The organism is Ovoidimarina sediminis (assembly GCF_032586175.1).
In the GTDB taxonomy this organism is placed as follows: domain Bacteria; phylum Pseudomonadota; class Alphaproteobacteria; order Rhodobacterales; family Rhodobacteraceae; genus Ovoidimarina; species Ovoidimarina sediminis.
In genome coordinates this window covers 277,160-320,905 of sequence record NZ_JAWHTE010000003.1, presented here as the reverse complement: position 1 = coordinate 320,905, position 43,746 = coordinate 277,160, and the positions used below count along the sequence as shown (strand labels likewise).

The following is a 43,746-nucleotide window of genomic DNA, read 5'->3' as shown; positions in this document are numbered from 1 at the left end:
CCTCCCAGACAGGATGAATCACAAATCAGCTCCAACAGGAATCCCCGCGATTCAGGTTTTCAGTCGGATGCTTTAGGTGCGTGGATCAGCGCCGAAGACGGCTCCAAGCACCAGGTAGAGGATAAGCGCGCCGCTCAGCGCGAGGCCCATGGGAAACTTAGGGTGGGTCCAGCTCTTCCATTCCGAAAAGCCGTTCCGCACGGCGGGCACTGCCCGGAACAGGCGGTGTGTCGCAAAGCTTGCCAAAAGGACCGCAGCGAAAAGCATGAACAGCACCGTCGCGTCGCCCGCTGCGATCATGGCGGCCATGGCGGCCGCGAACTTCGCGTCCCCTGCACCCAGCGCACGGATCATATTCATCACGAACCCGACCGCCAGAACCCCGATCGCCTGCACCCAGCGCCAGCCATAAGTTTCAAGCGGCAGAACGAAGAGACCGAGAACGGCGAAGGTCACGAACAGCGCAACAACCGCCTGGTTCGGGATCTTCATGTGTCGCATATCGCTCCACGCAACCCAGATCGCGATCGGCAGGGCCGGGATCAGGAAGACGATGGCCGACAATTGACTGACGGCCATGCGAACCTCGGGGGTCGTGGCCGTCAGTACATCACTTTCCATGCGTCAGGTCGGATCAGTTCGCTACGTTGGCTTCCAGCGCCTCGAGGCTCCGTGCTGCAGCCTCGAAATACTGGGGATGGGTTTCCAGCGCGTCGCGCAAGAGCCCTTTGCCGATCGCCACATCGCCCTGCTTGATCGCCGACAGGCCCAGCGTGTGCAAAAGCTGCGCACGCTCTGTCTGCGTCATTGGCACGACGGGAAGCTCGTACTTCCGCTGTGCGCCGCGGGCCAGAACAAGGTTGTTCTTGGCGGTGAAGAGGTCAGGCGAATAGACAAGAGCCTCGCCGAAAAGCCGTTCGGCCTCCAGGAAATCTCCGCGGCTCAGCTTCGAATAGCCCCAGTTGTTCAGAACCGACGACGGTTTCGTCGTCATGCCGAGGGCGGTTTCATAGAAACTGTCGGAGTCCGACCACTGCTTGTTCGAATCCGCGACCATCGCTTCAAGCCGATAGCGCTGGAAGGTTTCGTAGGTCGGCGGGATCGTGTCGAGGATCTGTTCCGCTTCGTCCCACTTGCCTGCGCGAATAAGGGCATCGGCGAGGAACACGCGATCCTCGTTCGTCGCGTCGGGCGAGGCGACGAGGTTCGACAGAACGGCAACTGCCTCGGTCGGGGCGCCGGAACGCAGAAGGCTGATCCCGAGGCCGCGCTTGAAATCCGGGCGGTCCGGATCCTGAGCCAGTGAGCGGCGGAAATAACGCACCGCCTCTTTCGGGTCGGCCGAGTTCAGCATCAGGTCCGACATGTTGTTCTCATCGAGGGCGTTCACGGTCGCAAGCGCCCGTTCCACGTCGGCCTGGGGGTTCGGGGGTGCGCAGGCCGTCAGCGCAAACGCACTGGCAACGCAAAACGCGGTCAATGATATTCTGTGCATGAAATGCCTGTTCCTTTTCACCGCTCTGCCGAGCGGCCCGCCTTCTAGGGATCAGGAGCGGTGAGAAGCAGATATTCGCCCGCACCGCGCCGAACCAGGGCAGGTCCGCTGCGATCTGGCTCAACATACGCCGGATTTTGCAGTTTTGCGAGGGCTAAGGTCAGATTTGCCTGAATATCGTCGCTTGTGCCACCATCGAGCGCGAAGGCCCGCTTGAACATAAGCGAGGCTTCCCCGTACTGCCCCCGTTCCATGAGCACGACGCCCAGATTGTTCCATGCCGGAACGAAATTTTCATCGGCTTCGACGGCTTTTCGCAACGTGTCTTCCGCCTGTCCGAGCCGCCCAAGCTTCAGCTGCGCCGATCCAACGGCCGACAGGATATCGGCATCCACATTCCCACGCTGTGCGGCGGCCCTGTAATAGGCCCTGAGCGCGAGTTCGTATTCTCCCGCCGCCATCAGGTTGTGGCCGACGATCAGGCCGTCGACCGACTCGGACGCGGCACGGGAAGATACGCCGGGCGCGAACGGGCTGTCGCCGGGCGCGCGAAGGCCGCCTGCATCGCAGGCGGCCATGGCCATCAAGGCAACCAGGCTGGGGACAAGCCCGATCCGGTTCTGTGGCATGTTTTCCCTTACAAACCGAAGTTCGCCGTATTCAACGTCTTCGCAATCTCGTAGATCGAAGGCCCGATCAGGATGATCAGAAGCGGCGGCACCGTCAACATCATCGTAGCCAGTGTCATCTTCGTCGGCAATTTGTTGGCCGCTTCCTCGGCCCGCATCACGCGCTTGTCCCGCATTTCCGAGGCATAGACGCGTAGCGCGTCGGAAATCGACGTACCGAACGTGGCCGACTGGATCAGCACGGTCACGAACGACGCCACATCGGTCACACCCGCCCGCTCGGACATATCGCGCAGAACGCTCGATTTGTCCTTACCGGCTTTCATCTCGTGGCCCACGATTTCGTATTCGTCGGCAAGCGAGGGGTAACCGGCGCGGATCTCTTTCGAAACCCTCTGGATTGCCTGGTCAAGCGACTGGCCGGCCTCGACGCAGACGAGCATGAGATCGAGCGAATCCGGGAACCCGTTGGTGATCTCTTCCTGACGCTCCTGCTGGCGCTTGGTGACCCAGTATTTCGGCAGCATGTAACCCACGATGCCCGGCCCCAAGACGTAGAGCAGCAGATGCGTCATCGACGGCTCGCCCGTAGCGCTTTTCAGGATCGCGTATAGCGCCCCGAGAATCAGGAAACCGATCCCGAGGATGAACTGAAGGAAGTGATAGGTCCGGACCGCGTTCTTCGAACGGTATCCTGCCTGCATCAGCTTGAGGCGGATCGCGGAGTATTCCTCTTCGTCCTTCGGCTCGAGGAACGTCGAATACTTCTCCAGCTTGTCGTTCTTCCCGCCGGCGCGCAGCTTCTGCTTCTTGCCGTCGACGATGGTCGTCGTCTGGCGGCCCTTCGACGCTTCGCGCAGCTTGTCGAGGGGATCCTCCTGCTTCCTCAGAAGCACCGGCAGCGTCAGAAGGATCAGGAACATCCCGAGGATGCCGACCACCAGAAGCATGCCGAATGGACCGAAGTTTTCGGTCAGGTAGGTATTGAGTGCCTGAAACTGTTCCATCGGTTCACACCTTGATGTTCACGAGTGCCCGCATCACGAAGATGTTGGCAATCAGGAAGCCGGCGACCACGAAGCAGGCCGGAATGAAATAGGCGGTCTGCTTCACGTCGTCGTAATAGTTCGGCTCGATCACGTTGATCATGATCAGTGCACCGATCGGGAAGATCGACAGGAACATGCCCGACCATTTCGCTTCGGCGGTGATCGCCTTCACGCGGCGGAAAAGCTTGAAGCGGGCGCGGATAACCTGGGCGAGACCGTGCAGAATCTCGGCGAGGTTACCACCCGACTGCTGCTGGATGGTCACGGCCACCGCAAGGAAGCGCAAATCCTGCATGTCGATGCGTTCGGCCATGGCCTTCAGCGCCTCGGCCACATCCCGGCCATAGGCGGCCTCGTCCGAAATCACGCCCATTTCCGACCCCAGCGGATCGGGTACTTCCCGCGCCACGATCTGCAGGGCCGAAGAAAATGGGTGTCCGACCCGCAGGCTGCGGACCATGAGTTCGACACCGTCGGGAAGCTGTTCCTCGATCAGGGCCAGGCGCTTCTTGGCCTTGTTGTTCACCCATACGAACACGCCACCCACGCCCATCACTAGCGCCACCACGATACGGATTGGCAGCGAGGCCGAGGTTCCGAATGTGAGCGCGACGAAGGACACGGCGGCCAGAAGCATCATCACGAGAATGAGCTGCTGGGGCGTGAAGGCGATGTTCGCCTTCTGCGCCTTGTCGGCCAGAATCGCATAGATCGGGATCGACCGCGATTTCATGTGCTGGCTCATCTCCTTGCGAAGCTGTTCCAGCACCTGCTCGCGTCCCGCCCCCTTCTCGAGCATCTCGAGGCGGCGATTCACGCGGTTGTTCAGGCTGATCGATTTCCCGAACACCATCAGATAGATGCCCTCGACCATAACGAGGACAGCGACGAAGATCAGGCCATAGATGACCGGGGCCGCACTGATTTCCATGTTCGCTTACTCCGCAGCGAAGGGTTCGAAGATCGACGGCGGCAGATCGTAACCCCACATCCGGAAACGCTCCGAATAGTGGCTGCGAATACCGGTCGCCGTGAAATGACCGATTATCTTGTTGTCCGGCGTCAGGCCGACGCGCTGGTAGCGGAAGATCTCCTGCATCGAGATCACCTCGCCTTCCATACCGGTCACCTCCGTGATCGATACCATCCGGCGCGAACCGTCCTGCAGACGCGAGGCCTGCACGATGAGGTTCACAGCGGAAGCGATCTGGGAGCGGACGGCCTTGATCGGCATCTCGATCCCGGCCATCGCGATCATGTTTTCCAGACGGCTCACACCGTCCCGGGCGCTGTTGGCGTGGATCGTCGTCATCGAGCCGTCGTGGCCGGTGTTCATGGCCTGCAGCATGTCGATCACTTCCTCGCCCCGCGTTTCGCCGACGATGATCCGGTCAGGACGCATCCGCAGCGCGTTTCTCAGACAGTCGCGCTGGCTGACCGCACCCTTGCCTTCCACGTTCGCGGGGCGGCTTTCCATCCGGCCCACATGGGTCTGCTGAAGCTGAAGTTCCGCGGTATCCTCGATTGTCAGGATCCGTTCGGAGTTGTCGATAAAGGACGACAGCGCGTTAAGCGTGGTCGTCTTACCCGAACCCGTACCACCCGAAACGATGATATTGAGGCGCGTGGCCACCGCGGCCTGCAGATATGCCGCCATCTCTTCGGTGAAGGCACCGAACTTCACGAGGTCGTCGACCGCGAGCTTTTCCTTCTTGAACTTACGAATGGAGACGAGGGAACCGTCCACCGCGATCGGCGGCACCATTGCGTTGAAACGCGAGCCATCGGCAAGACGGGCGTCAACGTAAGGGTTCGATTCGTCGACACGCCGGCCAACGGCCGACACGATCTTGTCGATGATTCTCAGAAGGTGGCGCTCGTCCTTGAAGGTCGTATCCGTCAGTTCGAGCTTACCCGCCCGTTCAACGAAGACCTGCTGGGGGCCGTTCACCAGAATATCGTTGACCGTGTCGTCCTTCAGAAGCGGCTCAAGGGGCCCGAGCCCCGTCACTTCGTCATAGAGATCCTGGTTCAGTGCCGCGCGTTCCTCGCGGTTGAGGACGACGCCCATCTCTTCGAGTGCCTCGCCCGAGATCGCGATGATCTCGGCCCGCAGATCCTGTTCCGTTGCGGATTCGAGGGCACTGAGGTTCAGGTTTTCCAGAAGCGCCTTGTGAAGCTCGAGCTTTAGTTCGGAAAGACGCTCCTTCCGTTTGCGCTCCTTGTCCGCTGCGGCGGCCTGGGCCGGAACAACGGTCTGCGCGGCGGAAGGCTTGCGCATCACCGCCGGTTTTGCCTGGGTTGCCGGAACGTTGGCAGCGCCCGCGGGGGCCTCGGCCTCTGCCGCCCCCCCGTCGATCGGTTTCAGTTTCGGATTGCCGGCGTTCGGCGATCCGCCACCCTTCTTGTACTTGGAAAACATCGTCGCTCCCCTTTCGATCAGCCGGCCGCAGCGGCCTCAGACCGGTTCAGTTCGTGAACCGACTTGGCAAGTTTCTGAATTTCTTTACGAACCGGGTTCTTCCCGGCGGTCTCCGACAGGGGCAGGCCGTGATCGCCCGCTTCGGTTACCGCGCGCCCGCCATCGGGGATCTGAACCTCGATGGTGATGTCGAGGCTTTCGCCCATCCGCTTGACGCGGCTCTTGCCGGTCAGGTCGGTGAACTTCGGCGCCCGGTTCAGAATGTAGCGCAGTTTCTCGACCGGCAGTTCTTCGCCCTTCAGCGCGCGGATCAGGCGCAGGGTATTCTGGGCGGAACGCATGTCGAGTTCGAGAAGCGTGAAGTAGACATGTGCGGCGTGCAGCACCGTTTCCGTCCAGGCGACGACGGTCGACGGCATGTCGATGATCACGTAGTCGAAGTTCGTGCGAGCGAATTCGATCAACCGGGCCACATCCTCCTGGCTGAGGATATCGAGCGGCAGCATTTCCGTCGGAGCGGTCAGCACCGAAAGCTTCTCGTTGAACGGAAGCATGGCCTGAAGGAAGACCTCGGCGTCGATGACGCTCGTGTCCTGAAGCAGTTCATAGACGGCTTCCCGGCGCGGCAGGTCGAGGTAGGTCGAGGCCGAGCCGAACTGCAGATCGAAATCAAGCAGGCAGACCTTCGGGGGATCGGCGACATCAATCGTCGCAAGTTCCCAGGCGAGGTTCACCGCGAACGTGGTCGATCCGCATCCGCCGGCAAGGCCGTGGACGGGAAGCACGACGCCGTCTTTGTCGCCGCCTGCCTTTACGCTACCCGCTTCCGGCATCGCCATCCGCGTACGCATCCGTTCGATTGCGTCGTGCAGCGCGCCGTCGGGAAGAGGGTAGGGGACGAACTCTTCCGCTCCGAGCTTGAGAAGCTGGTGCAGCGCGATGGGGCTCACATCCTCGGCGATTACGAGAACCTTGATGCCCTTGGATTTGGCGAGGCCGATGATTTCGGCCACGCGGTCGACATCGTCCTCGTCTTCCTCGTCGATCGCCACGGCGACGAACTCAAGGCCGCTCGAATCATCCTGGGTTAGGAAGACTGCTGCGTCCTCAAAGGACAGATCGCCCCAGCTTTCCCCAAGCTCGGCCTCCATGTCCTCGATGAGAAGATCGAAATTCTGAACGTCCCGACTGATCGTGCATGCCACGATCGGGGAGGGTTCTGCCTGCACTGCTGCGGTGCTCGTCATCTTGCCTACCGTCCTTCACCTAGCGGACGCTGGCCTTAGATGCGATTGTTGCGCCTCATCGCGTCACCCAACCGCGGTCTGCTTCCAGCGTCCGGGGGCGCGATCGGTAAATCGCGCCCCCGCTACCTGGTTCAAAGCTGACCGCCAATATTGGCGACATTGAGGCTAAAAAACCGTAATTATTCGGTTTCTAGCGACGAACTCGATAAGCTTTTACTCGCTTGCCGCGTCTGCTGCGGTCTGCGTCGCAACGGTGGCGTTCTGCGGCGCCGGGACGGCGCTGCCGATGTATTCGCGGAAGATCACCTGAGCGTATTTGCCGTTCAGCTGACCATCGCAATGCACGCGATAGATCGGACGCGACGGGGTGCTTGCCGGATCCAGCATCACGACCGGATCGGTCACGACACCGCTCTTGGCACCTTTGACGCCGCTGCCCTGGCCCTTACACATCTGGGCCAGCATATTGTGCATCGTCGCATTGCCGAAGGTTCCGTTATCGATCTGCGACCCTGCTTCATAGGCGCAGCCGGCGGCTCCGAGTGTGGCTGTGGCCACGAGAACGAGTTTCAAAGGAGTGGTCATCTTTCTTACTCCATCACGTAGCCGAAGGACCCGGAGAAGTCCTGTTTTGCGACTTCGGCGGCTGCACCCGAATGGGGCGAGATACCACCAACTGTGCTGCCCATGAGGAACAGCTCGCTTTCTGTGGGCAACCGGACACGATCGGTCGGCAGCGCCAGGGCCTCACCCCGCGTGGGGCTAACCAGGTGCGGCGTGATGATCACGACCAGTTCGGACTGCTCCCGCTGGTATTCAGCCGAGCGGAACAGAGCGCCGAGAACTGGGATATCCCCCAGCCAGGGCGTCTGCGACACGGCATCCTGGAAGTCGTCTTCCAGAAGACCCGCGATGGCAAAGCTCTGCCCGTCGCGCATCTCGACCGTGGTCTGCGTTTCCCGCTTGCGGAAGGCGTTGACGGTCGTGACGCCCGAACCAACCGTGATGGTCGGATCGATCGAACTTACTGCCGCAGTCAGCTGAAGGTTGATGTTGTCGCCGTCCGTCACCCGCGGGATGAAGGTCAGCTGAACACCGAAGGGCCGGAATTCGATCTGTGTGCCGCCGTCGCCGTCGGACACCGGGATCGGATATTCACCACCGGCCAGGAACGTCGCCTGCTGGCCGGAGAGGGCCACGAGGTTCGGTTCGCTGAGCGTGCGCACAAGCCGCTTCGCTTCAAGGGCTTCCAGCAGGATGCCAAGCTGCATGCCACCGATCTGGAAGGCGATGTTGAGCTGACCGCCGCTGTTTGCCGGGGTGGCAAGCTGGAACTCCGTGCCGCCCGGGCTGCCGATGGCGGTACCGGGAACGATGTTGGAGTTACCGAGAGCAAAGTCACCGGCCGATTCCGTCCCGACATCGCCGCCGGTCAGGGCACCGTTCAGGCCTTTCGACACAGAACGCTGCATCTCGACAAACCGGACCTTCAGCTGCACCTGCTGGGTGCCGCCGACGACCATGAGGTTCGAAACCCGGCCCGGAGCATAGCGCTCGGCAAGGTCGAGGGCGCGGTCGAGCTTCACGATCGAGCTGACGACGCCCGAAAGAACGATGCCGTCATTCGCCGTGCGAACTTCGATGCCTTCACCAGGAAGGATCTGGCGCAGCCGCTCTTTGAATTCGGCCACGTCCGGTGCAACCGCGACTTCGACGTTCGCGATCAGGTTACCTTCGGGACCCAGAAGAGTAAGGGTCGTACGGCCCGGCGCGCGGCCGAGAACGTAAATGGTGCGGTCGGACAGCGTGGAAATATCCGCGATGCCCGGGTTGGCGATCGAAAGTTCGGCGAAGGGCTCCTCCGCCTCAACCACGACCGCGCGGTTGATCGCTACATTCAGAGTACTTGACGCTTCGCCCCGAAGAACGCGAAGGGTCTGGGCCTCTGCCACTGGTACACTTGTGGTTACAATGGCGAACCCCAATAGGGCCGCCTTCAGGAATCTGTCGATGTTCATGTGACCTGCCTTTCCGATCACGCCTCGATTTCGGGTCTAAGCGCCCGTGACTGCCCGCAGAATGCGTGAGGGGTCGATTTTTTGCAATAATCAAACAATTCCGCGCTGCGCCTCATGTGGATAAGTCGCAACACAAACGAACAAGTAGGGGTACGATGGCTACACCACCCCTACATAAAGCATAAGGGGCCCTCGGTCGGGCCCCCGTGCTTGTCGTTTTCGAACAATCAGTTGGTCGGGCAGTCGACGCGAACTTCCACCACTTCCCCGCCCTTGCGGTTCTTCACGGTGCAGACGCGTTCCTTCTCCTTCACGACCACAACTTCCTCCTCGATACCAAGAAGTGTGCCCTGGTCGACCCGGATTTCTCCGGCGACATTCTCATCCTGCGCACCGACAAGCGACAGCTGAAGACGCCCGGTTGCCTGGGCCTGGGCCAGCGAAGCCACCTGAACCGGCGTGGCCTCGATGGTCACGGTCCGTGCGACGGTGGGGTTGTTCTTGTCCTCATCGGCCGACTGGTCGACGGCGATCAGCTTGATGTTCGCCTGGATCAGCTTGGTGAATTCGCGGGTTCCGCCGCTTTCCTCGATGTTCGATCCTGTCCAGTAGACATCGACGCGGTCACCGGGGCGCAGGAAGCCCGACACACCCGAGGCCACGTCGACCCGAAGCGCGAAGGCACGCATGCCCGGTGCAAGCTTCGATCCGACGCCGGCATCCTGGCCAGGTTCTGTCACCTTCACTGCAAGGATCGCCTCGCCGGGTTCCATCGCGCGCAACACGGTTCGCGGCGGCTGGCCTTCGGGGAAGAGCGCGGCCAAATCGGTGTAGGCGCCTTCCGGCACACCGTCGATTGGCCAGCGCACCTTACGCACATCTTCCTTCGAAAGCCGGTCGCCGTAGCGGATCGATTCCTTTGTCACGATCACTTCGGTCGTGGGCACGATCTGCGCCCGGGCCGCCCGTTCCTTGGCAAGTGCCGCCTCGTTCTGGGCAATGTAATCCTGGGCCATGTAGACCGCAAAACCAGCAAGTCCCAACCCGAGGAGAAGGACGAACATAAACACCAAACGCATGACGTTTCCTTTCAAGTCCTAACCGCGGTCCGGTGGCAGAGCCCCCCAACCGACACACGCATTCAAGGTCGACATTGACAGGTCAATTGTGGCGAGAGCGTGGACAGAAAGCGGATATCTGGTGGGAGTTTGCAGAAAATCGCAGGTCTTCCCCGGGCCATTCAAACGCAAAAAACCGCTGCACTTGCGGGTGCTGCGGTCACTTGCGTGCGGGTATGCTGAATTGCGACTGATCCCGATTGGTCCGGGGGTCAGCCACCGCCCGTGCCATACTCCAGGGCTGCGGTTCCGGTCTGGATGACGTCGGCGCCGATGCCTTCGGATTTGTCGGTCACCGCGCTCTGGATCGATCCGACGATGACGACCCCGAAGAAGCAGGCCCCTGCCGTCAGCACGACCCAATCGACCGTGATGGCGCCGTCTTCGTTGCGAAAGAACTCTTTCAAGCGATCGTACATTGGGTCTTCTCCCGAATTGCCAGGCCTTTGGCCCGAAAATCTCTGGCACACCCGACTGTGCCGCTCCGTGATAAAAAGGGGCCGTCACCAATCTTGGCGCGGCCCCTATTTGTTTTTGTCCCGGTCGCCCGACCGGTCGCCCATCAGGCGCCGTCGACAGTCTGCGATTCAACCGCAGTCGAAATCTTGTCGCCGAGGGTCGTGGTCGCCGTGCGAACCGACGCGATAACCGCAACGCCCAGGCCGACGATCGCTGCCGTCAGCACAACCCAGTCAACCGTGACCGCGCCGTCTTCGTCATTCTTGAAACGCTTGGTGATCTTGAAGAATTCCATACTTCGTCTCCTTGTGCGGATGTTTCCGCTGGTATTGAACGGCGCCCCCGAAGGAAGCGCCGCGCTCTACACGACGCTTACGCGCCGCCGACTTCCTGGGCGTCGATCGCCGTCGAAATCTTGTCGCCGAGGGTCGTGGTCGCGGTGCGAACCGAACCAATAACCGCAACGCCAAGGCCCACGATAGCCGCCGTCAGCACAACCCAGTCAACCGTGACTGCGCCGTCTTCGTCGTCCTTGAACCGCTTGGTGATTTTGAAGAATTCCATGTCTCGTCTCCGTTTCCGTCTACGCTCAGTTTCACTCCACCCTGGCGTCAGCTATTCTCGGGCAATCCTCATAAACCCACTGCCGCCTTGGCATGGAGGGCATATGGCCCCCGAATTTAGGCGAGAGTTTGACCGGGATCGTACGTTTTACGGAATGACGGATTCCGAAGAAGAAAAATCTTAAGTCATTGATTTTTATAGACTTACATATGATCGAGCTGTCCTGAAGCTGGGATAATATCACCTCCCTTGAAGGATTGTTCTCCAAACTCTGTGCAATCGCCAAAGACTGCCCGAATTGGGCGGAAGAATTTCGCTCGCGATTGCCGGAAAAAACTGGCATTTTCTTCGCAGAGCAGATCAGAGGCCAAAGATGCCCATGAATCCACAGGCACACCGCACCGCGGTCGTCTTGATTGCAACCCTATTCACCGCCGCCGCACAGGCGGAGCCGTTGGATGCCGGAGCACCCGAGGCTGCGGAGGCCACAGCGGCCACCGAAACGGTGGTCGCGCCCGACGCGCCCTACGAGCCACCCCGCGAACCCGGGGTTGAGCCTAAGCGCATCGGCGTGGGCAGCATCACGCCTGGCAAGCGCATCACCGTACAGATCGACCCCGCCGTTGATATCTGGGCGCTGTCGCCACCGCCCGTCACCGAGGAAGAACGCCGCTCCCGCGAGGTCGAGCGGATCGATGGGCTTGACGATATCTATGCGGCTTTCTGGACGGCTGTTTCACCCTCGATCCAGGATGCGGGGCCCGCGCGCCTTGACACCGCCGTCTCTGCGATCGCCACGCTGGGCGCGCCTACAGGGCCGCGTCTGCAGGACATGCGCCGCATCACCGATCTCTACGGGCGCGATATCCTGCGCCACACGGTCGGCACGCGGGTGTCTCCGGCCCTCGTCGCCGCAATCATCTCGGTCGAATCCGCCGGCCAGGTGGAGGCGATCAGCCATGCGGGCGCACAGGGGCTGATGCAGCTTATGCCGGCCACCGCGCAGCGTTTCGGCGTCAAGAACTGGCAAGTGCCCTCGGAAAATATACGCGGGGGCGTCGCCTATCTCGATTGGCTGATGAGCGAGTTCGGGCAGGATCCTCTTCTGATCCTCGCTGGCTACAACGCGGGCGAGGGCGCGGTGCACAAGCATGGTGGCGTGCCGCCTTATGCCGAAACCCGCGCCTATGTGCCCAAGGTTCTGGCGGCCTGGCGAGTGGCTTCCGGGCTCTGCGCAACCCCGCCGCAATTCATTTCCGACGGCTGCGTCTTCATCGGCGGCTAGACCCGCCCCTTCATTTTGGCGGAAATACTCCGGGGGAATCGCCCGGAACGGGCGATGGGGGCAGCGCCCCCACCTACATTGAAATTCGGCTCAGACCGACAGCTTCTTGAAGATCCGCTCCGGCACAGAGCGGATGATCAGCATGATGTAGCGCCAGAAGAACGGCGTATAGATCACGTCGCGCCGCTTCCGGACGGCCGAAAGGATGTCATCGGCCACCTTCTCGGGCGGCGCGACCAGGAACAGTCCCGGCAGGCCCCAGGTCATCGCCGTATCGACGAAGCCGGGCTTTACCGTCACCGCGTGGGCGCCCGCGCGGGTCAGCCGGTTTCTCAGCCCCGACATATAGGTGTGAAACCCCGCCTTCGCGGCACCGTAGACATAGTTGCCGATCCGGCCCCGGTCGCCCGCCACCGATCCGACGCCCACGACGGTTCCGCCCGAGGCTTCCACAAGCGGCGCAAGCAGCGTCAGAAGCGTCGCGGGGCCGGCGAAACTGTCGGCGATCACCCCTTCGATCAGCAAGGGGTCGGCGTCGATCTCCTCCTGCGGCGGCATCGAGCCCACGAAGACGGCGATATTGAGCGGGCCCTCCCGCCCCTCGAGCGTCCGGCGGATCGCCTCGTAACCGCTCGGGTCGCGGGCATCAAAGGCAAGCGCCGCTGCCTCCGCAGCACCGCGAAGCCTGCAGTCGCCGGCAATCGCCTCCAGGTCGGCCGCGTCGCGTCCGGCCACGAAGACCGCCGCGCCAGCCTCGGCCACCTTGCGCGTCAGTGCGCGCGCCATTGCCGAGGATGCGCCCAGGATCAGCCAGGTTCCGCCTGTTCCGCTCATGTCAGATCCCTCAAACCAAGCCGTCGCACCAGATCCGTCGCCATGCGCCCTTCCGGGTCATGGCGCGCCACCTCTTCCGCCCAGTCCTGCCATTCGGGATACATCGCGCGCACCGATTCTCCTTGTCCGAGCGAATCCTTGGCGAGGTAGATTCGCCCGCCCGCGTCCCGCGCCATCGCTTCCAGTCGCTGAACAAGCGCGCCGGGCCGATGCGCGGCGTGCAGATCGACCGCAAGCGTATAGCCTTCCATCGGGAAGGACATCATGCCCGCGCGCCCCGGCCCCATGCGCTTCAGGACAGCAAGGGGGGAGGCCATGGCCGATTTCGCAACCGCCACCAGCATCTCGCGCAACTGACCGGCTGCCTCGAGCGGAACGACGCATTGAAACTGGTGAAACCCCGCCTTGCCGTAAAGCCGGTTCCAGTCGTGAAGCTTGTCGAGCGGAAAGAAGAAATCCTCGATGGGCTTCACCACGGTACGGCCCCGAACCGGCACGCGGCGCCAATAGGCGGCGTTGAAGGTCTTCACGACACCGGGCGACAGCGCGAAAGCCGGGGCATCCAGAGGCACCCGTTTCCCGCGCTTGGCCGGTGGTACGAGGCCCGCGCCTGTCTCGGCCTCTTCAAGGATGCCCCGTCCCAGGGCGGCGCCCGTCGCCGTCGCGTCGATCCAGCCCACGGTATAGGTGGCCTCCGACGCATCCAGAAGCGCAAGATGTTCGTCCCAATCCGCCACCCGGCGCTCGGTGACCATCATCACCTCGCCCTTGGCGCGCTTGAGCCGGATCGCGGCCTCCGCGATGATCCCGGTCTGGCCGAGCCCGCCCAGCGTGGCGCGGAACACTGCGCCCGTCTCCGGCGTCACCTCGATCGCGCCATTCGCCGGCGTCAGAAGCGTCATCCGCGTCACATGCTGCCCGAAGGCCCCGGCGCCGTGATGGTTCTTGCCATGCACATCCATCGCGATCGCGCCGCCCACAGTGGCGAACCCCGTGCCCGGCATCACCGGCACAAGCCACCCGCGCGGGGCCAGATGCGCATTGATCTCTCCGATCCGTGCACCAGCCTCGACCGTCAGGATGCCGGTGTCTTCGTCGAGCCCCAGCATCCGGTCGAGCCGCGTCATATCCACCGCCAGGCCGCCATCGTTCAGGGCCGCGTCTCCGTAGGATCTGAGGCGTCCCATCGCCGGGGCAGGGGCCTCGGCCATCAGTGCCTCAAGCGCGCTCCTGCGCTCGGGCCTCGCCACCTCTGCGGTCGCCCTGATCGTCCGGCCCCAGCCGGTGAGTTCCAGTTCTCTAAGCCGCGCCATGGGCCCCTCTCATCGATTGCCGCTCCGCCAAAGGGAAAACCAGAAGCCCGAGCAGGATCGCGAACCACAGCGTCGTGACCCGGATGATCAACGTCGCCGGCACCGAAACCGACAACGGCACGCCTTCGAGCGTCAGAAGTGCGATCATCGCCGCTTCCGCGCCGCCCACACCGCCCGGCGCCCCGGTCAGCCCGCCCGCAAGAGCGGAGAATATGAAGATCGCCACGGCCGTCCAGAGCCCGATATCCGATCCCATCCACACCAGAAGCAGATGAAAGGCATAGCCTTCCGCCATCCAGCCAATCGTGCCAAGAACCGCGGCGAATCCGATCGTCCAGGGCCCCCGGAAAGCGGCAAGCGAGCGGGATGCCGCCCGCACCCGTGCCCAGATCCGTGGCAGTCGCCCGGTCATCCGGTAACTCCGCAAGGCAAAGGCTGCCAGGAGGCTCGGGTGGGTCGCGATCCAGGCGGTGCCGAGGGCCAGGATCACAATCGGCATCGCCCCGGCGATTTCCCCTGCCGAAAGCGCAAGGGCAAGGGCGAGGATCAGGGCCATCGCCACAAGATCCGACGCCCGGTCGACCAGAACGAGGGGGGCGGTGCGCTCGAAGCTCCATCCCGTCTCGCGCCGGATCCACCGCATTCGCACCAGTTCGCCCACACGGCCTGGCGTGGCCGACATCGCGAACCCGCCGATGAAATGGCGCAAATCCTGTATAAAGCCCGTGGGCAGGCCGAGCCGCATTGCAAAAAGATGCCAGCGCATCCCGCGGAAGAGATAGTTCACAAGGCTCAAGGCAAGCAGCCCAACGACCTGCCACGCGGTTAGCTTGCCGATCTCCTCGAGCGTCTCCGCCCAGCCCGTTGCCGCGGCCAGCCCGGCCAGCCCCGCGATCATCAGAACGAAAAGGCCGCCGAGGACCCAAAGGTCACGCCGGTCCGTCCTCTCGCGCGGGGGCAGGGGCATAGGGGGTGAACTGCTCGTTATCATGCGTGCCCCGCGCTACCGGGGAATTCGGGCAGTATTATGAAACAGTCGCGCCGATCTTGGAAGATTGGTGTCAGAAGGGCGAGGCTTTGGGGGATGGTGGGTGGCGATGCGGTGCGCGCGCTTTGGTGGCCTGGATTCCACAGGCGGTTTCAGGCCGACACACGACATTCAGTTCGGGCGCATCATCCCTCTCGCGGGGCGGCAAGCGGATCTCAGCGGCAAAATCGCATACTCGATTCCATCAACGATGACCAAAGCCATTCGGCCTAACCCATTCGTCCGGTGGACAATCAGGTCTCAATAGACCCAGATTGCACGGCGGAGAGCGGTTCAGGGTCGAGTCAGCGCCGCGACATTCAAGGCCCTTGTTCCACAGGCAGGCACCTGTGCCGGAATACAAAGGACAAGACGAGACATGACCAATACCCAGAATTCTCCGATCGACGCCTGCGGATTGCCCGCGCTCGATGCCCGACTGAAGGAGGATCTGCGTTTTCTCTCCTATCCCGGCAAGGATTGGGTGCCGCGCCGCGCGGGCGTTACCGACGTGACGATCATCGGCGCCGGCATGTGTGGAATGCTGGCGTGGTTTGCCCTCAGAATGGGCGGGGTGCTGAACACCCGTGTGCTGGACCGCAGCCCCGAAGGCCTGGAGGGGCCCTGGCTGACATATGCGCGGATGGAAACCTTGCGGTCGCCCAAGGAACTCACCGGGCCCTGTTATCGCCAGGGTCCGCTGACCTTTCAGGCCTGGTTCCGGGCACAGTTCGGGAGCGTGGCATGGGAGGCTCTGGATAAGATTCCGCGGCCAATGTGGATGGATTACCTGCGCTGGTATCGGAAAGCTCTGAGCATCCCGGTCGAAAACGGTGTTTCCGTTGATCTGGTTGAGCCCGAGGGCGATCTGTTGCGATTGCGGCTTTCGGGGGCGACAAGCGGCACGGCGCTGACCCGGAAACTGGTTTTAGCCACGGGCCGCGACGGCACCGGCGAGCAGAACATTCCGGGCTTCGTCGACCGCCTGCCCCGCAGGTATTGGGCGCATAGCGCGGACGAGATCGATTTCGGCGCACTCAGAGGTAAGCGCGTGGCCGTGGTCGGGATCGGCGCTTCGGCAGTCGACAACGCCGCGGAGGCGCTGGAGCATGGCGCAGCCGAGGTGCGCCACCTGATCCGCCGCAAAGACATGCCGACGATTAACAAGATGATGGGGATCGGAAGCTTCGGCTTCACCGCGGGCTTTGCGGATCTGTCCGACGAGTGGCGGTGGCGCTTCATGCAATATTCGTTCGCCACCCAGACGCCGGCACCCCATGGTTCGACGCTGCGTGTAAGCCGGCATGACAATGCCTATTTCCACTTCGGCAAGGCGGTGACGTCCACGACCGAGGAAGACGGCGCCGTGCGGGTGAGATTTGCCGATGGCACGTCCTACCTGACGGACTTCATCATCCTAGGAACCGGTTTCACGATCAATCCGCTGTCGCGCGTGGAGTTCGGCGAAGCGGCGGGCGATATCCAGAACTGGCAGGATGTCTATACCCCGCCAAAGGACGAACAATCGGCCGATCTCGGGCGGTTTCCCTATCTCAACCCCGATTTCAGTTTCCGCGAAAAGGTGCCGGGCACCGCGCCGTGGCTCAAGAACGTATATTGCTTCAACTACGGGGCCTCGGCGAGCCTCGGCAAGGTCAGCGGCGATATCCCAGGTGTTTCCGAGGGGGCGGAATGGCTGACCCGCGCGCTTGCATCGACGCTTTATGCCGAAGACGTCGAGGCGCATTGGAAAGGCATGATCGATTACGCCAAGCCGGAACTCGACGGCAGCGAGTGGACGGCGACGGAGCTTGAGACATCGGACGAAGCGGGGCGGGTGGCATGAGCGCTACAGATACCATGCTGGCCGCCGCCGGTATCGACGGAAATGGCCCCGTGGCTGCCGCGGTCGCACACCGGTCGAATATCTTCGAGATGACGGCGGCGGCGGAAGCTGCGGTTCTTCTGCCCCAAGACGCCGGGTCTTGGCCGCATTCCCTGCGCGCCGCCTTGGCCGCGCGGATCGCCACGCTGAACGGAAACGCCGAAGTCGCTCGGCACCACGAATCGGCGGCGGGCGAATTCGCCGGGTTGGCCAATCCCGCAGAGGACGGCATGGCGCTGGGCTTGGGCCCGGTCATTGCCTTCATGGACAAGGTCGCCGCCAATACGCGAGACGTTACGGCAGAGGATATAGCCGCGCTTCAGGATGCAGGTATCGCGGATGCGGATATCGTGCGGCTTTGCGAACTGAATGCCTTCCTTGCCTATCAGCTTCGGGTGGTCGCCGGGCTGCGGCTGATGGCGGGGGATGCGTCATGAGCCAGGTGGTTCGGAAGTTCAGCCGCCGGGTGCCCCAGTGGCGTCCGCGCGTCATGCCCGTGAAGCTGGAGGAGGCCAGCGAGGCGCAGCTCGATGCACTCAGCGTGACGCCGTCGAACACCAAGGTGTCCGATTATGTGCTGACGCTGGCCCATGACGTAGAATCGCTCAAGGTCCGTTCGCCCCTTTTCAACGCGATCATGTACGACGAAGGCGGCATGAGCCGGGCCGAGCGCGAGATCGGGGCGATCGGCGCCTCGATGGTGAACCACTGCATCTATTGTGCCGCAGTTCATGCCGACCGCCACGCGAAGCTGGAAAAAAGCACCGAGGTGACAGATCGGATGTTCCGCAATGGCCGTGACGCCAAGCTGACAGACCGCGACAGGGCGATCTTCGATTTCGCCTTGGCGCTGTCCGAGGCCCCACCGGCGGCCGGAGCGGAGGAGATGCAGGCACTGCGCAAGGCCGGTCTCGACGAAGCGGAGATCTTGGACTTGATCCTGTCGACCGCGCTTTTCGGATGGGCAAACCGCCTAATGCATGTCCTTGGTGACCCCGTTCGCCCCGATGAAGCAGAGGCATGATTTGACGGCGCCGCCAACTTTGCGTCTCATACCATCCGAGAGGGGAAGAACCTGATGGAAGACCGGCTACAGATCGGCATTGCGGGCGCCGGCTCGATCGCCTTCGGAACCGCGGCGCTTTTAAGCGGCAACGGGCATGACCCGATGCTCTGGTCGCCGTCGGGCACGGGCACTGCTGCTCTGGCGGAGGGCGCTGCACTGACGGCTGAAGGCGCGATCGAAGCCGAGCTGACGCCACGCATTGCCGGGTCAGCCCGGCAACTCGCCGAAGAAAACGAACACATTCTCATTGCGCTGCCCGCCTATGGCCACAAGGCAGTGATGGATGCGCTGGCCCCACATATCCGCGACGGCCAGCATGTGATCATTTCTTCCCACGCCTCGCTTGGCGCGATCTATCTTGGCGAACAGCTTGCGGCGCGCGGGATTACGGCCCCGGTCACCGCCTGGGGCACGACGGCCGTGACCGGGCGGAAGCAGTCGGCAACACACGTGCGGGTGAACACGGTGCGCAAGTTGATCGACCTCTGCACTGTGCCGGACGTGTATTCGGACGAGGGGCTGAAGCTTTGTCAACGCCTGTTCGGCGACCGTTTCCAGCCGCGCGATGGTTTGCTTGCGATCTCGCTGTCGAACCTCAACCCCCAGAACCACATGGGGATCGCGCTTGGCAACATGACCCGGATGGAGCGCGGCGAAGACTGGAGCCAGGGACAGAACGTCACGCCGAATGTGGGACGTCTGCTGGAGGCGCTGGATGCTGAACGTCTGGCAATCGCCGATGCTCTGGGCCTGAAGGTGCGGACGATTTTTGAACATTTTCATCTGTCCTTTCATGTGCCGGTCGCCTCTATTTCCGAAATGAACCAGCAGATGCACGCAGAAGGGAACGGCGGCACAGGCCCCGCGACTGCCGACAGCCGCTATGTGACAGAGGATGTCCCGTACGGTCTGGCGCTGACTGCCGCGCTCGGCCGTATGGTCGGACGCCCGGCAGTCTTGCACGCGGCGGGGATTCGCATCTTCTCTGCGATGTACGGGCGCGATTTCATGGCAGAGAACGCGCTTTTGGATGCCATCGACCTGTCGGGCCACTCGCTCGAAGGCCTGAAGGAGGCTGCGAAAACCGGCCTTCTGACCAACCGGGGGGGCGAAACCGCCCTTGCGGATCAATAACCAATCAACTGAAGAGGGAGTTCGAAATGACGAAACTGATAATGGACCGCCGCCGGTTCCTCGGCAGCACCGCGCTTGGTGCGGCCGCATTGGCCAGCCCGGCCTATCTGCGCCGCAGCCACGCGCAAGGCAGCGGGGAAGTGAATGTCTGGACCTACAACCAGTTCGTGCCCGATGCCTTCAAGGAACAGTTCGAGGCAGAGACCGGCATCAAGGTGAACGTCCGCCTCGTCGACGATCAGGGCAAGCAGTTCAACCTTCTGGCCGCCGAGGCGCCGAACCCGACAGTGGATATCGTGACCGTCGCCGGGCATCGGTTCCTGCAGTTCATCGACAGCGAATTGCTGGCGCCCATGGATACCGATCGCCTGTCCAACTGGGGCAACATCAACCCCACCTTCTCGGAAAGCGACTGGGCCACGATCAACGGCAACAAGTGGGGCGCTCCGATCCTCTCGGGCATGGAGGTGTTGTCGTACAACACGGAATACGTATCCGAGGAAGAGGCGCAGACCTGGGATACGCTGTTCAGCGAGAAATACAGCGGACAGACCGCCTATATCATCCAGGATATGATGTCGATCGTGATGCTGATGATGGGCTATGATGGCAACATGGTGGCCTATATGGACGACCCCGATAAGGCCGCGGCGATCGTCGAGGAAGCGAAGAATTTCCTGATCGAGAAGAAGCCGCTCGTCCGCAAGTACTACGACAGTGGTGCGGAAGTGCAGCAGATGTTCATCAACCAGGACATTGTGCTGGGCCATTCCTGGAACGGTCCGGCCGCCGCGCTGATCAATGACGGGTTCCCGCTCGGCATGTCGATCCCGCAGGAAGGTTCCTACGGCTTTGTCTACACGCTGAATATCGCGAACAATGCGCCGAATGCCGACAGCGCCTACAAACTTCTGGATGCGCTGCTGGCATCGCCCGAGATCGGCGCGTCGATGACGAAGGCGTCGGGCTTCATCTCGACGTACAAGGACGCGTCGAACTATCTGACCGATCTGGAGAAGAGATCGACGTCCTTCCCGGAGGAACAACTGGCCAATCTTCAGTTCTTCCGCGCCGAGGCGAACGAGATGAAATACAGGCTCGTCGATCCCGCGGTCGAAGCCGTGAAGGCCGCCTGAGCCTGCACGTATACCCCGCCCCCTTCACGGGGGGCGGGCCTTCCTGACCGACCGGCAAGGGGAACGCCATGAACTCAGAGGTCGCATCCGTGCCTGAACAGCACGGAGCGTTTGACGAAGGTCGCGCCACCTTCTGGGGCCGCCTGGTGCGGTGGGGGCCATACAAGGCCTTTTTCACGCTGGTCTATGCCTCTCCGCGCCGGCAGTTCCTGCTTCTTGCGGCGCTGCCCGTCCTCTGGATCCTGACGCAGCACCTTGGGCCGATGCTTCAGATGCTTCGCGTCAGCCTGACCGATGCCTACCCGGTCGCCCGGGATGCCCAGAGCCACTTCACGCTGGAGCATTACGCGCGCTTCTTCGGCGACAAGATCTTCTGGATGCCATTCTTCCGAACCTTGATCTTCGCCGGCACGTTCACGCTTGCGACGCTTATCATCACCTATCCGGTGGCCTACTTCCTGGCCCGGCATGTCCGCCGTCAAAACCAGCTTCTGTTGCTGCTGCTGCTGCTTGTTCCGTTCTGGGTCGGCGAAATCGTGCGGACCTATGCGATCATGATCCTTCTGGGCAACACCGGGGCAGTCAATCTTGCCCTCAGGTGGCTGGGCCTGATCGATCGGCCGATCCCGTTCATGTACACGAGCTTCTCCATGGGTGTGGGCATCGTCTATCTGACAGCGCTTTACATGCTGCTGCCGCTCTACTCGGCGCTTGAGAAGCTGCCGCGAAGCTACTGGGAGGCAGCGGCAGATCTTGGGGCAGGTGCCTGGACGCGGTTCCGCCGCGTGACGTTGCCGCTTACGCTTGAAGGGATCTCTTCTGGATGCACTCTGGTGTTCCTGATCTCGACGGGGTTCTATGCTACCCCGGTCCTGCTTGGCGGTCCCTCGACAACGGTCTTCGCCGAGACGATCGCGGGCTTCTTCCATGTCGCGGGTGACGAATGGCCGACCGGCGCTGCCTTCGCCACGATCATGTTCCTGGCGGCTCTCGCGATCTCGGCCATCTTCCAGCGGCTGATGCATATGCTCAGGAAAGGGGACACCCGTTGACCCGCAGCACGCGCATCTTTCTGTCCTGCATATACTGGGCCTTCGTCCTTTATGTTTTCGTACCCCTGTTCCTGATGGTTCTGATGGGCTTCAAGGACTCGAAGTTCATCGGTTTCCCGATAAAGTCATGGACGCTCGAGTGGTATCTGGGCGTCTTCGAGGATGCAGAGGTCCTTTCGGTCTTCGGCTATTCTATCGCCATTGCCGTCCTCTCGACGCTGATCTCGATTGCCGTCGGCCTCTGGATCGCCGTCCTGTTGGAAGGGCGGACGTTCTGGGGCAAGGCGGTGATCTTTGGCCTAGCCATCCTGCCCGCGCTCGTGCCCGGGATCATCTCGGCCATCGCGTTCCGCATCTATGCCCGGCTGCTCGGCATCGAACCGGGCATGTTTGCGATCATCTGGTCACACGCCGTTCACAACGTGCCTTTCGTGGTACTCGTGGTGATGGCGCGGCTGTCGACCCTGCCAAAGAGCCAGATCGAGGCGGCGCGCGATCTGGGCGCCGACCCGCTGATCGCCTTCCTCAGGATCACGCTGCCCTATCTGACGCCGGCCATCATGGGCGCAAGCATCTTCTGTCTTCTCCTCAGCTTCGACGATTTCGTACGATCGTTTTTCCTCGGCAGCTATGAACCGACATTGCCGGTGCTCATCTTCGCCAAGCTGCGCTCGGGCATGTCACCGGAAATCAACGCAATAGCCACCGTGGCCCTGGTCCTGACGGCCGTGCTCGGGATCTGGGCTGAACGCTATATGCGCCGCTTGAACAGGGGAGCTGATCGATGAGCAGGGACACTCCGATCGTCCGTGTCGACGGGATCAAGAAAACCTTCGGCAGCGCGGTCGCGCTCCGGGAACTGAACCTCGACATCGCCGAGGGCGAATTCGTGACCTTCCTTGGTCCGTCGGGTTGCGGCAAATCAACGACGCTCCGCATCATGGGCGGGTTCGAACGGCCCGACACCGGTCGCATTCTGCTGGAAGGCGCGGATGTCACACGTCTTCCACCCGACCGGCGAAACGTGAACATGGTGTTCCAGGATTACGCGCTTTTCCCGCACATGACCGTGCGCCAGAATATGGCCTTCGGGCTGGAGCTGAAGGGGATGGGGCGCCCGGCGATCGATGCACGGCTGGACGAATTGATGGCGTTTCTGGAGCTGTCAGACTACGGCGATCGCTATCCCGGCCAGTTGTCCGGCGGTCAGCGTCAGCGCGTCGCCCTGGCGCGGGCACTGGCCCCCGATCCCGCGTTGCTCTTGCTGGACGAGCCGCTTGGTGCGCTCGATGCAAAGCTTCGCGGCCAGGTCCAGCAGGAGTTGAAATCGATCCAGAGGCGCACCGACAAGACATTCGTCTTCGTGACCCACGACCAGGACGAGGCGCTGACCATGTCTGACCGCATCGTGGTCATGAATGCCGGATCCGTCGAACAGGACGGCACGCCGGAAGAGCTTTACTACCATCCCGCCAATCGATTCGTCGCGCAATTCGTGGGAGAGACGAACCTGATCTCGGGTGAGGTGAAAGGCCAGGATGGAGAAGAGGTCTTGATCGACTGGTACGGCGCGGCCCTTCGCGGGCACCGGCGACCGGACGACCCGCATCCGGATGGAATGGCGACCGCCTCGATCCGATTGGAAAGAGTGGGATTGCATCGCGAGAAACCCGAAACAGCGAACGCCATTCAGGCCCGGGTTGTCGGGAAAACCTTTCTCGGAAGCCGCATGATGATGGATCTTCTCGTCGAACAGGCGGCGGGTGCGACGCTGAAAGCGTATGTCGACACAGCGACCGGCAACGCTGTTGGCGATGCGCCGGTCTGGATTGGATGGGACGCCGAAAGCATGGCCGTCTTACGCGACTGAAAAAATGATCATGTGCACCGGAAGGCTGCTGGCCGCCCAGGTATCTTAAGGCCTGAACAGCGCCAGCCCGGGAGTGACGATCACTGGCCTGGCGGCACGAACCGCAGATCCCATCGGTGTCGCCTCACACATCAAACGCATCCGCCCAGTCGGGATTCCGCCTCCGCTCCGCATTCACGTAAGGACAAAGCGGCACGATCTCGAACCCCTCGGCCCGAGCATCCTCAACAAGCCGCCGTACCAGCGCCCGGCCCATGCCGGTGCCCTTGAAGGCGTCCGGCACACCCGTGTGATCGGCGATCACCTTCTGGGGCGAGAGGATCGAATAGGTCAGCTCCGCCTCTTCGCCGCCCCGGCGAATGACATAGCGTCCCTTCGATCCGTCGACCTCGCGCAGGATCTCGAATTCAGACAATCGTGGCCTCGGTGGCCGCGCGGATGTCGTCGGGCGTCACGCCGGGCGCGCATTCCAGGATGTGAAGCCCCTTGTGCCCCACCTCGAGCACGCCGAGGTTCGTGATGATGAGGTCGACCACGGCCTTGCCCGTCAAGGGCAGCGTACACTCCTTAAGCACTTTCGACTCGCCGCGCTTGTTCTGGTGATCCATCACCACGATCACGCGGCCGACGCCGGCCACCAGATCCATCGCGCCGCCCATACCCTTCACGAGCTTGCCGGGGATCATCCAGTTCGCCAGGTCGCCCTTCTCGCTCACTTCCATCGCGCCCAGGATCGCGGCGGCGATCTTGCCGCCCCGGATCATCCCGAAGGAGGTGGCGCTGTCGAAATAAGCGGTGCGTGCCAGTTCCGTGATCGTCTGCTTGCCGGCGTTGATCAGATCGGGGTCTTCGTCGCCTTCAAAGGGGAAGGGGCCCATGCCCAGCATTCCGTTTTCGGATTGCAGGGTGATGTCCTTGTCGCCGACATAGTTCGCCACAAGCGTCGGGATCCCGATGCCGAGGTTCACATACATCCCGTCATCGAGTTCCTTAGCCGCCCGCGCGGCCATCTGGTTACGGTCCCAGGGCATCAGGCTTCCTCCCGCTTGCGCACGGTGCGCTGTTCGATACGCTTTTCGTGCTCGCCCTGGATCAGGCGGTGCACATAGATCCCGGGCAGGTGGATATGGTCGGGGTCAAGGCTGCCGCGCGGCACGATCTCCTCGACTTCCATGATGCAGATCTTGCCGCACATCGCCGCCGGCGGGTTGAAGTTGCGCGCGGTCTTTCGGAACACCGCATTGCCGGTGTCATCGGCCTTCCACGCCTTCACGATCGAGATATCGGCGAAAATGCCTCGTTCGAGGATAAAGGTTTCGCCGTCGAACTCCTTGTGTTCCTTACCCTCGGCGATGACGGTGCCGACGCCGGTCTTGGTATAGAAACCCGGGATCCCCGCACCGCCCGCACGCATCCGTTCGGCAAGCGTCCCTTGCGGATTGAACTCGATCTCAAGCTCGCCTGAAAGGTATTGCCGCATGAATTCGTCGTTCTCGCCGACATAGGACGACATCATCTTCTTGATCTGCTTGGTATCCAGAAGCTTGCCGAGCCCAAACCCGTCGACCCCGCAATTGTTCGAGGCGATCGTCAGATCCTTCACACCGCTCTTCACGATGGCGTCGATCAGAAGCTCGGGTATGCCGCAAAGGCCGAAGCCGCCTGCCGCGATCAGCATGCCGTCATGCAACAGGCCGTCGAGCGCCTCGTCGGCCGAACCGTATATTTTCTTCATGGAATACCCCCGCTGCCGGTGTCGCCGGAGTTGTGGCGAAGGGCAACGGGGAAGTCAATCGCCGCGCCGCGGCACTCAGGTCAGAAGCGCTTCCTCGGTATATTGCGCAGCAAAGGCCGCGTCGGGAGGGATCGGCGTGATCACGTCGATCAGGACACCGTTGGGGTCCTTCGTGATGAAATGCCGCTGCCCAAATGCCTCGTCTCTCAGGGGCAGGCATTCGGGCAAGCCTTCCGCCATCAGCCGCGCATGCACCGCATCCACATCCTCGACCTCGAAGTTCAGGATCAGCCCCGCCGCCCGCCCGCGCCCCTCCGCCGGAATCGTCTCATGCGCCCCGTCGAGGATTGCAAGGTTCACACTCGGCACCTCATCCATCTGCAGATGCACGTACCACTCCGCCTCGAACATCGGGCGGAACCCGAAATACCGGCAATAGAAGGCGGCGGTCCCGGCCACGTTGCCGGTCATGATCACGGGGTAGTACTGGGTCGGATTCATCTTGCACCTTTCGTCCAGAGTTTACATACAGGCTGCATGTTTTAAATCAATAAACATACAGGCTGCACGTATGCAAGAGAAATCGCTCCGCCGATCGAACGAAACCCGCTCGCAGGAGATGCGCGCGCGCCTGATCGCCGCCGCCCGCACGCTCTTCGCCGAGAAAGGATATGCCGAGACCGGAACGCCCGAGATCGTGCGCGCGGCCGATGTCACCCGGGGCGCGCTCTACCATCATTTCGACGACAAGGCGGGGCTGTTCCGCGCGGTGGTCGAGGCCGAGGCTGCCGCAGTCGCTGGCAGCATCGAGGCAGGCGCGCTCAACGGGGAAGGGGGCGACCCGCTTGAGCCCGGCACCCGTGCCTTTTTCGCTGCAATGTCGGTGCCGGGCCGTGCGCGGCTCCTCTTGATCGACGGACCGGCTGTTCTCGGTCCCGCGGAAATGGACAAGATCGACGCCGGAGCAGGTCTTGCCACGCTTCGCGCGGGGCTCGCAAGCCTTCCGGGCGCACCCGCCGGCGAAGATCTCGCGGCCCTTTCCCGGATTCTGTCTGCCGCCTTCGACCGCGCCGCGCTCCACGTCGCAGGGGGTGCAAGTCCCGACCCGTACCTCAACGCCTTCACCTGGCTTTTCTCCAGACTGCGTTAGGCACACCCCTTCATTTTGGCGGAAATACTCCGGGGGGAATCGCCCGAAACGGGCGATGGGGGCAGCGCCCCCTTACCCTTTTGCCCCGCGCCGGTCGTCGCGCAGGTTCGAATACAGCACGTGGTTCCGCCATCGCCCGTTGATCTGCAGATAGGCCTGCGCCACGCCCTCGTACTTGAACCCGCATTTCTCCAGAAGCCCGCGCGAGGCGGCGTTCTCCTTCAGACAGGCCGCCTGGATGCGCGACAGGTCCATCGTCTGGAACGCATAATGCACAACGCCCCGGATCGCTTCAGCCATGAAGCCCTGGCGCGCATGGGCCTCGCCGATCCAATAGCCGAGCGTGGCCGATTGCGAGGGCCCGCGCGAGATATTGTCGAGCGTTATTGCCCCAAGAAGCGCCTCGTCCTGCCGGCGGATCAGGAAAAGCGGCACCGCCGTGCCGCTCGCGACCGATCGTTGCGCCCAGTAGACCCTGTTGGTGAAAGCCTTCCTCGACAGGTGGTCATGCGCCCAGGCCGGTTCCCACGGCACCAGGAACTCGCGGCTCGCCTCGCGCACCGCCACCCAATCCCGGAAATCGCTGTGCTGGGGCGGCCGAAGCGTCATCCGCTCGGTCTCGATCCGCACCCGGCGCCGGCGGGTCAGCATCAGGCGGCAAGCCGCCGGGCCAGCGCCTCGAGTGCGGGGGCACGGTCGATCGGGCCGTAAAGCGCCATCGCCGCCTGGCCCCGCGCCGCCAGCTGTGCAGCAAAGGCGCGCACGTCGCCGGTCGTTACCGCGTCGATCCGTTCCACCGTTTCATCCAGCGTCGGCACACGGCCCCAGATCGCCAGAAGCCGCGCGATCCGTTCGGCCCGCGACGAGGCGCTTTCAAGCCCCATCAGAAGCCCCGCCTTCATCTGGGCACGCGCCCGCGCCACCTCTTCGGGCGATATGTCCTCGCCCGCCCGGCGCATCTCGTCGATGGTCAGCGCGGCAAGTTCCTCGATCTCTTCGGCGCCCGTCCCCGCATAGATGGTCAGAAGACCGCTATCGGCATAGGTGCCCGCCTGGGCGAAGATCGAATAGCAAAGGCCCCGCACCTCCCGCGCTTCCTGAAAAAGCCGCGAAGACATGCCGCCCCCAAGCACGTTTGCGTAGATCTGCGAGGTGTAGAGATCGGGATCGCGATAGCCCGGAATTTCGAGGCCCAGGGTGAAGTGCACCTGCTCGAGATCCCGGGCACGCCGCATCTCGCCGCCCCGGAACACCGCCGGCTCTACGTTCGGGCTCTCGCGCTGCGCGAGATGGCCGAACATTGCCTCCGCAGCCTTGCAGATCGCGTCGTGATCCACCGCACCGGCGGCCGCAACGATCATCTGTTCGGGCCCGTAGCGTTCGCCCACGAAACCTGCGAGATCCTCCCGCGCAAAGCCCCGGACGCGCTGTGCAGGGCCCAGGATCGTGCGGCCCATCGGCTGTTCGGGATAGGCGGCCTCCTGCAGCCAGTCGAAGATGATGTCGTCGGGCGTGTCATGCGCCTGTCCGATTTCCTGCAGGATCACGTGACGCTCGACCTCGATTTCCCGCGGGTCGAAGACCGGGTTGAGCACGATATCGGAAATGACGTCCAGCGCGAGGGCGACGTCATCCTCAAGGACGCGCGCGTAATAGGCCGTCATCTCGCGGCTCGTATAGGCGTTGATATACCCGCCCACATCCTCGATCGCCTCGGCGATCTGAAGCGCAGTGCGCGTCGTCGTCCCCTTGAACGCCATATGTTCCAGGAAATGCGCGATCCCGTTCTGGTCCTCGCGCTCGTGCCGCCCGCCTGCGGTCACCCAGACGCCGATCGAGGCCGATTTGAGCCCCGGCATATGCTCGGTCACGATGCGAAGGCCGTTAGGCAGTGTATGCACGTCAACTGTCACGCCGGCAGTCTCTCCTCGATCAGCTCCTCCACCGCGGCCAAATCATTGGCAACGCGGACCAATCGCTCCGACCGGTCATAAAGGTCCGCCATCCGCTTTGGAAGAGGGGGGCGTGCGCCCGTTGCCGCCTCGACCGCATCGGGGAACTTCGCGGGATGCGCGGTGGCCAGTGTCACCATGGGCCGCGCGCGGTCAATCCGGGTCTCGGCAACCCGCACTCCGACCGCGGAATGGGGGCAAAGCACCTCGCCCGTCCGCCGCGCCATGTCGCGGATCGTGGCGCTCGTTTCCTCCTCCGACACCCTGCCAGAGCCGTAGACCTCGCGGAGGGCCTGAAGCGCGCCCTGGCTCACCGGGAACCCGCCCTTCTCCGCAAGCTCACCCATCAGCTGCGCCACGGCGCCGCCGTCGCGCCCATAGGCTTCGAACAGCGCACGCTCGAAATTCGACGACACCTGAATGTCCATCGACGGGCTGATCGAGGGCGTCACCCCCTCCTTCACATGCGCGCCCGTCTCCAGCGTCCGGTGCAGGATATCGTTCTGGTTCGTCGCGATCACGAGGCGCCCGATGGGAAGCCCCATGCGCTTCGCGATATAGCCCGCGAATATGTCCCCGAAATTGCCCGTGGGTACGGTAAAATCCACCTCGCGATCGGGGGCGCCGAGGCTTGCGGCGGCGGTGAAGTAATAGACGACCTGCGCCAGAACCCGCGCCCAGTTGATCGAGTTCACGGCCGTCAGCCCCACCCGGTCGCGGAAGGCGAAATCGTTGAACATCGCCTTCACCATGGCCTGGCAATCGTCGAAATCGCCATCCAGCGCCAGCGCCTGTACATTGGCCTCCGTAGGCGTGGTCATCTGCCGGCGCTGCACCTCACTCACCCGGCCATCGGGAAAGAGGATATAGACGTCGACGGCATCGAGCCCCCGGAACGCCTCGATCGCCGCCGATCCGGTGTCGCCGCTTGTCGCGCCCACGATGGTGATCCGGTCGCCGGTTTCCTCCAGCGAGGCCTGCATCAGCTGGCCGATCACCTGCATCGCGAAATCCTTGAAGGCCAGTGTCGGGCCGTGGAACAACTCCAGCAGGAAATGGTTCGGCCCAAGCTGAACAAGGGGGGCCCGGGCATCATGGCCGAAACCGCCATAGGCCCGCTCGATCGCACCTTCGAGCGTCGCGTCCGAAAAACTGTCGCCCACGAAGGGGCGCATCACCCGGAACGCGGCCTCTTCATAGCTCACGCCGCGAAGCGCCGCGATGTCGCCCCGGCTCATCGCGGGGATCGTTTCGGGCACGTATAGCCCGCCGTCGCGGGCCAGGCCCGCGCGCATCGCCTCGCCGAAATTCAAGACTGGGGCCTGGCCCCGCGTCGATACATATCTCATGCCGTCTTCCCGTCCCGGGCCTTCAGAAGCCTCAGCACCCAGTATCCCGTCATCGTCATCCAGACGGCCGCAAGGCCGAACCATGTCACAGCGTATTTGAGGTGATCGTTCGGAATGCCGCTCGTGTCCACAGGCAATGGCGTCACGCCCTGGTCCTGAAACGACCTGTCCCGCAGAACGATCAGGATGGGCTCGGTCCGAAGCGCCTCGGCCAGCACCGGCACCTCCCGGGCAAACCAGATATTCGCGGCCCGGTCCGGTTCGGGCGTGAAGCCATCCACCTCTTCCGGCCAGTGCAGGTTCCCGGTCACCGTCACCCTGTCTTTGGGAAGGGCAGGGGCCTCCGCCGCCACCGGGATGAAACCCCGATCCACCAGCACGCGCCGCTCCCCCGTCTCGAAGGGTGAAATCAGGCGATAGCCGGCGCCCGCCCCTTTCCGGCTCACAAGCACCCGGATCGCCTCCGGCCCGAATGCGCCCTCGGCGCTGACCGGCAGATACCGGTCCCGCGCCGGATCTGGCGATTCGGGGAGCGCGACCGGCGCGGCGGCGATCCGCGCCTCGATATCGGCGAGCACGTTTTCCTTCCACTGAAGACGCTGCATCTGCCAGAGCCCGAGGCTCACCAGAACCGCGGCCCCCAGACCCCCGATCAGAAGTGGCGCAATCAGCCGTCCCATCTCGCTCCCAAATTCGAAGGGCGCGGGTTCCCCCACGCCCAATTCATTTTGGCTCAAATACTCTCGCCGAAGGCGGTCGCGCGCAAAGCGCGCGACACCTCCCGTCAGTGTACCGGGCCGCTGCCCCAGATATAGACCGCGAGGAACAGGAACAGCCACACGACGTCGACGAAGTGCCAGTACCAGGCCGCGGCTTCGAAGCCGATGTGCTTCTCGGCGGTGAAGTGACCGGCCCGGACCCTCAGCCAGCACACGAAGAGGAAAATCGTGCCGATGATCACATGCGCGCCGTGAAAGCCGGTCGCCATGAAGAAGGTCGAATAGTACTTGTCGCCATCGGTGACGCCGGCCCCGAACTTCCAGCCTTCGTGCAGGATCAGCTCGGCATATTCATAGGCCTGCAGCCCAGTAAACGCGATCCCGAGGATCCAGCCGATCAGAAGGCCTTGCTCCACGTCCTTCCGGCTGCCGCCATGCACCAGCGCATGGTGCGCCCAGGTCACCGCACAGCCCGAAAGAAGCAGCACCAGGGTGTTGATCAGGGGCAGGTGGAACGGATCGACGAAGTGAATGTCGGGCATCACATAGGACGTCCCGGCATATTCGCTCATCGGGTACATGGCATGCTTGAAGAAGCTCCAGAACCATGCAGCGAAGAACATCACCTCCGACATGATGAACAGGATGAAGCCGTAGCGCAGGCCAAGCCGCACCACCGGGGTGTGATCGCCGATCCGGCTTTCCTTCACCACGTCCGACCACCAGGCGAACATGGTGTAAAGCACGCCCGCGAGGCCGATCAGGAACATCCAGGGGCCGTTGCCGTGGATCCACATGACCGCGCCGAAGAGCATCGTGAAGCCCGATACGGCCCCGACGAAGGGCCAGATCGAGGCGTTCAGGATGTGATAGTCGTGGTTTTTCTCGTGTGCCATCTTGTCTTTTGTCCCTCAGACTGTCGGGCCTAGTTGACGCCGCCGCTCTCGGAGGGGGCCAGCAGGGCCGTATCCTCTTCGACGTCGGTGACGTGGAAAGTATAACTCAGGGTGATGTGCTGCGCATGCTTGCCGTCGGCATCGTTCACGATCTCCGGGTCAACGAAAAAGCTCACGGGCATCGTGACGCGCTCGCCGGGCTGCAGCACCTGGTATTCGAAGCAGAAGCAGTCGATCTTCGTGAAATAGCCGCCTGCCGCATAGGGCGCGACGTTGTAACTGGCCTGGCCCGCCACCACCTGATCCGTCGGATTGTAGGCTTCGTAGAAGGCAAGGCCGGTTTCGCCGATCCGGATCTCCATTTCCCGCTGCACGGGCCGGAATTCCCACGGCATGCCGCGTTCCAGCGAGGCGTCGAACTTGATCGTGATCGTCCGGTCGAGGATTTCGTCGGATCCGGCCTCAGCCACGGATGTCGTTCCGCCGAAACCTGTCACGCGGCAGAACCAGTCGTAAAGCGGCACGCTGGCCCATGCGAGCCCACCCATGAAGACGACCACGCCAAGAAGCTTGGCCACTGTTGTGGTGTTCCGGTTCATTGCGCAGCTGTCCCGTCTGCAGGAACGAGTTCCGGCCTCACCACGTGGTCGAAGCCCTGGATCGGCCCGGTATTGCTCACCTTTGCGACGGTCAGGCCGAACATCACGGCGATGAAAGCCGCAAGCGCCAGCCCCACGCCAAGGTTCCGCGAGAAGCGCCGCTTGTGAAGTTCATGGGTGGCACGGATCGCCATCAGACAATCCCTCCCGACCGCAGGGCGGCGTCCGCCAGAAGCGCTGCGAAATGCGCGAAGAGGTAATAGAGCGAGAACCGGAAGAAGCTTTTCTCGACCGCGTATTTGTCGGTCTCGGCCACCGCTTCGTCCCGCCGCCAGATCCGCGCAGCGCCGATCAGCATCCAGCCGTTCATCAGGATCGCGACGGCAAGGTAGACCGGCCCGCCGATCGAGGTAAGCCCAAGCGCCAGCGCCGCGGGGGCCAGAATGGCGGTGTAGATGAGGATGTGCGCCCGCGTGGCCTTTCGCCCATGGGTCACGGTCAGCATCGGCACGCCCGCGTCGTCGTAATCCGACTTCATGAACAGGGCGAGCGCCCAGAAATGCGGCGGCGTCCACATGAAGATCAGCGCGAACATCAGCCAGGCTTCGACCGAAACGCTGCCCGTTGCGGCAGCCCAGCCGATCACCGGCGGGAAGGCACCCGCGGCGCCGCCGATAACGATGTTCTGTGGCGTCCAACGCTTCAGCCACATGGTGTAGATCACGGCATAGAAGAAGATCGTGAAGGCAAGAAGGCCCGCGGCGACGAGGTTCGTCGCAAGCGCCAGCATCACCACCGACATGCCCGACAGTGCAATGCCGATCGCCAGCGCCTCGTCGGCGCCCACGCGGCCCGCGGGCACGGGGCGCTTGGATGTCCGCCGCATAACCGCATCGATATCCGCATCCCACCACATGTTCAGCGCGCCCGACGCGCCGGCGCCGATCGCGATGAAGAGGATCGCGGAAAACCCGATCATCGGATGGATGCTCGCGGGGGCCACGAGAAGCCCCGCAAGCGCCGTGAACACGACAAGCGACATCACCCGTGGCTTAAGAAGCGCCACGTAATCGCCGAACCGCGCCTCACCCTCCCGGGCCTCTATGATGGTTGCGTCCGTCACCGGGGCTTACTCGGCCGCAGCGACCTGAACGGGCAGGGGCTTGCCGGCAAATTCTTCCGAGGCACGGCCCAGCCACTCTTCATATTGTTCCGGCGTCACGGCCTTCACGGTGATCGGCATATAGGCGTGGTCCTTGCCGCAAAGCTCCGAACACTGGCCGAAATAGACGCCTTCCATTCCGGGCTCGACCTCGAACCAGAGCTCGGCGAGGCGGCCGGGAACGCCGTCCTGCTTCACGCCGAAGGCCGGGATCGTCCAGGAATGGATCACGTCCGCCGCCGTCACCTGCATGACCACGACCTTGCCGGTCGGAATCACCACGGGCTGGTCGGTGGCAAGAAGGTATTCGTCTTCGTTATAGCCGTAATCGGCCAGAAGATCGCGCTCGAGCATGAAGCTGTCGAACGAGATCGAGGCCGGTTCCACGCCCTCAACGCCCGCATCCACGTATTCATACCCCCAGTACCACTGGTAGCCCGTGACCTTGATCGTCACTTCGCCTTCCGGGATCTCCTGCTGATCGAACAGCACCGGCAGCGAGACCGCCCCGATCACCACGAGGATCAGCACCGGAACAAGCGTCCAGGTTACTTCGATCGGCGTATTGTGGGTAAAGGTGGCGGGCGTCGGATTCGACTTCGTATTGTAGCGCAGGATCACGGTGATCAGCAGCGCCAGCACGAAAAGCGTGATGATGGTGATCAGCACCAGAAGGAACGTGTCCAGCCAGATGATATCTTCCATCAGGCCCGTTGCGGGCGTCTGAAAACCCGTGCCCGACGGCTCGGGCTTGCCGATCGTCGGCAGGCCTTCGACCGTGACCTGCGCAAAGGCCGCGAAAGCGGTGAAAAGGCTGACGAAGAATGCCCCGAGGGCCGTGAAGGTGGTCCGTAAACGCATACCCGGTTCCTGTCTTTCGCGGGTGCAGAACACCCGTCTCTTCGCCGTTGCGGGACAGATATCCCGGACGGCGTTGTTTCCGCGCTGGTAGAAATCATATTAGGGAGGGATGAACAAGCGCGACCGGGCGCGGCAAACAGCCGCCTCGGCACTTCCGGCCAGCGCCACACAAAATTGCCCGAAAGGCCTTGCAGTAATGACCGATACGCCCGATTTCCGCCCCTTCGAGACGCACCTTGACGAGGCGGCGGCCCTTCAGCAGGTGCGCGCCGCGACGGCAGGGGCCGACGATGGCGAACTCTTCCTCGAACGTCGCCGGTCCGAGGCGCTGGTCTTCGATGACGGACGAATCAAGACGGCCAGCTATGACGCGGTCGAAGGATTCGGCTTGCGCGCAGTGAATGGCGAGACGGCGGGCTACGCCCATTCGACCGAAATTTCCGAAGCCGCGCTGAAGCGTGCGGTCGATACGGCCCGGCTTGCGGTGGGCGACGGCGGGGGCACGCTCGCCGCGGCACCCCAGGGCACGAACCGCCGGCTTTACACCGATGCCGATCCGATGGCCGATGCAGGCTTTGGCCTCAAGGTCGAGACATTGCGCGAGATCGATGCCTTCGCCCGCGATCTCGATCCCCGCGTGATACAGGTTTCCGCCACGCTTGCGGCCTCCCTGCAAGAGGTGGTGATCCTTCGTCCCGACGGGCTTCTTACCTCCGACACCAGGCCGATGACACGGCTCAACGTCAGCGTGATCGTCGAAGAAAACGGCCGCCGCGAAAGCGGCATGGCGGGCGGTGGCGGGCGCACCGGGCTCACCGGGCTGATCGACCCGGCACACTGGAAGGCCACCGCGCGCGAGGCGCTTCGCATCGCGCTCGTCAATCTGCGGGCCGTGCCCGCGCCTGCCGGCGAGATGGAGGTGGCGCTGGGGGCCGGTTGGCCGGGGATCCTTCTGCACGAGGCCGTGGGCCACGGGCTCGAAGGCGATTTCAACCGCAAGAAAACCTCGGCCTTCGCGGGCCTCATGGGCCAGCAGGTTGCCGCCAAAGGCGTCACCGTGCTCGATGACGGCACGATCCCCGACCGCCGCGGCTCGATCACCGTCGATGACGAGGGCACGCCGTCCTCGAAAACCGTGCTGATCGAAGACGGCATTCTCGTGGGCTACATGCAGGATCGCCAGAACGCGCGCCTCATGGGTGTCGCCCCCACCGGCAACGGCCGCCGCGAAAGCTTCGCCCATATCCCGATGCCCCGGATGACGAACACCTACATGCTTGCGGGCGATGCCGATCCGGGTGCCATCGTCGCCGATCTGAAGGACGGCATCTACGCCGTGGGCTTCGGCGGCGGGCAGGTCGATATCACCTCGGGCAAGTTCGTCTTCTCCTGCACCGAAGCCTACCGTGTGAAGAACGGCGTCGTGGGCGACCCGGTGAAAGGCGCGACCCTTATCGGCGACGGGCCCACCGCGATGCGCCAGATCCGCGCGATCGGCAACGACATGGCGCTCGATCCCGGGATAGGCAATTGCGGGAAAAACGGTCAATGGGTGCCCGTCGGCGTCGGTCAGCCGACGCTTCTGATGGGCGGGTTGACCGTGGGCGGATCGGCGGCGGGGTAGGGCGCGGGGTGCTTTGATGGCCGTGCATGACCTTGGCGCGCTCCGCGAACGTTACCGCCAGCGTCTCGATGGAGGGCCCTTGGTCGAGTCTGCCGGGGATATCCCGGACGACGCAACGCACGCCCACCTCCAGCGCGTAAAAACCTCCCATCGCGGGATCGGCGCGCGAACCGGATTGCGCCACCTCATCGCCCGCGCGACCAACCAGGCGTTCCTGGACGAAATCTGCACGCTGCCCGACCTCGAGGCACTCGATCTCGCCTGGCCCATGCGCGCACCGTATCTCGCACCGTTGCGGAACCTGAAGAAGCTTAAATACCTCGGTCTGGCCTCCCCGTCCAAGGTCACCGATTTTACGCCGATCCTGGAACTTCCCGATCTTGAGATCCTCATGATCGAGAACGCGCAGCACATGACCGATCTCGAGTGGATGCGGCCGCTGCGCAATCGCCTTCGCATTCTGGGAGTTGAGGGAAGCGTCAACAAGCTCCAGCGCATCCCCAGTCTGGCGCCACTGCGCGGATTTGCGTTCGAGGCCTTGTTCCTGATTTCGACGAAACTCGCGGATAAGGATCCCTCCCCTCTCTTCTCCTGCCCGAACCTGCGGTTCCTCGATACGGCGCGGATCTTCTCATGGGACGATTTCGATGCGCTGGAGCGCGAGATGCCGAACCTTGTCTCGCACTGGTTCGACCCGCGGCAGCGCTATTGAAACTTCGGCCTTCAGGCCATCCGAATCAAACAGGCCTTCAGGACCACGGCGGTCGCCAATCGCTCACCTCCCGGATGGACGCTTCCGCCGACCTCGTCTAAGACGCGCTCCGAACGATCCAGAGGAAGCCCGCACATGTCCGGCCACGGCCCCGCCACCCCGATGACCTCCCACCCCGTGACCGGCCTCAAGGGTACGGCAGAGGTGCCCGGCGACAAGTCGATCAGCCACCGCTCGATGATCCTGGGTGCGCTGTCGGTCGGGGAAACCCGCATCGAAGGTCTTCTTGAAGGCGAGGACGTGCTGCGCACCGCCGCCGCCATGCGCGCCTTCGGCGCCGAGGTCACGGATCACGGGGGCGGGTCGTGGTCCGTCCATGGGGTCGGCACCGGTGGCTTTGCCGAGCCCGAGGACGTGGTCGATTGCGGCAACGCGGGCACCGGCGTCCGCCTCATCATGGGGGCCATGGCAACAACCCCGATCACCGCGACGTTCACGGGCGACGCCTCGCTGCGCTCGCGCCCCATGGGCCGGATCACCGAACCCCTTTCGCTCTTTGGCACGGCGGCTTACGGCCGCGCCGGCGGCCTTCTGCCCATGACGCTTCAGGGCGCGGCGTCGCCCGTTCCCGTGCGCTACACCACGCCCGTGCCGTCGGCGCAGGTGAAATCGGCCGTCCTCCTCGCGGGCCTCAATGCGCCCGGCGAAACGGTGGTGATCGAGAAGGAGGCGACCCGCGACCACACTGAACGCATGCTCTCGGGCTTCGGCGCGACGGTCGCGGTCGAGGAAACGCCGGAAGGCCGCGTCATCACGCTGACCGGCCAGCCGGAACTCGTTCCGCAGGACATCACCGTCCCCCGCGATCCGTCCTCCGCGGCCTTCCTCGTCTGTGCCGCGCTCATCACCGAAGGCTCTGACATCCTCGTTCCGAATATCGGCCTCAACCCGACGCGCGCGGGGCTTTTCATCACGCTCCGCGAAATGGGCGCCGATCTGACCTATGAAAACGAGCGCGAGGCGGGCGGCGAACCCGTGGCCGATCTCCGCGCGCGCTTCTCTCCCGATATGAAGGGCATCAACGTGCCGCCCGAGCGCGCGCCGTCGATGATCGACGAGTACCCGATCCTCTCCGTCGTGGCGGCATTCGCCGAGGGCCGCACAATGATGGCAGGCGTGAAGGAACTGCGTGTCAAGGAAAGCGACCGGATCGACGCCATGGCCCGCGGGCTCGAGGCCAACGGCGTCACGGTCGAGGAGGGCGAAGACTGGTGGGCTGTTACCGGCATGGGGCCGAAGGGCGTGCCCGGCGGCGGCACGGCGGCGGCGCGGCTCGATCACCGCATTGCGATGTCGTTCCTCTGTCTCGGTATGGGGGCGCAGAAGCCGGTCAAGGTCGACGATGCCGGCCCCATCGCAACCTCCTTCCCCATCTTCGAGCGTCTGATGGGTGATCTCGGTGCAAGGCTGGTGCGCGAGAACCACTAGCCGCGGCGGCCGAATTGGTTGAAGGCGCGCGCCGTCTGAACGGCGATTGACTGCGCCGTTTTCTCAGACATTCACGCTGATTTCGGGCGACTGTTTGCCAATCGGAAACAGTTTGCCCTCTGCGTTTACAGACTCGCCTGATCCAAGGCGAACCGGGCGTACCATCCCGCCATGGCCGGCCCGATGTCACTCAACGATCTCAACCGCCTTGATACCGAGAGGCGCAATCCGCGCACTGCGGAGATCGACATTTTGCCGCTTCCCGCACTCCTCGCCCGGATCAATGACGAGGACAAGCGTGTGGCCCGCGCGGTCGAGGCCGAACTGCCGCAGATCGCCCACGCCGTCGATCTGACCGTTGCCGCCTTCCGCGCAGATGCCCGGCTTATCTACATCGGCGCCGGAACGAGCGGTCGCCTGGGCGTGCTGGACGCCTCCGAATGTCCACCCACGTTTTCCGTCCCGCCCGGTATGGTCGTGGGGCTCATCGCGGGCGGCGATACCGCGCTCCGCCGTGCGGTGGAGGGGGCCGAGGACAATCGCGAACAGGGGGCCGCCGATCTGCGCGCCATCGGCCTGGCCCGAAACGATGTCGTGGTTGGCATCACGGCAAGCGGGCGCACGCCCTATGTGATCGGCGCGCTCGACATGGCCCGGCAAACCGGCTCCGCCACCGTCGGCCTCACGACCGTCCGGGATTCGGAACTTGCGCGCTGGGCCGATGTCACCATCGCACCCCGCGTGGGGGCCGAGGTTCTGGCCGGCTCGACCCGCATGAAATCGGGCACCGCGCAGAAGCTGGTGCTGAACATGATCAGCACGGCGGCGATGATCCGGATCGGCAAGACCTATCAGAACATGATGGTCGATCTTTCCGTCTCGAACGAAAAGCTCGCAACCCGCGCGGTCAGCATCTTCTGTACCGTCACCGGCGCCCCGGCGGGCGAAGCGCGGCGGCTTCTTAAGAAAAGCGGAAACGATCTGAAGCTCGCGATCCTGATGTACATCACCGGACTTGACCGGGCAGGGGCCAAGGCGCGCCTTGCCGCCACGGACGGCGTGCTTCGGAGGGCGATCGACACATCGGCTGCCGTTACGCTCGAACCGGGCGAATAGCCGGCGCTGCTGTCGCATCCCGCCCGTCTTGCGCCGCGGGCAGAGCCGCGCAAACAAAAGATCCCGGCCAACGTCTCACCGACCGAACCAGCAAAGGGACACCCAGATGCCCTCAGGCCGCTGCCTCTGCGGTGCCATCACCTACCGGGTGTCCGGGCCGCTCCGCCCGGTGATCGCCTGCCATTGCACCCAGTGCCGCAAGACATCGGGGCACCATGTCGCCGCCTCCTCCGCCCCGCGCGACAGCGTGGCTATCACGGGCACGCCTGCGTGGTACCGCTCTTCGCCCACCGCGCGCCGCGGCTTCTGCCCCACATGCGGGTCGCAACTTTTCTGGGATGGTCCCGGACAGAACCTTTCGATCTTCGCCGGCACGCTTGATGCCCCCACGGGCCTCACGGTCGCGGGCCACATCTTTTGCGCAGCCAAGGGCGATTACTACGAGATCGCGGATGATCTGCCCTGCACCCCGGGGGCGGATCCGGCGCTGACGACGCAGGTGCCGGAGTGATCCCGGCCCGCCTTGCGCTCCCTTGCGCGCCCCGCTAGGCCCTCGCCCATGGGTTTTACGGTTGCCATAGACGGGCCGGCCGCTTCCGGCAAAGGCACGATCGCGCGCGCGGTCGCCGCGCATTTCGGGTTCGCGCATCTCGACACCGGCCTGCTCTACCGGGCGGTCGGCCGCCGGACGCTGGATGGCGAGGCGGCGATCGACGCGGCACGCGCACTCACGCCCGGTGATCTCGACCGTGACGATCTTCGTTCGCCGGAAGTGGCCCAGGCCGCCTCCCGCGTCGCCGCTGATCCGGATGTGCGCGCGGCGCTCGTCGATTTCCAGCGTGCCTTCGCAGCGCGCGCGGGCGGCGCGGTGCTCGACGGGCGCGATATCGGCACCGTCATCTGCCCCGACGCCAGGGTGAAGCTTTTCGTCACCGCCAGCGACACGGTACGCGCCCACCGGCGCTACGACGAGTTGCGGGAGAAGGGGCTCGACATCTCCCTGGAAGACGTGCTCGCCGATCTGCGGGAGCGGGATGCGCGCGACGCTGCGCGCGCCTCTGCCCCCCTGAGGCCCGCCGAAGACGCGGTGCATCTCGATACGACGGAGCTTTCGGTCGACGACGCAATCGCCCGGGCCATCGCGGAAATCGACGGGCGCGCGGACCGCTAAGAAAGCCTCAGGCCCGCTTCCGCCGCCCGCCCTTCTTGCCGCCTTTCGCGGATTTCTCGGCAATCAGCGCCACGGCCATATCCATCGTCACCTCCTGCGGATCGGTGTCCTTGGGCAGCGTCGCGTTGATCTTTTCCCACTTCACGTAAGGCCCGTAACGGCCATCCATGACGTTCACGGCCCCGCCGCTTTCGGGATGTTCGCCAAGTTCCTTCAGGGGCGTTGCCGGCGTGCGGCCCCGGCCGCGCGAGGCGGCCTTCTTGGCCAGTTCCTCGACCGCCCGGTTCATCCCGATCGTGAACACCTCGTCGACATCTGGCAGGTTCGCGTAAAGCCGCCCGTGCTTCACGTAAGGGCCATAGCGCCCGATCCCGGCCTCGATCATCTCGCCATCCTCGGGATGCGGCCCGATTTCGCGCGGCAGCGACAGAAGCATCAGCGCCTTTTCCAGGTCGATCTCGTTGGGCGCCCAGCCTTTCGGAAGCGAGGCGCGCGGGGGCTTCGGCGCCTCCTCGGTCGGCTGACCGCGCTGGACATAGGGTCCGAACCGTCCCTTCATCAGGCGAATCTCGTCGCTCTCGTCGAGGCCCAGAAGCTTGCCGTCCGGCCCGATCTCGTCGCCATCTTCCATTCCCGGCGGGCCGAAGGGGCGGGTATAGCGGCATTCGGGGTAGTTCGAGCAACCGATGAACGCCCCGCCCGACCGCGCCGTCCGCATCGACAGCCGGCCCTCTCCGCAATTGGGGCAAAGCCGCGGGTCAGATCCGTCCCCGGTCGGCGGAAAGAGGTGCGGCTCCAGCACCTCGTTGATCTTCTCAAGCACATCGGTGATCCGAAGTTCGGATGTCTCCGAGATCGCCGCGGTGAAATCCCGCCAGAACCGCGACAGCACCTCCTGCCAGTCTCGCTTGCCCGCGGTGATGTCGTCCAGTTCCTCTTCGAGGTTCGCGGTGAACTCATAGCCGACGTATTTGCGGAAATAGTTGACGAGAAACGCCGTCACCAGCCGGCCCTTGTCCTCGGGGATAAGCCGCCCCTTTTCCTTCCGAACGTATTCCCGATCCTGGATCGTTGTAACGATCGAGGCATAGGTGGAAGGCCGGCCGATCCCAAGCTCCTCCATCCGTTTCACCAGCGTCGCTTCGGTGTAGCGCGGCGGCGGCTGGGTGAAATGCTGGTTCGGCGTGACCTCGCGCTTCTCCATTGCCTCGCCCTCGGCGATCTGGGGAAGCCGCTTGTCGTCGTCATCGCCTTCGCCCGGGGCATCATCGTCCCGGCCTTCGGTGTAAACCCGCATGAACCCGTCGAAGAGGATCACCTGGCCGGTGGCACGCAGGCCCACCTGCCCGTCGTCGCTTCCGATCTCGACTGTGGTGCGCTCAAGCCGCGCCGCCGACATTTGGCAGGCCAGCGTGCGCTTCCAGATCAGGTCATAAAGCTTCTTCTGGTCGGGATCGGTCAGCTTCACCGTCTCGGGCTTGGCGTACATGTCCGTGGGGCGGATGCATTCATGCGCCTCCTGGGCGTTCTTCGCCTTGTTCTTGTAGACCCGCGGGCTCTCGGGCAGGTACTCGCCGCCGTAGAACTCCTTGATCGCGTCGCGCGCGGCGCTCACCGCCTCGGGCGCCATGTCGATCCCGTCGGTCCGCATATAGGTGATGTGGCCGGCTTCGTAGAGCCGCTGGGCGACCTGCATGGTCTGGCGCGCGCCAAAGCCGAACTTGCGGCTTGCCTCCTGCTGAAGCGTCGAGGTCATGAACGGCGGCGAGGGGTTCCGGCTCCCGGGCTTCGCCTCGACAGAAGTGACGGCCAGATCTCGCGACCGGATTGCCTGAACGGCAAGCTCGGCGGCGGTCTCTGTCCCGATGTCGTAGCGGTCGAGTTTCTTGCCGCCCAGAACGGTAAGCCGCGCCTCGAAGGTCTGCCCGCGCGGGGTTTCAAGCAGCGCGATCACCGACCAGTACTCGCGGGCGCGGAACGCCTCGATCTCCATCTCGCGTTCGACGATCAGCCGCAGGCAGACCGACTGCACCCGGCCCGCCGACCGTGCGCCGGGCAGTTTGCGCCACAGGACGGGTGACAGGTTGAAGCCCACCAGGTAGTCCAGCGCGCGGCGGGCCAGGTAGGCTTCCACCAGCTCCATGTCGACATCGCGGGGGTTCTTCATCGCCTCGGTCACGGCGGATTTGGTGATCGCGTTGAAGACGACCCGGCTTACGGGCGTGTCCTTCTTGATCGCCTTGCGGTTTCTCAGCGCCTCCTCAAGGTGCCAGGAAATCGCCTCGCCTTCCCGGTCGGGGTCGGTTGCTAGGATCAGCGCGTCGTCATCCTTAAGCGCATCCGCGATGGCTTTGACGTGCTTCTTCGAATCGCTCGCAATCTCCCATTTCATGTCGAACCCGTTCTCGGGATCGACCGATCCGTCCTTTGGCGGCAGGTCACGGACATGTCCGTAGGAGGCGAGCACGGTGTAGTCAGAGCCCAGATATTTGTTGATTGTCTTGGCCTTGGCCGGGGACTCGACGACGACGACGGGCATGTGGCTCCTTTCGGGGCGTGACAGGGAACGCGCCGGCTAGATGTGGGAGAGGGCGTCGGTTTGTCAACGGGCGGCGGCGCGGAACCGCCTGCGATCATGCCGCAGGCACCACCGCCAGAAGCCCGCCGGGCCGCCGTTCGATCCGCCCGTCAAGTTCCAGCGCGGTAAGGATGGGGGTCACCTCACCCGCCGGGCGCATGAGATCGCGGATCAGTTGATCCTCGGCCACGGGCGAGGGGCCCAGCCGGGTCAGGATTTCGCCGTGCAGGGCCGCCATGTCCTGAAGCGTGCGCCGTTCGGGCGGCGCCTCCGGGATGTGCACCCCTGCCGTTTCTCGCGGTGCGGGGCGTTCCAGCGCCTCGATCACGTCTTTCGCGCTTCGGGTCAGCATCGCGCCGTCCCGGATCAGCATGTTTGCACCCGACGCGCGCGCATCGAACGGGTGCCCCGGGATCGCGAACACCTCGCGCCCCTGGTCAAGCGCCGTGCGCGCGGTGATCAGGCTGCCCGATTTTGCCGCGGCCTCGACGACGACGACGGCCTGGCACAGGCCTGAGACGATCCGGTTGCGCGCCGGAAAGTGCCGTGCCTTCGGCGCGAAATGCATCGGCTGCTCGGAAAGCCTCAGCCCCCGTTCCCCGATCTCCTGGCCCAGCACCGCGTTTTCGGCCGGGTAGATCACGTCAACGCCGCCTGCGAAAACCGCAACAGTCCCCGTCTCCATCGCGCCAAGATGCGCAGCGGTATCGACGCCCCGCGCAAGGCCCGAGACGATGACATGCCCCGCCTCGCCCAGATCCGCCGCCAGCCGCCGCGCCATGCGCGTGCCCAGCGACGAGGCGTTTCGCGCGCCCACAAGCGCGATCAGGGGTTTCTTCAGAAGGGCCGCGTCCCCGATCGCCCACAGAAGGGGCGGCGCATCGGGAAGTTCGGCCAGAAGATCGGGGTAGTCATCCGCGCCGTACCAAAGCGCCCGCGCGCCACAGCGTTCGGCGGCCTCGAATTCGGTGTCCACAAGATCCATTGCCACCGGGCGGTAGCTTTCCACGCCCGCCGCCCGGGCGACCTCC

47 protein-coding genes (1 of these 47 running past the window's edge) are annotated in these 43,746 nt (G+C 63.6%); 16 read left to right on the top strand and 31 right to left on the bottom strand.

What is annotated here, in order from left to right; genetic code table 11:
- Positions 1–72: 72 nt before the first annotated feature.
- From RXV90_RS06135 to RXV90_RS06075, 13 genes are all read right to left on the bottom strand, one after another.
- Positions 73–621 carry a prepilin peptidase gene (locus tag RXV90_RS06135; RefSeq protein ID WP_316647592.1) on the bottom strand — a complete coding sequence of 183 codons (549 nt, stop codon included), beginning with the start codon at positions 619–621 and terminating at the stop codon, positions 73–75.
- Between the two features lie 13 nt (positions 622–634).
- Complete coding sequence (locus RXV90_RS06130) at positions 635–1,495, bottom strand: tetratricopeptide repeat protein (RefSeq protein ID WP_316647591.1); 861 nt, start codon at positions 1,493–1,495, stop codon at positions 635–637.
- A 44-nt stretch (positions 1,496–1,539) separates the two neighbouring features.
- Positions 1,540–2,124, bottom strand: a complete 585-nt coding sequence (locus RXV90_RS06125; protein ID WP_316647590.1) for a tetratricopeptide repeat protein — start codon at positions 2,122–2,124, stop codon at positions 1,540–1,542.
- An 8-nt stretch (positions 2,125–2,132) separates the two neighbouring features.
- Entirely contained in the window at positions 2,133–3,131 is a 999-nt protein-coding gene (locus RXV90_RS06120) for a type II secretion system F family protein (protein WP_316647589.1), read from the bottom strand.
- Between the two features lie 4 nt (positions 3,132–3,135).
- Complete coding sequence (locus RXV90_RS06115) at positions 3,136–4,104, bottom strand: type II secretion system F family protein (RefSeq protein ID WP_316647588.1); 969 nt, start codon at positions 4,102–4,104, stop codon at positions 3,136–3,138.
- 6 nt (positions 4,105–4,110) lie between these two features.
- Positions 4,111–5,595, bottom strand: a complete 1,485-nt coding sequence (locus RXV90_RS06110) for a CpaF family protein (protein ID WP_316647587.1) — start codon at positions 5,593–5,595, stop codon at positions 4,111–4,113.
- A gap of 17 nt (positions 5,596–5,612) precedes the next feature.
- A complete protein-coding gene (locus RXV90_RS06105) occupies positions 5,613–6,842 on the bottom strand; it encodes an AAA family ATPase (protein WP_316647586.1) in 1,230 nt (409 codons plus the stop codon).
- 213 nt (positions 6,843–7,055) lie between these two features.
- Positions 7,056–7,427 carry a hypothetical protein gene (locus RXV90_RS06100; RefSeq protein WP_316647584.1) on the bottom strand — a complete coding sequence of 124 codons (372 nt, stop codon included), beginning with the start codon at positions 7,425–7,427 and terminating at the stop codon, positions 7,056–7,058.
- Positions 7,428–7,432: 5 nt separating this feature from the next.
- Positions 7,433–8,860 carry a type II and III secretion system protein family protein gene (locus RXV90_RS06095; RefSeq protein ID WP_316647583.1) on the bottom strand — a complete coding sequence of 476 codons (1,428 nt, stop codon included), beginning with the start codon at positions 8,858–8,860 and terminating at the stop codon, positions 7,433–7,435.
- A gap of 227 nt (positions 8,861–9,087) precedes the next feature.
- The gene (gene cpaB, locus RXV90_RS06090) at positions 9,088–9,939 is read right to left on the bottom strand and encodes a Flp pilus assembly protein CpaB (RefSeq protein WP_316647582.1); all 852 of its coding nucleotides are present in this window, start codon (positions 9,937–9,939) and stop codon (positions 9,088–9,090) included.
- A 251-nt stretch (positions 9,940–10,190) separates the two neighbouring features.
- Positions 10,191–10,397: a Flp family type IVb pilin gene (locus RXV90_RS06085; RefSeq protein ID WP_316647581.1), complete on the bottom strand. Its 207-nt coding sequence runs from the start codon at positions 10,395–10,397 to the stop codon at positions 10,191–10,193.
- A gap of 143 nt (positions 10,398–10,540) precedes the next feature.
- Complete coding sequence (locus RXV90_RS06080) at positions 10,541–10,732, bottom strand: Flp family type IVb pilin (RefSeq protein WP_316647580.1); 192 nt, start codon at positions 10,730–10,732, stop codon at positions 10,541–10,543.
- A gap of 77 nt (positions 10,733–10,809) precedes the next feature.
- Entirely contained in the window at positions 10,810–11,001 is a 192-nt protein-coding gene (locus RXV90_RS06075) for a Flp family type IVb pilin (protein ID WP_316647579.1), read from the bottom strand.
- A gap of 373 nt (positions 11,002–11,374) precedes the next feature.
- On the opposite strand from RXV90_RS06075, the gene RXV90_RS06070 reads away from it, so the two are divergent.
- On the top strand, positions 11,375–12,286 hold the full coding sequence (locus RXV90_RS06070) for a lytic transglycosylase domain-containing protein (protein WP_316647578.1): 912 nt from the start codon (positions 11,375–11,377) through the stop codon (positions 12,284–12,286).
- A 90-nt stretch (positions 12,287–12,376) separates the two neighbouring features.
- Here the strand turns inward: RXV90_RS06070 and RXV90_RS06065 are convergent, their stop codons facing one another.
- Genes RXV90_RS06065 through RXV90_RS06055 form a run of 3 tightly spaced genes read right to left on the bottom strand, consistent with a single transcriptional unit; the run spans position 12,377 to position 15,400 of the window.
- Positions 12,377–13,120 (bottom strand): SDR family NAD(P)-dependent oxidoreductase, encoded by a 744-nt coding sequence (locus tag RXV90_RS06065; protein WP_316647577.1) that lies wholly within the window; start codon positions 13,118–13,120, stop codon positions 12,377–12,379.
- Entirely contained in the window at positions 13,117–14,433 is a 1,317-nt protein-coding gene (locus tag RXV90_RS06060; RefSeq protein WP_316647576.1) for an FAD-binding oxidoreductase, read from the bottom strand. Before RXV90_RS06060 ends, RXV90_RS06065 begins: the two co-directional genes overlap by 4 nt.
- Positions 14,420–15,400, bottom strand: coding sequence for a lysylphosphatidylglycerol synthase transmembrane domain-containing protein (locus tag RXV90_RS06055; RefSeq protein ID WP_316647575.1), 981 nt, complete (start codon positions 15,398–15,400; stop codon positions 14,420–14,422). Before RXV90_RS06055 ends, RXV90_RS06060 begins: the two co-directional genes overlap by 14 nt.
- 439 nt (positions 15,401–15,839) lie before the next feature.
- Between RXV90_RS06055 and RXV90_RS06050 the strand changes: the two genes are divergently transcribed.
- The 8 genes from RXV90_RS06050 (at position 15,840) to RXV90_RS06015 (ending at position 23,603) form a co-directional block, all read left to right on the top strand.
- The gene (locus RXV90_RS06050) at positions 15,840–17,306 is read left to right on the top strand and encodes an NAD(P)/FAD-dependent oxidoreductase (protein WP_316647573.1); all 1,467 of its coding nucleotides are present in this window, start codon (positions 15,840–15,842) and stop codon (positions 17,304–17,306) included.
- Positions 17,303–17,782: a hypothetical protein gene (locus RXV90_RS06045; RefSeq protein WP_316647572.1), complete on the top strand. Its 480-nt coding sequence runs from the start codon at positions 17,303–17,305 to the stop codon at positions 17,780–17,782. Before RXV90_RS06050 ends, RXV90_RS06045 begins: the two co-directional genes overlap by 4 nt.
- Positions 17,779–18,369 carry a peroxidase-related enzyme gene (locus RXV90_RS06040; protein ID WP_316647571.1) on the top strand — a complete coding sequence of 197 codons (591 nt, stop codon included), beginning with the start codon at positions 17,779–17,781 and terminating at the stop codon, positions 18,367–18,369. The genes RXV90_RS06045 and RXV90_RS06040 overlap by 4 nt, the downstream gene beginning before the upstream one ends.
- 54 nt (positions 18,370–18,423) lie before the next feature.
- The gene (locus RXV90_RS06035; protein ID WP_316647570.1) at positions 18,424–19,545 is read left to right on the top strand and encodes an NAD/NADP octopine/nopaline dehydrogenase family protein; all 1,122 of its coding nucleotides are present in this window, start codon (positions 18,424–18,426) and stop codon (positions 19,543–19,545) included.
- Between the two features lie 26 nt (positions 19,546–19,571).
- Complete coding sequence (locus tag RXV90_RS06030) at positions 19,572–20,681, top strand: ABC transporter substrate-binding protein (protein ID WP_316647568.1); 1,110 nt, start codon at positions 19,572–19,574, stop codon at positions 20,679–20,681.
- 68 nt (positions 20,682–20,749) lie between these two features.
- The gene (locus tag RXV90_RS06025; protein WP_316647567.1) at positions 20,750–21,733 is read left to right on the top strand and encodes an ABC transporter permease; all 984 of its coding nucleotides are present in this window, start codon (positions 20,750–20,752) and stop codon (positions 21,731–21,733) included.
- Positions 21,730–22,521, top strand: coding sequence for an ABC transporter permease (locus RXV90_RS06020; protein WP_316647566.1), 792 nt, complete (start codon positions 21,730–21,732; stop codon positions 22,519–22,521). The genes RXV90_RS06025 and RXV90_RS06020 overlap by 4 nt, the downstream gene beginning before the upstream one ends.
- Positions 22,518–23,603 carry an ABC transporter ATP-binding protein gene (locus tag RXV90_RS06015; protein ID WP_316647565.1) on the top strand — a complete coding sequence of 362 codons (1,086 nt, stop codon included), beginning with the start codon at positions 22,518–22,520 and terminating at the stop codon, positions 23,601–23,603. Before RXV90_RS06020 ends, RXV90_RS06015 begins: the two co-directional genes overlap by 4 nt.
- A gap of 124 nt (positions 23,604–23,727) precedes the next feature.
- On the opposite strand, the gene RXV90_RS06010 is transcribed toward RXV90_RS06015, so the two are convergent.
- The 4 genes from RXV90_RS06010 to RXV90_RS05995 form a co-directional block, all read right to left on the bottom strand.
- Complete coding sequence (locus RXV90_RS06010) at positions 23,728–24,018, bottom strand: GNAT family N-acetyltransferase (protein ID WP_316647564.1); 291 nt, start codon at positions 24,016–24,018, stop codon at positions 23,728–23,730.
- Complete coding sequence (locus RXV90_RS06005) at positions 24,011–24,634, bottom strand: 3-oxoacid CoA-transferase subunit B (protein WP_316647562.1); 624 nt, start codon at positions 24,632–24,634, stop codon at positions 24,011–24,013. The genes RXV90_RS06010 and RXV90_RS06005 overlap by 8 nt, the downstream gene beginning before the upstream one ends.
- Positions 24,634–25,338: a CoA transferase subunit A gene (locus tag RXV90_RS06000; RefSeq protein ID WP_316647561.1), complete on the bottom strand. Its 705-nt coding sequence runs from the start codon at positions 25,336–25,338 to the stop codon at positions 24,634–24,636. The genes RXV90_RS06005 and RXV90_RS06000 overlap by 1 nt, the downstream gene beginning before the upstream one ends.
- Positions 25,339–25,413: 75 nt before the next feature.
- On the bottom strand, positions 25,414–25,839 hold the full coding sequence (locus RXV90_RS05995) for a VOC family protein (protein ID WP_316647560.1): 426 nt from the start codon (positions 25,837–25,839) through the stop codon (positions 25,414–25,416).
- A gap of 70 nt (positions 25,840–25,909) precedes the next feature.
- On the opposite strand from RXV90_RS05995, the gene RXV90_RS05990 reads away from it, so the two are divergent.
- Positions 25,910–26,488 carry a TetR/AcrR family transcriptional regulator gene (locus tag RXV90_RS05990; protein ID WP_316647559.1) on the top strand — a complete coding sequence of 193 codons (579 nt, stop codon included), beginning with the start codon at positions 25,910–25,912 and terminating at the stop codon, positions 26,486–26,488.
- Positions 26,489–26,560: 72 nt separating this feature from the next.
- On the opposite strand, the gene RXV90_RS05985 is transcribed toward RXV90_RS05990, so the two are convergent.
- From RXV90_RS05985 to coxB, 9 genes are all read right to left on the bottom strand, one after another.
- Positions 26,561–27,139, bottom strand: coding sequence for a GNAT family N-acetyltransferase (locus RXV90_RS05985; RefSeq protein ID WP_316647557.1), 579 nt, complete (start codon positions 27,137–27,139; stop codon positions 26,561–26,563).
- A complete protein-coding gene (locus tag RXV90_RS05980) occupies positions 27,139–28,401 on the bottom strand; it encodes a M16 family metallopeptidase (protein ID WP_316647555.1) in 1,263 nt (420 codons plus the stop codon). The genes RXV90_RS05985 and RXV90_RS05980 overlap by 1 nt, the downstream gene beginning before the upstream one ends.
- Complete coding sequence (gene thrC, locus RXV90_RS05975; protein WP_316647553.1) at positions 28,398–29,789, bottom strand: threonine synthase; 1,392 nt, start codon at positions 29,787–29,789, stop codon at positions 28,398–28,400. Before thrC ends, RXV90_RS05980 begins: the two co-directional genes overlap by 4 nt.
- The gene (locus tag RXV90_RS05970) at positions 29,786–30,469 is read right to left on the bottom strand and encodes an SURF1 family protein (protein WP_316647551.1); all 684 of its coding nucleotides are present in this window, start codon (positions 30,467–30,469) and stop codon (positions 29,786–29,788) included. Before RXV90_RS05970 ends, thrC begins: the two co-directional genes overlap by 4 nt.
- 104 nt (positions 30,470–30,573) lie before the next feature.
- On the bottom strand, positions 30,574–31,404 hold the full coding sequence (locus RXV90_RS05965) for a cytochrome c oxidase subunit 3 (protein ID WP_316647549.1): 831 nt from the start codon (positions 31,402–31,404) through the stop codon (positions 30,574–30,576).
- A 29-nt stretch (positions 31,405–31,433) separates the two neighbouring features.
- On the bottom strand, positions 31,434–32,003 hold the full coding sequence (locus tag RXV90_RS05960) for a cytochrome c oxidase assembly protein (protein WP_316647548.1): 570 nt from the start codon (positions 32,001–32,003) through the stop codon (positions 31,434–31,436).
- The gene (locus RXV90_RS05955) at positions 32,000–32,197 is read right to left on the bottom strand and encodes a hypothetical protein (protein WP_316647547.1); all 198 of its coding nucleotides are present in this window, start codon (positions 32,195–32,197) and stop codon (positions 32,000–32,002) included. The genes RXV90_RS05960 and RXV90_RS05955 overlap by 4 nt, the downstream gene beginning before the upstream one ends.
- Complete coding sequence (gene cyoE, locus RXV90_RS05950; protein ID WP_316647546.1) at positions 32,197–33,126, bottom strand: heme o synthase; 930 nt, start codon at positions 33,124–33,126, stop codon at positions 32,197–32,199. The genes RXV90_RS05955 and cyoE overlap by 1 nt, the downstream gene beginning before the upstream one ends.
- A 6-nt stretch (positions 33,127–33,132) precedes the next feature.
- Positions 33,133–34,026 carry a cytochrome c oxidase subunit II gene (gene coxB, locus RXV90_RS05945; RefSeq protein ID WP_316647542.1) on the bottom strand — a complete coding sequence of 298 codons (894 nt, stop codon included), beginning with the start codon at positions 34,024–34,026 and terminating at the stop codon, positions 33,133–33,135.
- A 196-nt stretch (positions 34,027–34,222) separates the two neighbouring features.
- On the opposite strand from coxB, the gene tldD reads away from it, so the two are divergent.
- The 6 genes from tldD to RXV90_RS05915 all read left to right on the top strand — a co-directional run bounded on the left by tldD (position 34,223) and on the right by RXV90_RS05915 (position 40,137).
- On the top strand, positions 34,223–35,650 hold the full coding sequence (tldD, locus tag RXV90_RS05940) for a metalloprotease TldD (RefSeq protein WP_316647540.1): 1,428 nt from the start codon (positions 34,223–34,225) through the stop codon (positions 35,648–35,650).
- A gap of 16 nt (positions 35,651–35,666) precedes the next feature.
- Positions 35,667–36,362, top strand: coding sequence for a leucine-rich repeat domain-containing protein (locus RXV90_RS05935; protein ID WP_316647537.1), 696 nt, complete (start codon positions 35,667–35,669; stop codon positions 36,360–36,362).
- 135 nt (positions 36,363–36,497) lie between these two features.
- A complete protein-coding gene (gene aroA / locus RXV90_RS05930) occupies positions 36,498–37,850 on the top strand; it encodes a 3-phosphoshikimate 1-carboxyvinyltransferase (protein WP_316647535.1) in 1,353 nt (450 codons plus the stop codon).
- Positions 37,851–38,033: 183 nt separating this feature from the next.
- Positions 38,034–38,966 (top strand): N-acetylmuramic acid 6-phosphate etherase, encoded by a 933-nt coding sequence (gene murQ / locus RXV90_RS05925; RefSeq protein ID WP_316647533.1) that lies wholly within the window; start codon positions 38,034–38,036, stop codon positions 38,964–38,966.
- A 106-nt stretch (positions 38,967–39,072) separates the two neighbouring features.
- A complete protein-coding gene (locus tag RXV90_RS05920) occupies positions 39,073–39,477 on the top strand; it encodes a GFA family protein (RefSeq protein WP_316647531.1) in 405 nt (134 codons plus the stop codon).
- Positions 39,478–39,525: 48 nt separating this feature from the next.
- The gene (locus RXV90_RS05915; protein ID WP_316647527.1) at positions 39,526–40,137 is read left to right on the top strand and encodes a (d)CMP kinase; all 612 of its coding nucleotides are present in this window, start codon (positions 39,526–39,528) and stop codon (positions 40,135–40,137) included.
- A gap of 7 nt (positions 40,138–40,144) precedes the next feature.
- On the opposite strand, the gene topA is transcribed toward RXV90_RS05915, so the two are convergent.
- Both topA and dprA read right to left on the bottom strand, forming a co-directional pair.
- Complete coding sequence (topA, locus tag RXV90_RS05910) at positions 40,145–42,676, bottom strand: type I DNA topoisomerase (protein WP_316647526.1); 2,532 nt, start codon at positions 42,674–42,676, stop codon at positions 40,145–40,147.
- A gap of 94 nt (positions 42,677–42,770) precedes the next feature.
- On the bottom strand, positions 42,771–43,746 hold the 3' portion of the coding sequence (gene dprA, locus RXV90_RS05905; protein WP_410482347.1) for a DNA-processing protein DprA. 167 nt of this gene lie beyond the right edge of the window; the window shows 976 of its 1,143 coding nt (coding positions 168–1,143); the start codon falls outside the window, past its right edge; it ends in the stop codon at positions 42,771–42,773.

Coding starts and splice junctions, on each gene's coding strand:
- RXV90_RS06135 (WP_316647592.1), bottom strand. CDS start 621: ATGGAAAGTGATGTACTGACGGCCACGACCCCCGAGGTTCGCATGGCC.
- RXV90_RS06130 (WP_316647591.1), bottom strand. CDS start 1,495: ATGCACAGAATATCATTGACCGCGTTTTGCGTTGCCAGTGCGTTTGCG.
- RXV90_RS06125 (WP_316647590.1), bottom strand. CDS start 2,124: ATGCCACAGAACCGGATCGGGCTTGTCCCCAGCCTGGTTGCCTTGATG.
- RXV90_RS06120 (WP_316647589.1), bottom strand. CDS start 3,131: ATGGAACAGTTTCAGGCACTCAATACCTACCTGACCGAAAACTTCGGT.
- RXV90_RS06115 (WP_316647588.1), bottom strand. CDS start 4,104: ATGGAAATCAGTGCGGCCCCGGTCATCTATGGCCTGATCTTCGTCGCT.
- RXV90_RS06110 (WP_316647587.1), bottom strand. CDS start 5,595: ATGTTTTCCAAGTACAAGAAGGGTGGCGGATCGCCGAACGCCGGCAAT.
- RXV90_RS06105 (WP_316647586.1), bottom strand. CDS start 6,842: ATGACGAGCACCGCAGCAGTGCAGGCAGAACCCTCCCCGATCGTGGCA.
- RXV90_RS06100 (WP_316647584.1), bottom strand. CDS start 7,427: ATGACCACTCCTTTGAAACTCGTTCTCGTGGCCACAGCCACACTCGGA.
- RXV90_RS06095 (WP_316647583.1), bottom strand. CDS start 8,860: ATGAACATCGACAGATTCCTGAAGGCGGCCCTATTGGGGTTCGCCATT.
- cpaB (WP_316647582.1), bottom strand. CDS start 9,939: ATGCGTTTGGTGTTTATGTTCGTCCTTCTCCTCGGGTTGGGACTTGCT.
- RXV90_RS06085 (WP_316647581.1), bottom strand. CDS start 10,397: ATGTACGATCGCTTGAAAGAGTTCTTTCGCAACGAAGACGGCGCCATC.
- RXV90_RS06080 (WP_316647580.1), bottom strand. CDS start 10,732: ATGGAATTCTTCAAGATCACCAAGCGTTTCAAGAATGACGAAGACGGC.
- RXV90_RS06075 (WP_316647579.1), bottom strand. CDS start 11,001: ATGGAATTCTTCAAAATCACCAAGCGGTTCAAGGACGACGAAGACGGC.
- RXV90_RS06070 (WP_316647578.1), top strand. CDS start 11,375: ATGCCCATGAATCCACAGGCACACCGCACCGCGGTCGTCTTGATTGCA.
- RXV90_RS06065 (WP_316647577.1), bottom strand. CDS start 13,120: ATGAGCGGAACAGGCGGAACCTGGCTGATCCTGGGCGCATCCTCGGCA.
- RXV90_RS06060 (WP_316647576.1), bottom strand. CDS start 14,433: ATGGCGCGGCTTAGAGAACTGGAACTCACCGGCTGGGGCCGGACGATC.
- RXV90_RS06055 (WP_316647575.1), bottom strand. CDS start 15,400: ATGCCCCTGCCCCCGCGCGAGAGGACGGACCGGCGTGACCTTTGGGTC.
- RXV90_RS06050 (WP_316647573.1), top strand. CDS start 15,840: ATGACCAATACCCAGAATTCTCCGATCGACGCCTGCGGATTGCCCGCG.
- RXV90_RS06045 (WP_316647572.1), top strand. CDS start 17,303: ATGAGCGCTACAGATACCATGCTGGCCGCCGCCGGTATCGACGGAAAT.
- RXV90_RS06040 (WP_316647571.1), top strand. CDS start 17,779: ATGAGCCAGGTGGTTCGGAAGTTCAGCCGCCGGGTGCCCCAGTGGCGT.
- RXV90_RS06035 (WP_316647570.1), top strand. CDS start 18,424: ATGGAAGACCGGCTACAGATCGGCATTGCGGGCGCCGGCTCGATCGCC.
- RXV90_RS06030 (WP_316647568.1), top strand. CDS start 19,572: ATGACGAAACTGATAATGGACCGCCGCCGGTTCCTCGGCAGCACCGCG.
- RXV90_RS06025 (WP_316647567.1), top strand. CDS start 20,750: ATGAACTCAGAGGTCGCATCCGTGCCTGAACAGCACGGAGCGTTTGAC.
- RXV90_RS06015 (WP_316647565.1), top strand. CDS start 22,518: ATGAGCAGGGACACTCCGATCGTCCGTGTCGACGGGATCAAGAAAACC.
- RXV90_RS06005 (WP_316647562.1), bottom strand. CDS start 24,634: ATGCCCTGGGACCGTAACCAGATGGCCGCGCGGGCGGCTAAGGAACTC.
- RXV90_RS06000 (WP_316647561.1), bottom strand. CDS start 25,338: ATGAAGAAAATATACGGTTCGGCCGACGAGGCGCTCGACGGCCTGTTG.
- RXV90_RS05995 (WP_316647560.1), bottom strand. CDS start 25,839: ATGAATCCGACCCAGTACTACCCCGTGATCATGACCGGCAACGTGGCC.
- RXV90_RS05990 (WP_316647559.1), top strand. CDS start 25,910: ATGCAAGAGAAATCGCTCCGCCGATCGAACGAAACCCGCTCGCAGGAG.
- RXV90_RS05985 (WP_316647557.1), bottom strand. CDS start 27,139: ATGCTGACCCGCCGGCGCCGGGTGCGGATCGAGACCGAGCGGATGACG.
- thrC (WP_316647553.1), bottom strand. CDS start 29,789: ATGAGATATGTATCGACGCGGGGCCAGGCCCCAGTCTTGAATTTCGGC.
- RXV90_RS05970 (WP_316647551.1), bottom strand. CDS start 30,469: ATGGGACGGCTGATTGCGCCACTTCTGATCGGGGGTCTGGGGGCCGCG.
- RXV90_RS05965 (WP_316647549.1), bottom strand. CDS start 31,404: ATGGCACACGAGAAAAACCACGACTATCACATCCTGAACGCCTCGATC.
- RXV90_RS05960 (WP_316647548.1), bottom strand. CDS start 32,003: ATGAACCGGAACACCACAACAGTGGCCAAGCTTCTTGGCGTGGTCGTC.
- RXV90_RS05955 (WP_316647547.1), bottom strand. CDS start 32,197: ATGGCGATCCGTGCCACCCATGAACTTCACAAGCGGCGCTTCTCGCGG.
- coxB (WP_316647542.1), bottom strand. CDS start 34,026: ATGCGTTTACGGACCACCTTCACGGCCCTCGGGGCATTCTTCGTCAGC.
- tldD (WP_316647540.1), top strand. CDS start 34,223: ATGACCGATACGCCCGATTTCCGCCCCTTCGAGACGCACCTTGACGAG.
- RXV90_RS05935 (WP_316647537.1), top strand. CDS start 35,667: ATGGCCGTGCATGACCTTGGCGCGCTCCGCGAACGTTACCGCCAGCGT.
- aroA (WP_316647535.1), top strand. CDS start 36,498: ATGTCCGGCCACGGCCCCGCCACCCCGATGACCTCCCACCCCGTGACC.
- murQ (WP_316647533.1), top strand. CDS start 38,034: ATGTCACTCAACGATCTCAACCGCCTTGATACCGAGAGGCGCAATCCG.
- RXV90_RS05920 (WP_316647531.1), top strand. CDS start 39,073: ATGCCCTCAGGCCGCTGCCTCTGCGGTGCCATCACCTACCGGGTGTCC.
- RXV90_RS05915 (WP_316647527.1), top strand. CDS start 39,526: ATGGGTTTTACGGTTGCCATAGACGGGCCGGCCGCTTCCGGCAAAGGC.
- topA (WP_316647526.1), bottom strand. CDS start 42,676: ATGCCCGTCGTCGTCGTCGAGTCCCCGGCCAAGGCCAAGACAATCAAC.